Source organism: Actinomycetota bacterium (assembly GCA_041658625.1).
Taxonomy (GTDB): Bacteria; Actinomycetota; JAHEXW01; order JAHEXW01; family JAHEXW01; genus JBAZZW01.
Map to the genome: position 1 here is coordinate 57,277 of JBAZZW010000002.1, position 56,996 is coordinate 114,272.

66 protein-coding genes and 3 tRNA genes (2 of these 69 only partly in view) are annotated in these 56,996 nt (G+C 53.7%); 62 read left to right on the forward strand and 7 right to left on the reverse strand.

The window, feature by feature from the left end; translation table 11 throughout:
• Window positions 1-397, forward strand: the 3' portion of a protein-coding gene (locus WC891_05145) for a hypothetical protein (protein ID MFA5867332.1). The gene continues 308 nt to the left of window position 1, outside the view; only the last 397 of its 705 coding nucleotides appear in the window; the start codon falls outside the window, past its left edge; its stop codon occupies window positions 395-397.
• A gap of 282 nt (window positions 398-679) precedes the next feature.
• Window positions 680-1,831, forward strand: a complete 1,152-nt coding sequence (locus WC891_05150) for a hypothetical protein (GenBank protein ID MFA5867333.1) — start codon at window positions 680-682, stop codon at window positions 1,829-1,831.
• A 52-nt stretch (window positions 1,832-1,883) separates the two neighbouring features.
• Here WC891_05150 and WC891_05155 read toward each other — a convergent pair whose 3' ends face one another.
• The 3 genes from WC891_05155 to WC891_05165 all read right to left on the reverse strand — a co-directional run bounded on the left by WC891_05155 (window position 1,884) and on the right by WC891_05165 (window position 3,394).
• The gene (locus WC891_05155) at window positions 1,884-2,387 is read right to left on the reverse strand and encodes a hypothetical protein (protein MFA5867334.1); all 504 of its coding nucleotides are present in this window, start codon (window positions 2,385-2,387) and stop codon (window positions 1,884-1,886) included.
• Window positions 2,369-2,923, reverse strand: coding sequence for an RNA polymerase sigma factor (locus tag WC891_05160; protein ID MFA5867335.1), 555 nt, complete (start codon window positions 2,921-2,923; stop codon window positions 2,369-2,371). Before WC891_05160 ends, WC891_05155 begins: the two co-directional genes overlap by 19 nt.
• A 69-nt stretch (window positions 2,924-2,992) precedes the next feature.
• A complete protein-coding gene (locus WC891_05165) occupies window positions 2,993-3,394 on the reverse strand; it encodes a hypothetical protein (GenBank protein ID MFA5867336.1) in 402 nt (133 codons plus the stop codon).
• A gap of 128 nt (window positions 3,395-3,522) precedes the next feature.
• Between WC891_05165 and mnmA the strand changes: the two genes are divergently transcribed.
• The 45 genes from mnmA to WC891_05390 all read left to right on the forward strand — a co-directional run bounded on the left by mnmA (window position 3,523) and on the right by WC891_05390 (window position 43,954).
• Window positions 3,523-4,635 (forward strand): tRNA 2-thiouridine(34) synthase MnmA, encoded by a 1,113-nt coding sequence (gene mnmA / locus WC891_05170; protein MFA5867337.1) that lies wholly within the window; start codon window positions 3,523-3,525, stop codon window positions 4,633-4,635.
• A gap of 18 nt (window positions 4,636-4,653) precedes the next feature.
• A complete protein-coding gene (locus WC891_05175; GenBank protein MFA5867338.1) occupies window positions 4,654-4,890 on the forward strand; it encodes a ferredoxin in 237 nt (78 codons plus the stop codon).
• Between the two features lie 90 nt (window positions 4,891-4,980).
• Window positions 4,981-6,279, forward strand: a complete 1,299-nt coding sequence (locus WC891_05180) for a class I SAM-dependent methyltransferase (protein MFA5867339.1) — start codon at window positions 4,981-4,983, stop codon at window positions 6,277-6,279.
• Window positions 6,280-6,377: 98 nt separating this feature from the next.
• The gene (locus WC891_05185; GenBank protein ID MFA5867340.1) at window positions 6,378-7,070 is read left to right on the forward strand and encodes a lycopene cyclase domain-containing protein; all 693 of its coding nucleotides are present in this window, start codon (window positions 6,378-6,380) and stop codon (window positions 7,068-7,070) included.
• Between the two features lie 29 nt (window positions 7,071-7,099).
• On the forward strand, window positions 7,100-8,008 hold the full coding sequence (locus WC891_05190; protein ID MFA5867341.1) for a cation diffusion facilitator family transporter: 909 nt from the start codon (window positions 7,100-7,102) through the stop codon (window positions 8,006-8,008).
• Window positions 8,009-8,057: 49 nt separating this feature from the next.
• Entirely contained in the window at window positions 8,058-9,170 is a 1,113-nt protein-coding gene (locus WC891_05195) for an ABC transporter permease (protein MFA5867342.1), read from the forward strand.
• A gap of 2 nt (window positions 9,171-9,172) precedes the next feature.
• Entirely contained in the window at window positions 9,173-10,282 is a 1,110-nt protein-coding gene (locus tag WC891_05200; protein MFA5867343.1) for an ABC transporter permease, read from the forward strand.
• Between the two features lie 12 nt (window positions 10,283-10,294).
• Window positions 10,295-11,119 (forward strand): ATP-binding cassette domain-containing protein, encoded by an 825-nt coding sequence (locus tag WC891_05205; protein MFA5867344.1) that lies wholly within the window; start codon window positions 10,295-10,297, stop codon window positions 11,117-11,119.
• A gap of 178 nt (window positions 11,120-11,297) precedes the next feature.
• Window positions 11,298-12,599: a cyclopropane-fatty-acyl-phospholipid synthase family protein gene (locus tag WC891_05210; GenBank protein ID MFA5867345.1), complete on the forward strand. Its 1,302-nt coding sequence runs from the start codon at window positions 11,298-11,300 to the stop codon at window positions 12,597-12,599.
• Window positions 12,600-12,657: 58 nt separating this feature from the next.
• Window positions 12,658-13,257 carry a Fe-S-containing protein gene (locus WC891_05215; protein MFA5867346.1) on the forward strand — a complete coding sequence of 200 codons (600 nt, stop codon included), beginning with the start codon at window positions 12,658-12,660 and terminating at the stop codon, window positions 13,255-13,257.
• Window positions 13,258-13,370: 113 nt separating this feature from the next.
• Window positions 13,371-14,279: a cysteine synthase A gene (gene cysK / locus WC891_05220; GenBank protein ID MFA5867347.1), complete on the forward strand. Its 909-nt coding sequence runs from the start codon at window positions 13,371-13,373 to the stop codon at window positions 14,277-14,279.
• Window positions 14,280-14,292: 13 nt separating this feature from the next.
• Window positions 14,293-14,739: an Rrf2 family transcriptional regulator gene (locus WC891_05225; GenBank protein MFA5867348.1), complete on the forward strand. Its 447-nt coding sequence runs from the start codon at window positions 14,293-14,295 to the stop codon at window positions 14,737-14,739.
• A 21-nt stretch (window positions 14,740-14,760) separates the two neighbouring features.
• A complete protein-coding gene (nifU, locus tag WC891_05230; protein MFA5867349.1) occupies window positions 14,761-15,156 on the forward strand; it encodes a Fe-S cluster assembly scaffold protein NifU in 396 nt (131 codons plus the stop codon).
• A gap of 308 nt (window positions 15,157-15,464) precedes the next feature.
• Window positions 15,465-16,763, forward strand: a complete 1,299-nt coding sequence (locus WC891_05235; GenBank protein ID MFA5867350.1) for an O-acetylhomoserine aminocarboxypropyltransferase/cysteine synthase — start codon at window positions 15,465-15,467, stop codon at window positions 16,761-16,763.
• A 16-nt stretch (window positions 16,764-16,779) separates the two neighbouring features.
• Window positions 16,780-17,892, forward strand: a complete 1,113-nt coding sequence (locus WC891_05240) for a homoserine O-acetyltransferase (GenBank protein ID MFA5867351.1) — start codon at window positions 16,780-16,782, stop codon at window positions 17,890-17,892.
• Window positions 17,879-18,475: a methionine biosynthesis protein MetW gene (gene metW, locus WC891_05245; protein ID MFA5867352.1), complete on the forward strand. Its 597-nt coding sequence runs from the start codon at window positions 17,879-17,881 to the stop codon at window positions 18,473-18,475. The genes WC891_05240 and metW overlap by 14 nt, the downstream gene beginning before the upstream one ends.
• A 55-nt stretch (window positions 18,476-18,530) precedes the next feature.
• Complete coding sequence (locus WC891_05250; GenBank protein MFA5867353.1) at window positions 18,531-19,745, forward strand: homocysteine biosynthesis protein; 1,215 nt, start codon at window positions 18,531-18,533, stop codon at window positions 19,743-19,745.
• 3 nt (window positions 19,746-19,748) lie between these two features.
• Window positions 19,749-20,156 carry an NIL domain-containing protein gene (locus WC891_05255; protein MFA5867354.1) on the forward strand — a complete coding sequence of 136 codons (408 nt, stop codon included), beginning with the start codon at window positions 19,749-19,751 and terminating at the stop codon, window positions 20,154-20,156.
• Window positions 20,123-21,232: a methionine synthase gene (locus tag WC891_05260; protein ID MFA5867355.1), complete on the forward strand. Its 1,110-nt coding sequence runs from the start codon at window positions 20,123-20,125 to the stop codon at window positions 21,230-21,232. Before WC891_05255 ends, WC891_05260 begins: the two co-directional genes overlap by 34 nt.
• Before the next feature lie 2 nt (window positions 21,233-21,234).
• A complete protein-coding gene (locus tag WC891_05265) occupies window positions 21,235-21,744 on the forward strand; it encodes a DJ-1/PfpI family protein (protein MFA5867356.1) in 510 nt (169 codons plus the stop codon).
• Between the two features lies 1 nt (window position 21,745).
• On the forward strand, window positions 21,746-21,937 hold the full coding sequence (locus WC891_05270; GenBank protein MFA5867357.1) for a DUF6485 family protein: 192 nt from the start codon (window positions 21,746-21,748) through the stop codon (window positions 21,935-21,937).
• 12 nt (window positions 21,938-21,949) lie between these two features.
• Window positions 21,950-22,843, forward strand: a complete 894-nt coding sequence (locus WC891_05275; protein MFA5867358.1) for a cysteine synthase family protein — start codon at window positions 21,950-21,952, stop codon at window positions 22,841-22,843.
• 13 nt (window positions 22,844-22,856) lie between these two features.
• Window positions 22,857-23,408, forward strand: a complete 552-nt coding sequence (locus WC891_05280) for a hypothetical protein (GenBank protein ID MFA5867359.1) — start codon at window positions 22,857-22,859, stop codon at window positions 23,406-23,408.
• Window positions 23,398-24,039, forward strand: a complete 642-nt coding sequence (locus WC891_05285) for a LysE family transporter (protein ID MFA5867360.1) — start codon at window positions 23,398-23,400, stop codon at window positions 24,037-24,039. Before WC891_05280 ends, WC891_05285 begins: the two co-directional genes overlap by 11 nt.
• A gap of 10 nt (window positions 24,040-24,049) precedes the next feature.
• Window positions 24,050-24,778, forward strand: coding sequence for a UPF0280 family protein (locus WC891_05290; GenBank protein MFA5867361.1), 729 nt, complete (start codon window positions 24,050-24,052; stop codon window positions 24,776-24,778).
• 648 nt (window positions 24,779-25,426) lie between these two features.
• Window positions 25,427-27,421 carry an NAD-dependent DNA ligase LigA gene (gene ligA, locus WC891_05295; GenBank protein ID MFA5867362.1) on the forward strand — a complete coding sequence of 665 codons (1,995 nt, stop codon included), beginning with the start codon at window positions 25,427-25,429 and terminating at the stop codon, window positions 27,419-27,421.
• Window positions 27,411-28,103, forward strand: a complete 693-nt coding sequence (locus tag WC891_05300; GenBank protein ID MFA5867363.1) for a type II CAAX endopeptidase family protein — start codon at window positions 27,411-27,413, stop codon at window positions 28,101-28,103. Before ligA ends, WC891_05300 begins: the two co-directional genes overlap by 11 nt.
• Before the next feature lie 92 nt (window positions 28,104-28,195).
• Window positions 28,196-28,486 carry an Asp-tRNA(Asn)/Glu-tRNA(Gln) amidotransferase subunit GatC gene (gatC, locus tag WC891_05305; GenBank protein ID MFA5867364.1) on the forward strand — a complete coding sequence of 97 codons (291 nt, stop codon included), beginning with the start codon at window positions 28,196-28,198 and terminating at the stop codon, window positions 28,484-28,486.
• Window positions 28,487-28,493: 7 nt separating this feature from the next.
• Window positions 28,494-29,963 carry an Asp-tRNA(Asn)/Glu-tRNA(Gln) amidotransferase subunit GatA gene (gene gatA / locus WC891_05310; protein ID MFA5867365.1) on the forward strand — a complete coding sequence of 490 codons (1,470 nt, stop codon included), beginning with the start codon at window positions 28,494-28,496 and terminating at the stop codon, window positions 29,961-29,963.
• A gap of 46 nt (window positions 29,964-30,009) precedes the next feature.
• The gene (gene gatB / locus WC891_05315) at window positions 30,010-31,455 is read left to right on the forward strand and encodes an Asp-tRNA(Asn)/Glu-tRNA(Gln) amidotransferase subunit GatB (protein MFA5867366.1); all 1,446 of its coding nucleotides are present in this window, start codon (window positions 30,010-30,012) and stop codon (window positions 31,453-31,455) included.
• 150 nt (window positions 31,456-31,605) lie between these two features.
• Window positions 31,606-32,754, forward strand: a complete 1,149-nt coding sequence (gene nifV / locus WC891_05320) for a homocitrate synthase (protein MFA5867367.1) — start codon at window positions 31,606-31,608, stop codon at window positions 32,752-32,754.
• A gap of 1 nt (window position 32,755) precedes the next feature.
• A complete protein-coding gene (locus WC891_05325; GenBank protein MFA5867368.1) occupies window positions 32,756-34,012 on the forward strand; it encodes a 3-isopropylmalate dehydratase large subunit in 1,257 nt (418 codons plus the stop codon).
• A 58-nt stretch (window positions 34,013-34,070) separates the two neighbouring features.
• Window positions 34,071-34,571, forward strand: coding sequence for a 3-isopropylmalate dehydratase small subunit (locus WC891_05330; GenBank protein ID MFA5867369.1), 501 nt, complete (start codon window positions 34,071-34,073; stop codon window positions 34,569-34,571).
• Window positions 34,568-35,578, forward strand: a complete 1,011-nt coding sequence (locus tag WC891_05335; protein MFA5867370.1) for an isocitrate/isopropylmalate dehydrogenase family protein — start codon at window positions 34,568-34,570, stop codon at window positions 35,576-35,578. The genes WC891_05330 and WC891_05335 overlap by 4 nt, the downstream gene beginning before the upstream one ends.
• A gap of 52 nt (window positions 35,579-35,630) precedes the next feature.
• Window positions 35,631-36,434, forward strand: coding sequence for a radical SAM protein (locus WC891_05340; protein MFA5867371.1), 804 nt, complete (start codon window positions 35,631-35,633; stop codon window positions 36,432-36,434).
• A gap of 1 nt (window position 36,435) precedes the next feature.
• Window positions 36,436-37,362, forward strand: a complete 927-nt coding sequence (whiA, locus tag WC891_05345) for a DNA-binding protein WhiA (GenBank protein MFA5867372.1) — start codon at window positions 36,436-36,438, stop codon at window positions 37,360-37,362.
• 83 nt (window positions 37,363-37,445) lie between these two features.
• Window positions 37,446-38,438, forward strand: a complete 993-nt coding sequence (gene gap, locus WC891_05350) for a type I glyceraldehyde-3-phosphate dehydrogenase (protein ID MFA5867373.1) — start codon at window positions 37,446-37,448, stop codon at window positions 38,436-38,438.
• Window positions 38,439-38,534: 96 nt separating this feature from the next.
• The gene (locus WC891_05355) at window positions 38,535-39,719 is read left to right on the forward strand and encodes a phosphoglycerate kinase (protein MFA5867374.1); all 1,185 of its coding nucleotides are present in this window, start codon (window positions 38,535-38,537) and stop codon (window positions 39,717-39,719) included.
• 77 nt (window positions 39,720-39,796) lie between these two features.
• Entirely contained in the window at window positions 39,797-40,558 is a 762-nt protein-coding gene (tpiA, locus tag WC891_05360) for a triose-phosphate isomerase (protein MFA5867375.1), read from the forward strand.
• Window positions 40,488-42,092 carry a 2,3-bisphosphoglycerate-independent phosphoglycerate mutase gene (gpmI, locus tag WC891_05365; GenBank protein MFA5867376.1) on the forward strand — a complete coding sequence of 535 codons (1,605 nt, stop codon included), beginning with the start codon at window positions 40,488-40,490 and terminating at the stop codon, window positions 42,090-42,092. Before tpiA ends, gpmI begins: the two co-directional genes overlap by 71 nt.
• 43 nt (window positions 42,093-42,135) lie before the next feature.
• Window positions 42,136-42,357: a preprotein translocase subunit SecG gene (gene secG, locus WC891_05370; GenBank protein MFA5867377.1), complete on the forward strand. Its 222-nt coding sequence runs from the start codon at window positions 42,136-42,138 to the stop codon at window positions 42,355-42,357.
• A 42-nt stretch (window positions 42,358-42,399) separates the two neighbouring features.
• A tRNA-Leu gene (locus WC891_05375) sits at window positions 42,400-42,488 on the forward strand.
• 261 nt (window positions 42,489-42,749) lie between these two features.
• On the forward strand, window positions 42,750-43,220 hold the full coding sequence (locus WC891_05380) for a hypothetical protein (protein MFA5867378.1): 471 nt from the start codon (window positions 42,750-42,752) through the stop codon (window positions 43,218-43,220).
• 126 nt (window positions 43,221-43,346) lie between these two features.
• Window positions 43,347-43,541 (forward strand): DUF5678 domain-containing protein, encoded by a 195-nt coding sequence (locus WC891_05385; GenBank protein ID MFA5867379.1) that lies wholly within the window; start codon window positions 43,347-43,349, stop codon window positions 43,539-43,541.
• Window positions 43,542-43,597: 56 nt separating this feature from the next.
• On the forward strand, window positions 43,598-43,954 hold the full coding sequence (locus tag WC891_05390; protein ID MFA5867380.1) for a hypothetical protein: 357 nt from the start codon (window positions 43,598-43,600) through the stop codon (window positions 43,952-43,954).
• Window positions 43,955-44,018: 64 nt separating this feature from the next.
• Here WC891_05390 and WC891_05395 read toward each other — a convergent pair whose 3' ends face one another.
• Together WC891_05395 and WC891_05400 are read right to left on the reverse strand one after the other, a co-directional pair.
• On the reverse strand, window positions 44,019-44,783 hold the full coding sequence (locus WC891_05395) for a diguanylate cyclase (protein MFA5867381.1): 765 nt from the start codon (window positions 44,781-44,783) through the stop codon (window positions 44,019-44,021).
• Between the two features lie 8 nt (window positions 44,784-44,791).
• The gene (locus WC891_05400; GenBank protein MFA5867382.1) at window positions 44,792-45,580 is read right to left on the reverse strand and encodes a hypothetical protein; all 789 of its coding nucleotides are present in this window, start codon (window positions 45,578-45,580) and stop codon (window positions 44,792-44,794) included.
• A gap of 129 nt (window positions 45,581-45,709) precedes the next feature.
• Between WC891_05400 and WC891_05405 the strand changes: the two genes are divergently transcribed.
• From WC891_05405 to WC891_05455, 11 genes are all read left to right on the forward strand, one after another.
• Window positions 45,710-46,837, forward strand: a complete 1,128-nt coding sequence (locus WC891_05405) for a glycosyltransferase family 1 protein (GenBank protein ID MFA5867383.1) — start codon at window positions 45,710-45,712, stop codon at window positions 46,835-46,837.
• Between the two features lie 97 nt (window positions 46,838-46,934).
• Window positions 46,935-47,225: a GIY-YIG nuclease family protein gene (locus WC891_05410; protein MFA5867384.1), complete on the forward strand. Its 291-nt coding sequence runs from the start codon at window positions 46,935-46,937 to the stop codon at window positions 47,223-47,225.
• A 76-nt stretch (window positions 47,226-47,301) separates the two neighbouring features.
• A tRNA-Ile gene (locus WC891_05415) sits at window positions 47,302-47,378 on the forward strand.
• Window positions 47,379-47,544: 166 nt separating this feature from the next.
• Window positions 47,545-48,036, forward strand: a complete 492-nt coding sequence (locus WC891_05420; protein MFA5867385.1) for a hypothetical protein — start codon at window positions 47,545-47,547, stop codon at window positions 48,034-48,036.
• A gap of 79 nt (window positions 48,037-48,115) precedes the next feature.
• The gene (locus WC891_05425) at window positions 48,116-48,931 is read left to right on the forward strand and encodes an electron transfer flavoprotein subunit beta/FixA family protein (GenBank protein ID MFA5867386.1); all 816 of its coding nucleotides are present in this window, start codon (window positions 48,116-48,118) and stop codon (window positions 48,929-48,931) included.
• Entirely contained in the window at window positions 48,928-49,932 is a 1,005-nt protein-coding gene (locus WC891_05430; GenBank protein ID MFA5867387.1) for an electron transfer flavoprotein subunit alpha/FixB family protein, read from the forward strand. Before WC891_05425 ends, WC891_05430 begins: the two co-directional genes overlap by 4 nt.
• Window positions 49,933-51,225, forward strand: coding sequence for an FAD-dependent oxidoreductase (locus WC891_05435; GenBank protein ID MFA5867388.1), 1,293 nt, complete (start codon window positions 49,933-49,935; stop codon window positions 51,223-51,225).
• Complete coding sequence (locus tag WC891_05440) at window positions 51,222-51,500, forward strand: ferredoxin family protein (protein MFA5867389.1); 279 nt, start codon at window positions 51,222-51,224, stop codon at window positions 51,498-51,500. The genes WC891_05435 and WC891_05440 overlap by 4 nt, the downstream gene beginning before the upstream one ends.
• A gap of 178 nt (window positions 51,501-51,678) precedes the next feature.
• Window positions 51,679-53,238: a cytochrome c3 family protein gene (locus tag WC891_05445; GenBank protein ID MFA5867390.1), complete on the forward strand. Its 1,560-nt coding sequence runs from the start codon at window positions 51,679-51,681 to the stop codon at window positions 53,236-53,238.
• A 228-nt stretch (window positions 53,239-53,466) separates the two neighbouring features.
• Window positions 53,467-53,541, forward strand: a tRNA-Val gene (locus WC891_05450).
• Between the two features lie 20 nt (window positions 53,542-53,561).
• Complete coding sequence (locus WC891_05455; GenBank protein ID MFA5867391.1) at window positions 53,562-53,900, forward strand: nitrous oxide-stimulated promoter family protein; 339 nt, start codon at window positions 53,562-53,564, stop codon at window positions 53,898-53,900.
• Here the strand turns inward: WC891_05455 and WC891_05460 are convergent.
• Window positions 53,897-54,961: a DNRLRE domain-containing protein gene (locus WC891_05460; GenBank protein ID MFA5867392.1), complete on the reverse strand. Its 1,065-nt coding sequence runs from the start codon at window positions 54,959-54,961 to the stop codon at window positions 53,897-53,899. The two genes, WC891_05455 and WC891_05460, sit on opposite strands and share 4 nt — an antisense overlap.
• A gap of 66 nt (window positions 54,962-55,027) precedes the next feature.
• Between WC891_05460 and WC891_05465 the strand changes: the two genes are divergently transcribed.
• A complete protein-coding gene (locus WC891_05465; GenBank protein MFA5867393.1) occupies window positions 55,028-55,669 on the forward strand; it encodes a DedA family protein in 642 nt (213 codons plus the stop codon).
• 49 nt (window positions 55,670-55,718) lie between these two features.
• Complete coding sequence (locus WC891_05470; protein MFA5867394.1) at window positions 55,719-55,898, forward strand: hypothetical protein; 180 nt, start codon at window positions 55,719-55,721, stop codon at window positions 55,896-55,898.
• Window positions 55,899-56,061: 163 nt separating this feature from the next.
• On the opposite strand, the gene rpmB is transcribed toward WC891_05470, so the two are convergent.
• Complete coding sequence (rpmB, locus tag WC891_05475; GenBank protein MFA5867395.1) at window positions 56,062-56,244, reverse strand: 50S ribosomal protein L28; 183 nt, start codon at window positions 56,242-56,244, stop codon at window positions 56,062-56,064.
• Between the two features lie 191 nt (window positions 56,245-56,435).
• On the opposite strand from rpmB, the gene WC891_05480 reads away from it, so the two are divergent.
• Together WC891_05480 and WC891_05485 are read left to right on the forward strand one after the other, a co-directional pair.
• Window positions 56,436-56,780, forward strand: coding sequence for an Asp23/Gls24 family envelope stress response protein (locus WC891_05480; GenBank protein ID MFA5867396.1), 345 nt, complete (start codon window positions 56,436-56,438; stop codon window positions 56,778-56,780).
• Window positions 56,752-56,996, forward strand: partial view of a DAK2 domain-containing protein gene (locus WC891_05485; GenBank protein ID MFA5867397.1) — the 5' end (the start) only. 1,402 nt of this gene lie beyond the right edge of the window; 245 of the gene's 1,647 nt are visible here — the first part of the coding sequence; the start codon lies at window positions 56,752-56,754; its stop codon lies off the right edge, out of view. The genes WC891_05480 and WC891_05485 overlap by 29 nt, the downstream gene beginning before the upstream one ends.

Consider the following 56,996-nt stretch of genomic DNA (forward strand, 5'->3'; position numbering starts at 1 on the left):
CATGGAGACATCGGGAAGCCTGCATCTGTCGATACTCGGCCCGGCGACGGCTGGCGGTGTTATTACGCACGCATGCGCCTTTAGTGTTTTTGTCGAAGACGTCAGTCCGGGAACAATGATTGAGGCTTACTCGGACGCCGCGATGAAAGAACCGCAAGGCAGCGGCACATCAATAGAAGATGGGCCTACGACGATCAGCGGAAATCCTGGCAGGAGAGTCGTGGACAGTTATCAAGAGGTGGGCTATCCCTGGAAGCGACTCTGCGTTTGGACGATCAAGAACAACAAAGCGTATACTTTTGACTATCAGGCCAGCACGGATTACGAATCGACGAACTACTACTCTACGCATCTCGCGACCGCTGAATTAATACTCGCGTCAATTGTGATCGACTAATGATTGCCTGCCCCTAGTCCATAATGAAAATATTTGTCGCGATGAGCGGCTGGGTCTAGTTAGAGTACGCCTGAGCCCCGTTATCGTTTCCCCCAGCTAAACTCGTGCGCGGTAAATCAAAGACAAGGAGAGAACAATAACCCCTCTGATACCGCGCTCCCATAAATGTTTGACTCAAAGGATCGATTGGTCTAGACAAGCCCGCGAAGCTATATTGACGCCTCATACTACGTAGTGTAGTATCAAACATAGTCAGCCAGTTGTTCTTCATAGGAGGCATAAGTGAGAAAAACCTTGTCGATTATCTTATTTCTGTTTATTTTCGCGGCCTTTCCGGGCACCGTATCGGCCGCGGACGTCGTACCGCAAAGGCTGCTTATCTCGCTTTGGCCGGAATATAACAATAACCAGGTTTTCTTTATGCAACAGGTAACAATCCCGAATGACACGCCCCTGCCGGCAACCGTCCGATTTGCATTTCCTTCCGGTACTCAAATGCAGTGGACGGGAGAAATATTGGGAGCGGATCCCTCGAAGGATAAACAGGCAACTCCGACAGTGACTCCGAAAGACGGCTACGACGAGGTGTCCATAACCTTAACGAAAAGCCGGATCGGCCAGGCGGAGGCGATTTGGGACGGACTTAAAATCGAGGGTCAAAATCGCTCTATCGCGCTAAAATACGTTCAAAGGTATGGGGCCGCGGAGACGGTTTTTGAATTTCTCGAGCCGAGCCAATCGTCGGACGTTGTGATGCTGCCTAAGCCTACCGGCAGCAAAAAATCGCCCGAAGGTTTTAACTACTACCAGACGGCCCCCAAGAACGTGCCGGTAGGCCAAGCGGTCGAGTTCAACATCACGTATACGCGCGCAATCGACACCCCGTCCGCTACAGGACAGAAGGCGGCGGGACAAACCCCACCCGCAAACGCGGGTAAAGATCCGTTCAGCCCGGCGGCGCTGGCGTTGACGTTTCTCGTGGCCGGCGCTGGCATAGCAGCCTTTTTTTATATGGACAAAAAGAAGCGGGAAAGTGATGAAAAGACGAAAAAAAAGAAGGCTCAACCCGTCCGAAAAACCAAGGCTGCCTCAGCAAAAAAAGCCGCGCCCGACAGATCGAAAATGCCGATATTCATCATAATCGGCGTTGCTGTTATTCTTGGCGGAATTGCCTTTAATGCCTTTTCAGGCGCGAGCAATGTGCCCAGCGGCACCAACTGCGGGGAAAACAAGGCTTATCTGCAAAAGGGTGTAGACGAATACAAAAAAGCATGGGGCGTCAGCCCAGCTAACCTTAAACAACTATTGGAATCAAAAGACAACAAGGGTCCGTTTGTGGAAACGGTTTCGCTTAAGTGTCCAACGGAAGGGACTTATTATAAGGTCGAAAACGGCATCGTCGTCCAAGGTGAATCAACCGCGGCGCCTAGTTAGAATCCTTGACTTTGGTCTACGTGAACTGCTGGGACACGGTTTCAGGATAAACCTACCGGGTTAGGCGCATCATGCCGCGGCCTTGTCCCGAACCCTGGCCGGCGCCTTGACCCTGGCCCATCTGCTGCCAGTATTGGCGCATCGGACCGCGTTTCATCCAGACATCGTTTAAGCCCAGATAGTCGATCGTCACACCCGCCAGGAGCACCGCCAGCAGTAAAACTATTAGGATCGGCAAGAAACCGCGCTTGTAAGAGAAGTCGAATTTCTTAAGAAGCCAAATTCCCAAACCAAGGCCAGCGATAGCTAAAAGGGGCGCCCACCAAGGAAAGCTTGCCAGGATTTCCTGTAGACGGTACGAGCCCATCGGTCCGTGGCTTCTCAGGGCAAACGAGGTCAGGCTGACGAAAAATGCGGCCAGCACGACCGAACTCGCCAGACCGAGTACCATGGCGATCGATCCGAGCACAAAATACCAGCGCGAGTGCATTTTGACCTCGCCCGAGCGGATCTTATTCATAACTTTGTTGGTGATTTCTATTTCATCTCTTGGCATATCTGCCTCATCGCCTTCTTGGCTCTGTTTATCCTGGCGCCGATTGTTCCTATGGGGAGCTGTAATATGTCGCTGATTTCCTCGTAGGATTTCTCCTCCAAATAGTACAAAGCGACCGGTTCGGCGTATTTTACCGGAATCCGCTGCAAGCATTTTCTGACCATCTTGGCTGTCTCCTCGCGGGACAACTCTTGTTCGAAATGGTTCGGGTCCGGCGCGTCAAAACCTTCCGGCAGTTTTGTTTCGCGATGATGTTTTTTAATCGCGTTCAGAGCTTCATTATGTAATATCCTGTAAATCCAGCTTGAGAAGCTCTTCTTGGTATTAAAGCCCTGCAGGTTGACATAAGCCTTGATAAAAGTGTCTTGGACAACGTCCAGGGCTTTGTCTCTATCCTGGACGATCGACATGGCATATCTATACAGCTTTGGCTCGTAGCGCTTGACGATCTCCGAGTAGAGGTCTTTGTCTTGCGCGCGGACGCGGGCTACGAGCTCTTCGTCGGTATAAGTTATAGCGGTCTCCAGACTTGTCACTTACAGCCGAACCCCCGTTGAATAACGGGGGTTCGGCTGCTTTTGTTCTTTATTGTAGTCCTATTTCATCTAGCGGTTCCATCTTGAACCCGCGCCGTCTTGGCCGCAAGTCCCGCTGCCGCCAGTGCCGTTACCGGCTCCGGAACCGTCACATGTTCCCAATCCGAGTTCCTGACGTATTTTGGCCGCTTCCGCAGTCTTGCCTTGCTCGGCCAATTCGTGAGCTTCGGCGAACTTAGCGAAGTTGTCTTTATTGACGACCTGGCTTACTCTGCCCCTGCCGTTCATCAAGTTCTTCCAGGCATCAAAGTCCTTAGCATCGAAGGCCTTTTCCATGGCCTCGTGCCGTTCGGCTGTGTAGTTAGGCCCTTTGACGGCGGGATCGCCCTGATAAGCCGCCGCGGCTACCGGCGAAATGAGGCCGGCTCCTAGGACCAAAGCGGAGATGCCGATTAAAAGCGTCTTTTTCATTTTGTACCTCCCTTCAAGTGCTATGATGTTCGATCATTTACACGACGTACACCATTAATACAATCCTCGCGGCGGGTTTCTTGCATTTTGTCCGCGGCGTTAGGTCAAGACTGTTATAAACTTGTGACATGAAGGTATTTGTCGCGATGAGCGGCGGGGTGGACAGTTCGGTCGCCGCGGCGCTTCTCAAAGAACAAGGGAATGATGTTACCGGTGTAACCATGCAGTTATGGCCAAGGGCGGTCGGAAACGCGGGCCTTAGCAGCTGCTGCGGACTGGACGCGATCGATGACGCCAGGCGCGTGGCGGCTGTCATCGGTATTCCCCACTACGTCGTAAATATGCGCGACGCGTTTGAAACAGCCGTAATCGACAACTTTATCTCCGAATACCGGTCCGGCCGCACGCCCAATCCTTGCGTTCGCTGTAACCAAATCATAAAGTTCGACATCCTCCTGAAGAAAGTAATCGCCATGGGCGCGGATAAGCTGGCGACCGGGCATTACGCGCGAATAGAGAGCAGAGAGCAAAGAGCAGAGAGCAAAGAGCAAGATCAAGAAGTGGCCAATCACCAATCACGAATTATCATTTACCGACTTCTCAAGGGTGTTGATAAGAAAAAGGACCAGTCTTATTTCTTGTGGACATTTACTCAAGAGCAGTTGGCCAAGACGCTCCTGCCGCTCGGCGACCTTACCAAAGAACAAGTTCGGGACAAAGCCAGATCGTACGGCTTGCCGGTCGCGGAGAAGGCGGAAAGTCAGGAGATCTGTTTCGTGCCCGAGGACCGTTACCGCGAGTTTCTGGCCGAGCGGGGAGTTGCAGACAAACCGGGGCCGATTGTTAACGCGTCCGGGGCGGTTATCGGGACGCATTCCGGAATCACCGGTTATACGGTGGGGCAAAGGAAAGGCCTAGGCATCGCCTCGGATGAGCCGCTATATGTTGTCGCGATCGATATCGATAAAAATCAAGTTGTGGCGGGGCCTGAAGCGGAAACATATACAGAAAGTATTGTCGCCAACCAAGCTAATTATGTGTCAGGCAGCGGTTTCACCCAGCCGACAAACGTTATGGTCAGGATCCGTTATAATGCCGCCGAGGTTCCGGCAAGGCTAACGCCGATTGAAGGAGACAAGATTCGCCTTGATTTCGACCGGCCGCATCGCGCCGTGGCCCCCGGGCAAAGCGTTGTCTTGTATAATGACAGCGAAGTGTTAGGCGGGGCGGTTATTCTTTAGGTGGCAGAGGGAGGATATATGGCTGATGAAGGCAATAAAGTCACCATCGAACGTGAAGAATGCATCTCATGCGGCCAATGTTGGGAAACCTGTCCCGGCTATTTTGAGCAGGCTGATGACGACGGATTCAGCCAAGTCCTGGAGGCGTATCGCATTAACGGTGATATCGGCCGGGGCGAGGTGCCTGACAGCCTTGTCGACTGCGTAACCGACGCGGCCGACGGCTGTCCCGTAGAGATCATTACGGTCGAATAAGAACTAGGTGTTTTCCTAGTATTAAGAATTTAGACATATCGCTACAGTCGGAGTAATAAAACATGAGTGCGAGCGAGGCGGTGATGACTCATGTTGAACGGAAACGTAGCTACTGTCGACCGGCAAGCCGAGATCAGTCTCTCATTCCTGAATCGCTTCTTGAAGGATTATCATCCGCGTGATTTCGCAGTACGTCTTTGGGACGACACCACTTGGGACCCAGACCCAGGTCAACAGGCTCGGTTCACCCTTGTTATAAAGCATCCGGGCGCTTTCCGGCGAATGCTTTCCCCGCCGAGCGACCTCGCTGTTGGCGAGGCTTTTATCTACGACGACTTCGATATTGAGGGCGACATCGAAGAGGCTTTGCGCGTGGCTGAGACAATCGTCGACTCGTTTGACAGGAAACAACTTTTTGATTTGAGCCGCTATCTTTTAAAACTCCCTTTAAGCGGGCGCCAGCGCGCCGGCCGAGGTCCGGCCGACCTATCGGGCCGGGCGCATTCGAAGAATCGCGACCGCCAAGCGGTCACCTACCACTATGACGTCTCTAATGAATTCTATCGATTGTGGCTTGATGACTTTATGGTCTACTCGTGTGCATATTTTTGCTCATCTGATGATGATCTAAATGACGCCCAAGAAGCCAAACTTGACTATATCTGCCGAAAGTTGCGGCTGAAGCCGGGCGAGCGATTGCTGGATATTGGCTGTGGTTGGGGCGGCCTCGTCAAATTTGCCGCGGAAAATTATGGCGTTATTGCGAAGGGAGTAACCTTGAGCGAGCCCCAAGCGGAACTTGCCAACCGGCGCATTCGTGAATCAGGCCTAACAGGCTGCTGTAGTGTGGACGTCTGCGACTACCGCGACCTGAACGAAGAAGAGAGTTACGATAAATTGGTCAGTGTCGGGATGTTCGAGCATGTCGGCCAGGCACTTCTGCCCACCTACTTCGACCAGGCTTGGCGTCTTCTGCGCCCCGGCGGCGTATTCTTAAACCACGGAATCGCCAACCGTGTTTCCGAAGAGCAACCCAAGGGGGCTAGACAGACATTTATAAACACTTACGTATTCCCCGATGGAGAGCTTACGAACATAAGCACTTCTTTGAGAGCGGCCGAAGAGGCCGGTTTTGAGGTGCGCGATGTTGAGAGCTTGCGCGAGCATTATATTTTGACCCTTCGAAACTGGGTGCGCCGGCTTGAAGCCGCTCATGACCAGGCGGTTGCGGTCAGCGATGAGGTAACATACCGTATTTGGCGTTTGTTCATGTCAGCCAGCGCCTATGGATTCCGGACCGGCCGGATCAATGTTTATCAGACCCTACTCGCCAAGCCCGACAACGGTTCGATCGGCCTGCCGCTACGGCGATCCGACTGGTATCTATAGAGGCCTACCGATATCCGGAAGCGCTATTGCTGTCGCGTTCCTTGTCCTAGTATGCTTGAAACCGCAAGTATATCGAGCAAAACAGCAACAGGAGCCGCATGCAATACGCTTTCTTGATATGGTCGCTAGCATTGATAGTCATATGGACCATTGTCTACTTCTTGGTGCGCTCGAAAGAAATCAGACACGAGATGCTGGTGGTCAGTTTGGTTACATCGCTCTTGGGTTTTAGCGAACCGCTTTTCGTGCCGGCATATTGGAATCCGCCCACCCTGTTCAATCTGGCTCAACGCACCGGGTTTGATATTGAAAGTCTGATTTTCGCGTTCGGGATCGCCGGTTTGGTGGCGGTCTCCTATGAGCTACTGTTCGGAGCGCATCACGTCGCCATGGCATCGCACGAGCGAAGTAGTGCCAGACACCGATGGCATGTGGTAGCGCTAGCTTCACCTCCGGTCATCTTACTGGTTTTTCTCGCGACCGGCATCAATCCAATCTACGCCTCTTTTGCCGCTTTTGTCGGAGCCGGCTTCTTTACGGCGTTCTGCCGTCCCGATCTGATCAAAAAGATGCTTGTCAGCGGCGCCTTATTTACCGGGTTTTACTTTGTATTCTTCCTCACGCTCGTCTTGGCGTATCCGGATTATGTTCATCATGTCTGGAATCTTGACGCCCTGTCGGGGATCCTGATTCTGGGCGTGCCGCTAGAGGAGCTGATGTTCGCGGCCGGTTTTGGGTTTCTCTGGTCAAGTATTTATGAACACACAAGATGGTATCGCGTAATGCGCTAGCGATAGAATATAAACTGAAGGAGTGATACGTGGAGAGTCACGTACATTTGTCCGAAACGACGAATATCAAGAGCCTGCGGATCAGCGCGGTTTTAATCGGGCTCTATTTCATCTTTGAGGTTACGGTCGCTGTTATCACCGGCAGTCTATCCCTCCTTGCCGACGCCGCCCATGAACTTTCAACTGCCGGCGCGATATTCGTATCTCTACTGGCGATTCGTTTCGCGTCTCGGCCGCCGACACCTGAGCATACTTATGGGTACCTACGTGCCGAGATCATAGCCGCTCTCCTAAACGGGCTTCTTTTATTCGGCATGGCGGGATTCATCCTTTACCAAGGGGTGACGAGGTTGGGAAATCCAATGGTCATCCCATCAACACCAATGTTCATTGTAGCCGTCGGCGGTATATGGCTTGAAATAGCCTCCTTGTTCATAATGTATCGTGGCCAGAAAGAGAACATGAACATCCGCGGCTCTTTCTGGCATGTCATCAACGCCTTTTTAGGTAGCATTGCAGTTATCATAGCGGCCATCTTCATCGCCACAGCCCGCATTTACATAGCCGATTCGATAGCCGGCATTATCTTTGCGTTCGTGCTTGTGTATGGAGCTTTCGGGCTGGTCAGGAATTCATTCCTGGTGCTTATCGAGGCGACGCCGGCAGGTGTGGACATGAGCGCGATCGAGAACGATTTGCGTCAGATTCCAGCGGTTACCGACATCCATCATATGCACGCATGGCTCATTGCCAGCGGTATCAAGGCTTTTAGCGTCCACGTTTTGGTAAACGACCTATCTCTTTATGACAATACCCTTCAGTCGATCAAGAGCATTCTGGCAGAGAAATACGGATTTGCACTATCGACTGTCCAGATCGAGACCGCAGATCTTATGGAAACGGAATATGCTCGGCTTGAATACCGGAAGACAGTATGAAAGTGCGTATTTATGTTGATGTTGAATACCGCACTACGTGTAGGCGATCATGGTCGACGTAGCTCGACGCAACCTTTTCCAAGAGAAGCTTAGATTCATCATCAGCGCCGGCGGGGTGGCTCTCGCTATCATGCTCATGGTTATCCTGAACGGTTTCTTTGCGGGCATGAACCGGCAGGTGTCGGCGTATCTCGATAACACGCCCGTCGATTTGGTCGTTTCCCAGAAAAAGGTTAAGAACTTTCTTGGCGCCAGCTCCCGGGTACCATTACAGGACGGGACGAAAGTTGAAAAAACCGCCGGGGTGCGGAAAGTAATACCGATATTTTCTTCATATACGGTTTTAGAACTCGGCGGCAGACGTGAGTTCTCCCTGCTTATCGGGTTCGACCCAGACAACGGCGGCGGACCGTGGCGGATTGTCGAGGGAACCGATAACATCAACGATGACGAGGTGATATTCGATAAGCTAGTGGCCGATCGCCACGGATTTAAGCTCGGCCGGCGGGTGCGAATCCTGGGCAAGGATTTCAAGATCGCCGGATTATCCAGCGGGACATCCTCCTGGATGACAGGTACCTTTTTTGTTACCTTCGAATCCGCTTCTCGATTACTGGCGGCCGGAGATAGTGCCGGATTCTTATTGGTTTCTGCAGAAGATAAGGCAGGAATCGCGGATCTTAAAAGCAGGTTATCGAGCGAATTTCCAGATCTTACGGTCACGACTAAGGACGAACGAGCTAAGAACGACGTAGCGCTTTACGCCGGCGTGTTCAACAAACCGCTCCAAGTCATGGTTATTATCGCTTTCCTGATCGGCGTAATGTTGGTCGGCGCGACTATTTATACGGCAACGGTAGAAAGGGCGCGTGAGTACGGCATGATGAAAGCGGTGGGCGCCCGGAACTCGATGTTGTACCGTGTCGTGTTCGAGCAGGCATTGATCGTCGCAGTAGCCGGATTTGTCCTCGGCGTCGCCTTGTCGTTTCTTGCCAAAGTTGTCATTGCCTGGTTTGCGCCGCAGTTTTTTGTGCTGATCGAGTGGCCGTATCTTGCTTATGTAGCCCTTATCGCAATCCTTATCGGAATTGTGGCCTCATACGTTCCGGTGCGGACAATCGCCGGAATCGATCCGGCAATCGCTTTCAAAAGGGGCGTATAGCCATGTCCGTGCCGATCGCTTTAAGGAACTTGTTCGAAAGCCGGACTCGTTTCTTCATCAGTGTCGGTGGGGTGGCCCTGGCGATTCTGCTCATCTTGACTCTTGACGGTATAGTCGCCGGCTCGATAGAACAGGTGACGATCTACATCGACCAAACGCCTTTCGACCTCATTGTGTCACAAGAGTCGGTCAGAAACCTTCATATGACGACCTCGTTCTTCCCTTCGGCGAGACTCGACCAAATCAAGAGGATTGGCGGCGTCAGCCGTGTTACGCCGATTCTATACGCGACCGACTATCTGGTTTCGGGCGAAAACCGTAGCGTCGCCTACATTATTGGCTACAAACCCGGCCAGCCGGGCGGCCCTTGGGTTTTGTCGAGCGGCCGCAAAGAACTCAAACCGGGTGAGATTATCATCGACGAACAGATCGCGTCCAAACACGGTATTTCTTTGGGAGACCAAGTCACAGTGCTGGGGCGGGCGTTCACGATTGCCGGATTGACAAAAGACACGGTCACTATCGTGAACTCGATCGCTTTTGTCCGGTTTGATGATTTCGAGCGTGCCCGCAACCTTCGGGGCGCGGTGAGTTATGCGTTCGTCGGCGTGGCAAAAGGCTCATCCGCGGAGAAAGTGCGGGGTGACATCCAACGCCGGATTACGGACGTGACCGTACTGGCGAAAGAAACGTTTGCGCTTAACGAGCAACAGGTGATCACGGACATGAGCGCCGACATCATGAAGATTATGGACTTTATCGGTTTGCTCATAGGGTTGGCGGCGCTTGGATTGACGGTATACACCGCGACTTTAGTCAAACTGCGCGAGTACGGAGTTCTAAAAGCGCTCGGCGCCCGCGGATCCCGTCTGTTCGGATTAGTATTCGAGCAAGCGATGGTTAGCGTCGTCGTAGGAGTTCTATTCGCCGTGTTAATGGTTTTCGCACTTCGCGAAGGTCTCATTCTAGCTAAGACAAATATCCTCATTAGTATTGGATTCGCATCATTACTGCGGGTGGCCATAGCGTCGCTCGTCATCGCCGTGTTCGCTTCGGCCATTCCCATCATCAGGATAGCCGGGGTAAAACCCGCCGAAGTATTTAGACGCTGAAAGGAGACGCTGGTGAATAAGAAAGCCGTTATCGAAGCATTACAATTAGTCAAGACATATGGTGAAGGCGCGACAGCTGTGAAGGCGCTCGACGGGGTGGACCTTGTGGTAAACCAAGGGGAGGTTGTCCTGATAATGGGGCCCTCTGGAAGCGGCAAGACAACGCTGCTGTCCATCATAGGCGCCCTGTTGACACCGACATCAGGGACCGTGAACCTGGCTGGCGAAGACATCACCGTCCTATCGGAACGCGGGCTGCCCGATATCAGGATGAAACACCTGGGCTTTATCTTTCAGGATTTCAATCTGCTGTCCGCCTTGAGCGCCCGGGAGAACGTTGAGCTGGTGCTTAATCTGGCCGGAATAAAGGGCGCCGAGGCGACGCGCCGGGCCGAGAAGATTCTAATCGATCTGGGACTTGGCGAGCGGTTAAACTTCAGGCCGGATAAGTTGTCCGGCGGTGAGAAACAACGGGTAGCAATTGCTCGCGCGCTGGCCAACGAACCGGAGATTTTGTTATGCGACGAACCGACCGCGAACCTAGACTCAAAAATAGGACACGATATCGTCCGGCGACTTAGAGATATTGCCAAGCAACAAGGGAGAAGCGTTGTGATTGTCAGCCACGATACGCGGATCAGGGAACATGCGGACCGCGTTCTCTGGCTGGAAGACGGACGTTTCAAGGAGGTTGCCGGAATGGCCGTCGATCCCGTTTGCGGTATGTCGATTGAGAAGGACGCAGCGGTAACCAAGAACTATCAAGGCATTGACTACTACTTCTGCTCCGCAGGCTGTGCTCGTGAGTTTGAGGAAGATCCAGATAAATTCTTATAAGTTCTAACACGTAGGCAAAATTCCTTAAGTTCAGGGACGATTTGAAGGCGTCACCCGGAAACGGTTGGCGCCTTCATAGTATGTGTGTTAAGATAAAAACAAGAGTAACCCAGTCGGAATACTAGGAATTCTTTATGGTAAGAGCCTTATCTATTTTGGCGGAGGAAGGAGGACGCCGATGAAAACACAAACAGTCGTATTAGACTCACACGCTGAAACCACCTTAAACTTCTTTCAGCACATCCTTCAGGACTATCAACTGAATAACTTTGCGATCCGCTTATGGGACGGAACCGTCTGGAGCCCGGGGACAACGGAAGAGCCCCGGTTTACACTAGTGCTTAAACATGCCGAGGCATTGCGCAACATGTTCTTGAACGTCAGCGATCTAACATTGGGCGAAGCGTATATCTTCGACGACTTCGACATCGAGGGTGATATCGAGGCCGCATACCAGGTCGCGGAATGGATGATAGATCAAGGCATAAGCCTGACAGACAAGGCTCGTCTCGGACACATGTTGCTCAAGTTGCCCGCCCGGCAACGGACTTCAGGTTCAGGCTCGGCAGCCGGGCTTTCCGGGGAAACCCACTCCAGGGAACGTGATCGTCAAGCGATTAACTACCACTATGATGTCTCTAATGATTTTTACTCCCTCTGGCTTGACAAGAACATGGTTTATTCTTGCGCCTACTTTGCCACTCCGTCTGACGACATCGATACCGCCCAGGAACAAAAGCTGGATTACATATGCCGTAAGCTCCGTCTGAAGCCGGGTGAGCGCTTGCTCGATATCGGTTGCGGTTGGGGTGGCCTCGTCATGTTCGCGGTTCGAGAGTATGGCGTCATAGCGGAAGGGGTAACACTTAGCGAGTCACAGGCGGAACTGGCCAACCAGCTCATACGCGAAGCGGGTTTGACAGACCGTTGCCGTGTCAATGTCCGTGACTATCGTGACTTAAACGATGAAAACGGTTATGACAAGTTGGTCAGCGTCGGGATGTTCGAGCATGTCGGCAGCGCGCTTCTGCGCACCTATTTCAAACAGGCATTCCGGTTGCTAAAGCCGGGCGGTGTCTTTTTAAACCATGGTATTGCGTCCTGCATCCCCATCGGTGAGAAGCCCAAGTTGACAGGACCGACATTCTTCAGTGAGTACGTATTCCCGGATGGCGAACTGACGAATGTCAGTAAATCTTTAACCGAGGCCGAGTTGGCCGGTTTTGAGGTAAGGGATGTTGAGAGTCTACGCGAGCATTACGCTCTTACCTTGCGTAACTGGGTGAGCCGTCTGGAAGATTCTCGCGACGCGGCGGTTCGTGAAACCGATGAGACGACCTACCGTATCTGGCGCCTGTTCATGTCGGCTAGCGCCTATGGATTCCGGACAGACCGGATCAATGTTTATCAGGCGCTGCTCGCGAAGCCGGATAAGGGTGGGAGCGGTCTGCCGCTCAGGCGCGCTGACTGGTACGCGTGAGTGCGGATGACAGATTTCGATTCGGAAAAATAGGATTACAATAAACAGGAGGTTAACAATGAGCAAGAAGAGTGGGAAGAAGAAACATTCAGGCGCCGCTAAGAAGGCGAAACCTAAGGCTGACGGGAAGAAGTATGGACCGTTTGCCGCGGTCGTGATTGTCATTGCCGTCGTCGTTGGCCTGATCGCGTTTTCGTCGGCCGGTAAAGACGGCCCAGCCGGTGCCGGCAGCGCGGCAAATAGCGGGGCGGCGGGTACCAGCCAAACGGCTGCGGCAGACAAGATCGAAATGACAGACGTCAAAGCGACTGTCGCGAACGGAAGCATAACGGTTTCTGAAAACGAGGTTCGCAAGGCGGGCATCGTGTACTTCGAATACAAGGGAGCGAAAGACGTAAATCTGCTGGCGTACGCGGGTCCTTCAGGCAAGATAGTCGCCGCGGTCAGCCTTTGCGAGCCGTGCCGTGGACAGAAGTTTCATATCGAAGGCACGACGCTGGTCTGCAATACATGCGGTTCGGTTTGGGAACTTGAGACGCATAACGCGGTTTCCGGCGCTTGCACGAAGTATCCGCCAGAGATCTTACAGTCGGAGACTGTGAACGGCCAAGTCGTTATACCGGAAAAAAACGTGCTGGCCTGGGAGCCGCGCGTCTAGAGGACTAGCGTAAAAGCATAGTAAAAATAATTGTCGCAAACCCGATAGATATGGTAGAGTATAAGCGAAAAGAAAGGGCGTAGATCATGACTAACAAAAACAAGAACCCACTTATGGCAGACAATACAGCTGAGTTGATTGGCGGAACCCCGTTGGTGAGGTTGAACCATATTCCGGGAGACGACGCGGCTACGGTCTATGTAAAAATCGAAGCCAGAAACCCCGGGGGGAGCGTAAAAGACCGCATCGGTTTATCGATGATCGAAGCGGCCGAACGCGACGGGCTGCTAAAGCCGGGCGCGACGATTGTCGAGCCTACCAGCGGCAATACGGGCATAGCACTGGCGCTGGTGGCGGCGGTCAAGGGATATAAGTGCCTCCTGACGATGCCTGAAACAATGAGCGTAGAGCGCCGGGCTCTTTTAGCGGCGTTCGGGGCGGAACTGATCTTAACGCCGGGTCCGGAGGGCATGGGTGGAGCGATTAGAAAAGCGGAAGAGCTGGATGCCGATAATGCGACGTATTTCATGCCTCAGCAGTTTAACAACCCGGCCAACCCCGAGATTCATAAACTGACCACCGCGGTAGAGATTACCGGAGCGCTGCCGAATACGACCATAGACGCGTTCGTCGCCGGCGTTGGTACAGGCGGTACGATAACAGGCGTTGGCGGCGTGCTCAAAACACTAAATCCAAAGGTACAGATAGTCGCGGTAGAACCGGCGGACTCGCCGGTTCTAAGCGGCGGCCAGCCCGGTCCGCACAGGATTCAAGGCATTGGCGCCGGTTTTGTGCCGAAAGTACTGGACACCGCGTTGCTAGACAAAATCGTTACGGTGACGAACGAGGAAGCGTTTGAGATGCGGCGCCTGCTGGCCGTGGAAGAAGGCTTATCGGCCGGTATATCATCGGGCGCGGCTACTGTCGCGGCGGTTAAGATTGCCCGCGAATTAGGCAAGGGCAAGACCGTTGTTACAGTCCTTCCCGACACGGGCGAGCGTTACTTGAGCATGAACGTCTAGGGGGTTTAATGGTATGAAATTCTCCGCCAAGGGCGAATACGGGATTCGGGCGATTGTTGATGTAGCTTTATATGCCGAGGCCGGAGAGCCGCGCGCCGTCAATATGATCGCGCGCCGTCAAGGCATTCCGATTAGGTTTCTCGAGCAGGTCATGAACGCTCTTAAGAAAGGCGGTTTGGTCGAAAGCTATCGCGGAGCAGCCGGCGGTTACCGTCTGGCGCGGCCGGCCGAGGAGATTACCCTGGCGGATGTTATCCAGGCTGTCGAGGGGCCGATCACCATGATGGATTGCGTGGCTGAAGGCGGCGCGTGCGATAAGACGACGGAATGCGTGATCAGAGAGGTATTTTGTGACGTCCAGAGATCCGTGATAGACACACTGGCGGCCGTCACCCTAGCCGATGTAATTAAACGCACGGCCGCTAAAGAGGCAGCCCGCGTTCCAATGTTCGAGATTTAGCATAAGGCAAAGGGGAGTAAGATGAACGGGGTCGGATATTCAGACAAAGTCATGGAACATTTCAGCAACCCGTGTAATGTCGGCATGCTGGAAAATCCGGACGGCGTCGGCAAAGTCGGCAATCCTGTCTGCGGCGATTTAATGGAAATCATGATCAATGTAGACAAGAAGACAGACACCATAAAGGACATAAAGTTCAGGACCTTCGGTTGCGGCGCCGCCGTGGCGACTAGCAGTATGGTTACTGAGCTGGCTAAGGGCAAGAAGTTGGACGACGCCTTGAAGATAACGCGGAACGACGTAGCGGAAGAACTGGGCGGACTGCCGCCAATCAAAATGCATTGCTCGAATCTGGCAGCCGACGCGTTACACGTGGCGATTAATGATTACCGGTCCAAACAGAAGAAAGATTCTTGACACGACCGGGATGATATGGTATGTTAATTCCGATAGGAAATGGGTAATATAAGGATGGATATGATAACCAGCGCCAGTAACAGCCAACCGAATATAGCTTTTGGCTCGAACATGATGATGTGCCGCATGATGATGCGGCGCCTTCTTGGCGTTGGGGGGATGTCTATGTAGGCGAGCAGAAAGCTGCCCATAGCGTGAAACAAGCGCAACCCGCGACCAAGAAGGAGAGGTACGCGGGTTTTTTGTTTTTTGTAACAGGGTTGCGCAAGTGATCAAAGAGAAATTCAAGCCAACCAAATGGAGGAAAAATGGCTAAGACACAAGGATTAGAGACAATAGCAACACACGCGGGGCAAGTTCCCGATCCGACAACCGGATCACGGGCAGTGCCCCTGTACCAGACAACGTCATATGTTTTTAAAGACACGGACCACGCGGCCAAGCTCTTCGGCTTACAGGAGTTCGGGAATATCTACACCCGGATCATGAACCCGACCACGGATGTTTTTGAGCAGAGAATAGCGGCCATAGAAGGCGGAATCGCCGCCCTGGCCGTATCGTCCGGACAGGCCGCGACGACTTTCGCCCTGCTTAACGTGACGAATATCGGCGACGAGATCGTTTCGGCAGACAACCTATACGGCGGGTCCTACCAGCTGTTGCACTACACGCTGGCTAGCCTGGGGCGGAAAGTCGTCTTTGTGGATTCGACAGAGCCCGAAGCTTTCAAGCGGGCGATAACCGACAAGACCAAGGCCATCTACGCCGAGACAATCGGCAACCCGAGGCTGAACGTGCCTGATTTTGAACCGATTGCCAAGGTCGCGCACGAGGCGGGTATCCCCTTAATCGTCGATAACACCGTCGGCGTAGGCTTGGTTAAACCTCTGGATTATGGCGCGGATATAATCGTGAATTCGGCGACCAAGTATATCGGCGGGCATGGAACGTCCATCGGCGGAGTGATTGTCGATTCGGGCCGCTTTAATTGGGGCAACGGTAAGTTCCCGTCGTACACCGAGCCGGACCCGAGCTATCACGGGCTAAAGTTTTGGGACGTATTCGGAGACCTGCCGGGGGTCGGGAATATCGCCTTTATCATCAGGGCAAGAGTCTTGCTGTTAAGGGATCTGGGATCGGCGGTCAGTCCTTTCAACTCCTGGTTGTTCATCCAGGGTTTGGAGACCCTTCCCTTAAGGCAAGCAAGGCATTCGGAGAACGCTTTAGCGGTCGCCAAGTTTCTTAAAGGACATCCGCTGGTGGAATGGGTTGCTTACCCGGGTCTGGAAGACGACCCGCATCACCTCGTCGCTTCCAAGTACCTAAAGGACGGCTACGGCGGTTTGGTCGGATTCGGCATCAAAGGCGGATTGGAAGCCGGTAAGAAATTCATTGAATCGGTAAAGCTTTTTTCGCATTTGGCCAACATCGGCGATTCGAAGAGCCTGGTGATTCACCCCGCGTCAACGACACACCAACAGCTTACGGCTGACGAGCAAGCTTCAACCGGCGTGACTCCGGATTATATCCGGCTGTCGGTAGGAATCGAAAACATCGAGGACATCAAAGCCGACATCGATCAAGCATTGAAAACGGCCGCGACATAAATCCGGGGAGGATGACGTGAGCGCCAGTATCGGCCTTGTACAAACCGAATACGCGGAGTTCAAAGAGCTCATTGTGGAGAGCGGCCAGCGGCTCGCCCCGGTTACGCTGGCGTACGAGACATACGGTGAGCTGGATGAGGACAAGGCAAACGCCATCCTCATCCAGCATGCCTTCTCAGGCGACGCGCACGCCGCAGGGTGGCATGAAGGAGAGCCAAAGCCGGGTTGGTGGGAGCCAATGATCGGCCCGGGCAAGGCCTTCGACACAAACAAGTATTTTGTTATCTGCTCGAACGTTATCGGAGGCTGCAAAGGAAGCACCGGTCCGTCGTCGGTCAATCCGGCCACGGGACATCCTTACGCACTTTCTTTTCCTGACATAACAATTAACGATATGGCTGCGGCCCAGAAGCTTTTAATCGACTACCTGGGTATTGACAGGCTTCTGGCGGTAGCCGGGGGATCGATGGGTGGCCAACAGGCCTTATCCTGGGTCGCCCGATATCCCGACAGGATCAAAAGCGCCATTCTGATCGCGACGGCGGCCAAGCATTCGCCGCAGCAAATCGCCTTCAACGTTGTCGGCCGTCAGGCGATTCTTACGGATCCTAAGTGGAATAGCGGAAATTACTATGACGGTCCCGGACCGGACGCCGGTTTGGCTTTAGCCAGAATGGTCGGACACATCACTTATATGAGCGCCGATTCCATGGAGGAAAAGTTCGGGCGGAAGACCGGACCGAGATTATCAAACGCGTTTAGCGGGGGCTTCGAGGTCGAAGGCTACCTTGAACACCAAGGAACCAGTTTTGTCGAGCGTTTTGACGCCAATTCGTATCTTTATTTGACCAAGGCAATTGACTCGTACGACGTATCCGGCGGACGTCCGCTGGCCGACGTTTTCAAGGGCGTTGAGGCGAGCCTTCTGGTGCTGGCGTTCAAGTCGGACTGGCTTTACCCGGCTGAACAATCACGGGAAATCGTCAAGGCATGCAAGCGGGCCGGTGTCAAAACTACATTCGTTGAGTTGAACTCAACCTACGGGCACGACGCTTTTTTGGTAGAGGTTGAAGAGGAGACACAGGTCGTGGAGCATTTCCTGGAGAGAATCAATCATGATAACCACTGAGATCGGCCTAAAAGAAGAAATCATAAGCTCTTGGGTTAAGACCGGTTCAACGGTCCTCGAACTTGGCTGCGGCAACGGCGTATTGCTAAACAAACTGAAATCAGAGCGCGGTGCCGTAGTCCACGGTATCGAGATAGACGACTCGAGTGTGCGCGAATGCGTCCGAATAGGACTGGATGTGTTACACGAATCCGCCGACGGCGCGCTGGCTGATTACAGTGACAACACGTTCGATTACGTAATATTTAACGACAGCATGCAGCGAGTCGTTAACAAACCCGACGAAGTGCTTGTAGAAGCGCTGCGCGTGGGCAAACGCATAATCGTTACGGTTCCGAATTTCGCGCACATCAAGGCCCGTTCGCAAATATTCTTTCTGGGTCGCACGCCGGTAACCGCTTCCTTGCCTTATGAGTGGTACAACACACCCAACCTGCATTTCTTAAGCATCGCCGATATACTCGCGTACTTTCGCAAGAAAGACATCAAGCTGGAAGCGGTGTCATTCATCAGCGGCAACCGGTTGGTGAAAGCTTTTCCGAATCTGAGGGCGTTAACAGGCGTGTTCTTGATTTCAAAATAGCCGAGACCGTTCCCGATGGCTATAATGTTTATGCGAGCCACACGGGAGGTACGGAATGGCTATTACGAAAACATACGAAGAGATTAACGCGAAGATTAAACGCGGTCAGGCTGTTGTCGTTACGGCTGAGGAAATCATCGACGTCATTAAGGAAAAGGGCGTCGATAAGACGTTAAAGGAAGTCGACGTCGTGACGACCGGAACGTTTGGCCCGATGTGTTCGTCGGGGGCGTTTCTTAACGTCGGACACCCGACGCCGCGGATCAAGATTCAGCACGCGACCTTGAACGACGTCCCCGCATACGGCGGAATCGCGGCGGTTGACTTGTTCATCGGCGCGACCGAGCTGCCGGCCGACGATCCTTTGAATCGCGTTCACCCTGGTGACTTCAAGTATGGCGGAGGCCACGTCATCGAGGACCTGGTCGCGGGGAAAGACGTAGCGCTGAAGGCGACGGGGTATGGCACTGACTGCTATCCGCGCAAGAAGCTTGAGACTCTGATAAACATCAAAGACATTAACGAGGCGATCCTGATGAACATCAGGAACGGTTATCAGAACTACAACTGTGCTGTCAACCTATCCGACAAGATAATATACACGTACATGGGTGTTCTGAAGGCGCAGCTCGGCAACGCGCACTATAGCACGTCCGGCCAGCTATCGCCGCTTTTCAACGACCCTCTATATAAGATAATCGGCATAGGCACGCGCATTTTCTTAGGCGGCGGCGAAGGCTACGTGGTTTGGCAAGGGACGCAGCATAATCCCAAAGTAGCCCGGACAGATAAGGGGGCTCCAAAGGGAGGCGCCGGCACGCTGTCCGTCCTCGGTGATTTGAAGAAGATGAAACCACAATGGCTGCGCGGCACCTCGTTCCAGGGCTACGGAGCGACTCTAACGGTAGGCTTGGGCGTGCCGATTCCTCTGTTAAACGAGGAAATCCTGGAGTATGTGGCCGTGAAGGACGCCGATCTGGTTACCCAGATCATCGACTACTCGTATGACTATCCCAACGGGATCAGCCGCTCGCTCGGCGAGGTCACCTACGCCCAGCTGAGGAGCGGAGAGATCGAGGTCGAGGGCAAGAAGGTCCCGACGGCCAGCGTCAGTTCATACTTCAAGGCCAGGGAAATCGCCGAAGAGCTGAAGGCCTGGATAAAGGCGGGGCAGTTTGAGCTGGGACGACCGGTCCAATTACTGCCAGGGCCGGATACGGCCGATACGATCAAGCCTCTGCGCGAGCGCAAGCTGACGGAGGAAGGATAAGCCATGGTTACAAAACGACTTGTCCTGCATTTTCCGCACCGTCTTGTTGACAGACCGATCGTATACAAGCTGATCAAAGACTATGACCTGGTCATGAACATCCTAAAAGCCTCGATCACGCCGAACGAAGAAGGATTTATGGTCATCGAGCTTCAAGGTGAGAAAGACAAATTCGCCGAGGGTATTAAGTATCTGGAAGAGTCGGGTGTAGTAATCGATCCGATTGGCCGGGACGTTAAGCGCAATGACGAACGCTGCACTTCCTGCGGCGCTTGCGTGACGATTTGTCCAACCGACGCGTTGACTTACGAACCGGTGACTCGTCAAGTTGTTTTCAACGATGAAAAATGTATCGCTTGTGAGATCTGCGTCAAGACGTGTCCGCTGGGCGCGATGGAGGTGCATTTTTAATCAACTACCCGTTTAAGCCGCACGGGCTGGCAACCGCGATAGGGAGTTTTCCTTACCACGACGCTCGTAAGGCTCTTGACCTGATATTTAAATACATACCGGGCGCGCCGTGCTGGCCGCAGCTGCCGCAGCGAGCGCCGGAAGAAGACATGATCGCCCAGTTTATCGAGGGCTTGCCCGGCGTTGTCTGGATCGGCAAAGAGCGCCGGCTGTTTTTCAACACCGAAGGCCCGGTTTTTGACGAGGGCATTGTGCACTTCTATGAAAAGTACCTGGCCTTCACTGACGACAACAACGCGGACCTTCTGGAAGAGTTCGCGATAACCCAGAAGCACTCCGCGGGCTTTTACGCTTACCAAGAGAAGCTTTGGTTCACCGACGACATGGAACCGATCAAGTATTTAAAAGGCCACGTAACGGGTCCGGTAACGTTTGGGTTGGGTCTTCCGGATCAGACTGGTAAAGCGTCTTTCTATAGCGAACAACTGCGCGATATGATTGTCAAGAATCTGGCGATGAAAGCCAGGTGGCAGATCGATAGACTATCCGAATTCGGCAAGAAATGCATCATCTTCATTGATGAACCGGTTCTGGCTTCATTCGGCTCGTCAGCAATGATCAGCGTGTCCAGGGAGCAGGTTGTTAAGAGCTTGACCGAAGTGGTAGAGGCCATTCACGCCGCCGAAGGCATAGCCGGAATACACTGCTGCGGCAACACCGACTGGTCTATGGTGTTGGAAACACCGGCGGATATCTTAAGTCTGGACGCCTATGCTTACGGTGAAAGTCTGTTTCTGTATCCGGACGAACTGAGAGCGTTTATCCTTCGTGGCGGAACGATTGCCTGGGGGATGGTTCCGACCAGCGAGCAGGCTACAACGGAAAGCGCGGAGGCGTTGGTCTTCCGCTACGAGGGTTTCCTAAACCAAATGGCTACCTTAGGTTTTTCTCAGGAAACGTTACGCGTGGCGACGATGTTTACCCCAAGCTGTGGGACGGGCTCGCTTAGCGAGGACCTAACGGAGAGTGTGCTGGCCACGCTTAGCGCGGTATCGCATCAGTTTACAGGGAGCTAGGCGTGTCTAAAAGGGTTCTAATGGTCGTGGCTCATGAAACATTCAGGGACGAGGAGTACGAGAAGCCGCGCCGCGTTCTAGAGTCGGGAGGCGTTGAAGTAACCGTTGCCAGTTCTTCGTTAGGCGAGGCAACAGGGAGGTTCGGCCTCAAAGCCCCGATCGACATACTGGTCAAGGAGGCCGTTGAGGCCGATTATGACGCGATTATCTATGTCGGCGGCGGCGGCGCCAGGGAGTTCTTTGACGACCCGGCAGCCCATAAACTAGCGCGAGATTTCAATTCGGCCGGCAAAGTCATAGCCGCAATTTGTATCGGCCCGCATACTCCGGCTGCGGCCGGTGTTCTGGTAGGCAAGCGCGCGACATGTTTTCCCAGCGAGAAAGACGCTCTGACAAGATACGGCGCAGAGTATACGGGAGCGCCCGTCGAGGTTGACGGCAATGTGATAACCGCCGACGGACCGGAAGCGGCTGAAGAATTCGGAAAAGCGGTGCTGGGGGCGATAACCTGATATGGAGTGTAAAAAAGACACGAACATAGCGGGCTGTAACTGTTCTTATCCGGGATGCGAGCGCCACGGAGTTTGCTGCGATTGTGTAAGGTATCATCGCAAACGGGAAGAACTTCCCGCTTGTTTCTTCACTGACGCGGTGGAACGCGAATATGACCGCTCGATAGAACGGTTCATCAAGGAAAACTCATAGAAGGGGAAGAGCATGCCGCCTGAACCAAAACCGGTTGTGACAGACACAATCGGGAAAACACCGTTAGTCAAGATAAACGCTCTATTTAATAAACCCGGCGTCAGCATCTACGCCAAACTGGAGGGCCATAATCCCGGCGGCAGCGTCAAGGACCGCATCGCCGCTACGATGATCGATGAGGCCGAACGAGCCGGGTTGCTAAAGATCGGGATTACCATACTGGAGCCGACCAGCGGCAATACAGGCATCGGTCTAGCCATGGTCGCGGCTGTTAAGGGCTATAAGCTGAAGATAATCATGCCTGATAGCATGAGCCTGGAGCGGCGGAAGATTCTCAAGGCTTTTGGCGCGGAGCTTTTCTTGACGCCTGGCGACCTGGGGATGACCGGGGCGATCGAGACGGCGGAAGAGATGTCGAAAGACCCCGCTTATTACATGCCGAACCAGTTCGCCAACCCGGCCAACGTCAAGGCTCATTACGAGGGGACAGGGCCAGAGCTTCTGAATCAACTGGGTAAGATAGATGTGTTTGTAGCCGGAATCGGAACCGGAGGGACGGTTACGGGAGTCGGCCGGCGGTTTAAGCAAGACAGCCCAGCGACGAAGATCATTGCCGTAGAGCCCGGGTCAGGCACGAAGATTCAAGGGCTGAAATGCTTGAGCGACGGATACGTGCCGCCCATTATTGATTTCACGGTGATAGACGAGAAGGTGCCCATTACCGACGAGGAAGCGTTCGCGTTTGCCAAACGTCTGATGAAAGAGGAAGGATTATCCGTCGGCATTTCCTCGGGAGCGGCGATGGCTGAAGCCGTCCGGCAGGCGGAGAAGCTGGAACAAGGAACTGTCGCCGTTATCCTGCCTGATCGGGCCGACCGGTACGTCAGCACCGAGTTATTCGACTAGAGCGGAGGATGCTATGGGCGACGAAGACCTGATATGGGGGACTTCAGAGGAACTTGAAGGCGCGATCGAGAACCTCAAGCATAACCATCCCGGCTGGTCTCAGCATATCTTTCTCCTATACGCGTTGTATGTTTTCAGGGAGCTTGACTACGCCTGGCGGCAGGGACACCTCGACAACCTGACCGATGACATGACGACTTCTTGTCTCGAGGCTCTCAAGAAAGCGCCGCCGCCGCCCAACATTCCGCTTGACGTTCAGGGCTTACAGCTGGCGGCAATCGGCGAAGAAGGCGAATACGACACGATCGATGTGCGTTATATGGGCAATCGCAGGCAAGGCGGCGAGGGTCCAGGCGAAACGATCACGTATCTAAAGTTCATACGGTACCGGTTTGAACACGCCACGGACGCGGCGACAGGGATGGCAGAAACCTGCCCGAGATGCGGCGGCCGCATTGACCCCACAGCCGATTGGATTTGCCATTATTGCGACCAAAAGGTTAACGAGCAGTCCTCCGGCTGGTTGGTCCAGAAGGTCATGGACCAGGGGAATTATGTTCCTTGAGGTTTTATCGTACATTATTGCCGGCTTCGGGCTCGGGCTGGCCACAGCCGTTATTCCCGGCCCCATCTTTGTGCTCCTGATCGTAGAGACCCTGAAATACGGCTGGCGCGCAGGAGCCGCCGTTGCGGCCGGCCCGGTGCTCGTAGACGCTTTTGTTATGCTTCCCATGGCTTTGATCCTTCAAGGACTGCTGACATCCAAGCCCCTTCAGGTAACTTTTGCTTTGGCCGGTATGGTTTTTCTGCTCTATCTGGGCGGAAATATGATAATGTCCGCGCTGGGCGGCGGTGAACTTGAGGATTTGCGCGGGGTTACTGCGGTCAGCCCGGCGCTGTCGTTCAAACGCGCCCTGACAGCGCAATTGTTAAGCCCGATGGCGTACGCCTTTTGGGCAACGGCTGGGGCGGTATTGGTCAGAAAGGCGTTCGAGAACGGCGGCCTGATATCAGCTATAGTATTTCCGGCCGCTTTTTGGGTGGGAACATTGACCGTCGCCATTATTCTGATTGGCACGACGGCCGCTGGAAGAGATACTCTTAAGAGCGGCGTCTACCGGGCGGTTGTCGCGATCGGCGGCGTAGCGATGGCAGGATTCGGAGTCTATATCGCCGCCCGCGTCGTCTTTGAATGAGGCTTAAGTTTTGATATACGAACCCAGATGGTACAGGGAATCCATGAAGACGCCGGGTCTGGTCTCACGCGAGGTTGTCGTGAGGGAGACCGATCTGTTTGTGGTTGGCGAGACAGACTTAAGCGGCGCGGCTAGGAGAGCCGTTAGCGAGGCGAGAAGGGATATCGAGAGTTTCATCGCCGCGCACTCGCTTTTTGCCAAAACTCATAAACCTTATAGCGTCCCGGAGTCGGCGCCGGATATCGTAAAGCGCATGTCGGCTGCCGGAGCCGCCGCCGGCGTCGGTCCGATGGCCGCGGTCGCAGGAGCGATAGCCGAGTTTGTCGGCCGGGCCTGCCTAAACGAAAGCCCTCAGGTAATCGTGGAGAACGGCGGCGATGTCTTTATCGTGACAAAAGCGCCGCGGCGAATGGCTGTCTACGCGGGAGAATCGCCGCTTAGCGAACAACTGGTTCTGGTAATCCAACCCGACCAGACGCCTCTCGGCGTTTGCACGTCTTCCGGCACCGTCGGCCACAGCTTAAGCTTCGGCGCGGCCGACGCCGCGGTAGCCATATCCCCCGACGCCGCTCTGGCCGACGCCTGGGCAACCCAATTGGGCAACCTGGTCCATACTCAAGACGACCTGGAAGAAGCCATTGAGGCGGCTAAAAACGCCGCCGGTTTGACAGGCGCGATCATCATTAAAGAAGATAAAATGGCTGCCTGGGGAGACATAGAACTCGAACCCCTAAAATAGCTCACTCGGGTCAGATAAATAGACTCGCATGCAGCTCGCGGCCGAGCATCGTTAGTGCATTGGGGTCAGGCCCTTTCTTCTTATGCGATAGGGCCTGACCCCGTGTTTCAAGTCGCCTCGCCGAGCAAACAATGCTCTCCGCTCGATTCGCGGAACGTCCGCACGCTCGATCATATTTATGGCTGACCCTCAAAAAGAAAAGCCCCCTGGACTGGCGTCCCACCCCACCCTGGCGATTGGCGCAAGCGGAAGGCGTCTTCAAGCGCCCAGCCGCCTTATTAAAAGCTGAAAGAAGGAAACCCAGGGTCGAGGCTCCCGCCCACCCTCAATCTAGACTCGCGGATAAGGGGGCTCGACTAAAATACTCTTCGACCGAGCGTAGCGAGTGGAGAAGTATCTCTCCATACCTGCCGGCAGGCAGGCCTTAAGGTGAGGGGGTCAAAGTGAGGGTGCTGCTTGCGGCCCAAGGACACATTCTCGAGAATAAGTCCAAGCAGAACGTCATTTCCGCATTTGCGCAAATGACTAGATTCAAGTTATGTCACTCCTGTTCTTTGGAGAACAGGAGTGACGCAGTTCAGGGGCGTTACAGCGCTCTAGAGCGCTGTAACGGTTGCGACCTGTGGGCCCTTCCGATAAGCTGAAAACATGCCAAATCCCGCGGATAGAATCAAGAAGCTCACTGAAATATTGAATCATCACAATTACCGGTATTACGTGTTGGACGAACCCGAAGTGGCCGACGTGGAATACGACCGGTTGATGCGGGAGCTCATCGCCCTGGAAGAGGAACATCCTGATTTAGTGCGACCCGATAGCCCGACGCAAAGGATCGGGGCGCCGCCGGCCGAGGGATTCCAGTCGGTCAAACACCTGGCAAAGATGTACTCTCTGGCCGACGCTTTTGACTTCGACGAGTTAGACGCGTTCTTTGACCGCGTGGCAAAGACGCTGGACGGGGAGAAAGTCTCTTACGTTTGTGAGCTGAAAGTCGACGGGGCGGCCATCGCCTTGACCTACCGCGACGGACTCTACGCCCGCGGCGCGACGCGGGGAGACGGCGAGACGGGAGAAGACATCTCCGGCAACATCAAGACCATACGATCGATACCGATGCGGCTCAATCCAAACGAATCGCCGGCGGTCATTGAAGTTCGTGGCGAAGCCTTCCTTTCAAAAGACCAGTTCGGCAAGTTGAACAAGGAGCGGGCCGAGGCGGAACAGCCGCTGTTTGCCAATCCGCGCAACGCGGCGGCCGGGACTCTTCGCCAGATGGACCCAAAGGTAACGGCCTCGCGAGAACTGGATGCCATCTTCTACGCCATCGGCTATGTAGAAGGCCGTTCTTTCCAGGCCCACTGGGATGTTCTTCAGTTTCTCAAGGAAGCCGGTTTCAAGATCATGCCGCAGGCAAAGCGGATTGCCTCGTCAGACGAAGTAAGGGAATTCATCACCGAATGGGGCGACAAACGGGAGAGCCTGCCTTATGAGATCGACGGAATCGTGATTAAAGTTGACGATTTTGATCAGCAAGAACATCTTGGCTACACCAGCAAGGCCCCGAAATGGGCAATTGCCTATAAATATCCGGCGGAACAACAAGTCACCAAGCTTATCGATATCGCCGTCAGCATCGGCCGGACAGGCGCTCTGACGCCGACGGCGGTGCTTGAACCGGTGCATATTGCCGGCAGCACGGTCAGCCGGGCAACGCTCCACAACGAAGACGAGATTAAGCGGAAAGGCCTGCTCATCGGCGATTATGTGGTGGTACAGAAAGCGGGAGACGTTATTCCTGAAATTGTGGCGCCGGTCGTAAGCCGCCGGACCGGCGGGGAAAAAGAATTTAAGATGCCCGACCACTGTGTTGTCTGTGGAGCGGTCGCGGTCAGACCGGAAGGCGAGGCGGTAACTCGATGCACCAATATTGCCTGCCCGGCGCAAGCTTTGCGGCGGATCGGGCATTTTGCCAGCCGGGGCGCGATGGACATAGAGGGCTTCGGAGAGGTCGTAGCGACAGAGTTGTATAACCTTGGCCTGGTCAAAGACGTAAGTGACATTTACTATGTTAAACGGGACGAGCTTTTAAAGATCGGCCATTTCGCTGATAAAGCGGCGGCCAACTTATCCGATGCCATTGGCAAGTCAAAATCGAAACCGCTGTCCAGCCTCCTGTTCGGTTTGGGAATACGACACGTCGGCAGTCACGTGGCCGACGTGCTGACGAGGCGATATGCGACTATTGACGAGATCGCCGGCGCCTCTGAAGACGAGCTGACGGCGATTCCTGAAGTCGGTCCCCAGATAGCCGACAGCATCACTACTTTCTTCCGGCAACCGGAAAACCTTCGGGTCATCGAGCGCCTAAAGCAAGCAGGTCTGAACATGCGTGAAGAACGGGAGAAAGTTCAGCAGACATTGGCCGGAAAGACATTTGTCCTCACTGGCGGATTGGAATCTCTCACGCGCGAGCGGGCAACCGAATTGATAGAACGTTTGGGCGGCCGGGTGTCTTCCAGCGTGAGCGCCAAAACAGACTATGTGGTCGCGGGGGAAAATCCCGGCAGTAAGCTGGACAAGGCACGGTCTTTATCGGTCCCTGTTATCGGTGAAAGCGAACTCAAGGAACTACTTGGAGAATAGCACCCGGAAGACATGGGGAACGTTCGACGTAATCTGGTCGATGTCAGCCGTGCTGGGCGGGATTTTTATGCTCCAATATATTCGGTTCGGCGCGTCGGCGCTAGGCAACTCCCTCTATCTCACTACAAGTTATCTCTACATATTCTTCGTCGTCCTCGTCTTCACGGTTGTCAAATATGGGAATCGTCTATCAGACCTGGGCTTAAAGCCGCTCAATCCGGCGCGGGCGCTTGCTTTGGCGATCGGTTGGTGGTTCGCGATCCGCGTTGTCATCCTCGTTTATTCGGTCGTTGTGACGACGATTGCCGAACGGTTCGGCGCCAGACCTCCGGCCGAACTGACCAGCCGCGTTCCCGAGCTATTCGGCTCCGGCGCCGTCGGCTTCTTGTTGGCTTGCCTGGTAGCCGTTTTTATCGGCCCCATAGTTGAAGAAATATACTTTCGCGGGTTTATATATCCGGCTTTCAAACGGGCATTAGGACCATGGCCGGCCATGATTCTAAGCGGCGCCGTCTTCGGTGTATTCCATGTCAATCCGTGGCTGATTTTCCCGACTGGCCTGATGGGTGTAATTATGGCGTATCTCTACGAAAAGGAAGGATCCTTGGCCGCCCCGTTTTTTCTGCACGCGTTGAACAACCTAGTGTCGGTTGTTATCGTGTATACTCTCTATGTAAAGTGAGGAAGTGATGGACGTGACGAAAGTGATAATCATCAGACTTACGTTATTCACTTCCATCACCAGTATCACCAGCGTCACCAACGGGGGACACCTTGGCAGATAACATTTCGAAAAAAGACGTTGAACACGTAGCCCTCCTGGCGCGCCTGGAGCTTTCCGAAGAAGAAAAAGAGATCTACACCAGGCAGCTGGGGCAGATTTTGGAGCACGCGGCGAAAATCCAGAAACTGAACACGGCCAAGATCCCGCCGACCGCGCATATCGCGCCGCTAAACAATGTTTTGCGGGACGACAAGGTGGGTAAGTGTCTCTCGAACGAGGAAGCCATGTCCAACGCGCCCAAGCAAGAAGACGGCGGTTTCGTCGTCCCGAAAATCGTCTGAAAAGGTTATGGAATTCTTCGAGTATACCAGCCACGAAGTGCAGAAACTCTTAACCGCGAAGGAAGTCTCCGCGGTGGATGTCGCCAAATCGGTTTATGACAGGATAGCCGAGGTCGAACCCGACGTACACGCCTACGTGACCTTGACCGAAGAGATGGCCTTGGCCGAGGCCAAGGCCATTGACAAGAAAAGGTCGGCCGGCGAGAAACTCGGTCCTCTGGCCGGCGTCCCTGTCGCCGTCAAAGACAATATGGCGACCAAGAGTGTCCTGACGACTTGCTCATCCCGTATCCTAAGCAATCATTTCCCGGTCTACAACGGAACCGTGGTCCAGAAATTGTACGACGCGGGCATCGTGATGACCGGCAAAACCAACATGGACGAGTTCGCCATGGGCAGTTCGACTGAGACTTCGTATTTCGGAACGACCAGGAATCCATGGAATACTGATACCGTACCGGGCGGCAGCAGCGGCGGCAGCGCGGCGGCTGTGGCGGCGGACGAAGCCATTATGGGCATCGGCTCCGACACCGGCGGTAGTATTCGCCAACCGGCCTCGCTGTGCGGCGTGGTCGGCTTGAAGCCGACCTACGGCCTGGTCTCGCGTTATGGCCTTTTCGCTTTCGCGAGTTCGCTTGATCAAATAGGTCCGATCACTAAGGATGTTACCGACTGCGCGATCATGCTGAATGTAATCGCGGGCTACGACGAAAGGGATTCGACTTCGGTCAGGACGAACATCCCCGACTATACGAAATCGCTAAAGACAGATATTAAGGGACTTAAGGTCGGCCTCGTCAAGGAACTTATGGGCGAAGGTATCCAACCGGAGGTCAAGGAGGCGGTTTCCAAAGCGGTAGAGCTGATGGCCTCATTGGGCGCGGAGGTCAGCGAGGTGACTTTGCCCAACGCGGAATACGCCTTAAGCGCCTATTACCTGATCGCTCCGGCCGAGGCCAGCTCCAACCTGGCGCGATACGACGGCGTCAGGTATGGCCACCGGACCACGCGCGACGTCGAGGATATGGTCGACATGTACATGAAAACGCGCGCGGAAGGGTTCGGCGCCGAGGTAAAACGCCGCATCATGCTGGGCACCTATGCCTTAAGCGCCGGCTATTATGAGGCCTATTACGGCCAGGCGCAAAAAATCCGCACCCTGATTATCAACGACTTCGCCAACGCTTTCGAAGGTGTTGACGTGGTCGTTTCGCCTACCAGCCCGACCGTCGCCTTTAAAATAGGCGAGAAAACCGATAATCCCCTGCAGATGTATCTGTCGGACGTCTGCACTATCCCGGTCAACCTAGCCGGTTTGCCCGGTATCAGTTTGCCGTGCGGTTTATCCGGAGGATTGCCGATAGGGCTACAGATCATCGGCAAGCCTTTCGACGAGGCGACGTTGCTGCGGGCGTCGTTTGCCTTTGAGCAGGCCTACCAGTTCAAAGAAAAACCACCTATGGGGTCAGGCCTATGACATTTAAGAAGAAAGGCCTGACCTCTGGGACAAACAGGAATGTGACATGGCGCTAGAGACGGTCATCGGACTGGAAATTCATGTTGAGTTGAATACGGCAAGCAAGATGTTCTGCGGGTGCCCCGTAACGTTCGGTGAGCCGCCCAATACGGCCGTCTGTCCGGTCTGTCTGGGCCATCCCGGTGTTTTGCCGGTCATAAACAAACGTGCGGTCGAATCCGCGGCTATGATCGGTTTGTCCTTGAACTGCGCCATCGCACCGCTAAACCAGTTCGCCAGGAAGAATTACTTCTACCCCGATATGCCGAAGGACTATCAGATCTCTCAATTTGATTTGCCGATTGCCGTCGGCGGCTACCTGGACGTCGGCGACGGCGGAGGGACGCGTCGGATCGGCATAACGCGCGTCCACATGGAAGAAGACACCGGTAAGCTTATACATAAGGGACAAAGCGGACGGATACACGGCGCCGACTACAGTATCGTCGATTTTAACCGGGCCGGCGTCCCGCTGATGGAGATCGTCAGCGAGCCCGACATGCGAAGCTCGGAAGAAGCTCGCGCTTTTATGGTCAAACTGCGGAGCATCCTGCTCGCTTTGGGCATATCCGACTGTAACATGGAAGAGGGAAGCCTGCGCTGCGACGCCAACGTTAGCTTGCGCGAGTTCGGCGAGGCAGGACTGGGCGTTAAGACCGAGGTCAAGAACATGAACTCTTTTCGGGCGTTAAGGAAAGCCCTGGAATACGAAATCGCCCGCCAGACCAAAATGATTGCCGCCGGTGACAGGATCATTCAGGAAACGCGGCACTGGGACGACGCGGGAGGCGTAACGATCTCTCTCCGCAGTAAGGAAGAGGCGCACGATTACAGGTATTTCCCCGACCCCGACCTCGTCAACATTTTGATGAACGAGGACGAGGTCGCCAAGCTTAAAGCCGCTTTGCCGGAACTGCCCGACGCACGGGCGGAACGCCTGGCGCGCGACTTCAGCTTGGAAACAGACGAGGCGAAAGTTCTGGCTCTGAATAAGCCCCTTGGCGATTTCTTTGAGGAAGCCGTTGCCGGCGGTTCGGACGCTAAGAAAGCCGTCAACTGGCTCCTTCACGAGGTCTCGGCCGCGCTTAACCAAACCGACGCAGAGATCGACGAGACGGCTTTCACGCCGCGGCATCTGGTCGATCTTTTGAAGCTTCTCGACAAGGGCACGATTTCCGGCAAGATGGCCAAGGATATTTTTAAGGAAAGCTTCGAAACCGGCAAGCTGCCTTCGGTTATCGTCGAGGAAAAGGGCCATGTACAGATAACCGACGAGGACGCCTTAACCAAAATTATAGACCAGGTCATTGCCGAGAATCCAAAAGCAGTCGAAGATTTTCGGGGCGGCCAGGCCAGAGCGGTCGGCTTTCTGGTCGGCAACGTAATGAGGTTGACACAAGGCAAGGCTAGCCCCGACCTGGTCAACAAGATACTAAAAGAACGCCTCGCTTAAGCCTTAAGGACAACCACGTCAAGTTGCGAATTGCGCCTGGCTAAATTAAACTATAAAGATGTTCTTGAGAAAAAACTCACTTTAAAATCCCGCTTCAACCAGGAGGGACCTGATTTGACTGACTTCGAAAACGAGATTACTTTAACCGGCATGGACTTGGGCGCTAAGGTCGCGGCCCGTCAGATTAAGATTGACGATACGACGCTTCGCGACGGCGAACAAACCGCGGGAGTCGTCTTTTCTAACAAGGAAAAGATTGAGATTGCCAGGCTGCTCGGCGAACTTGGCGTTCACCAGATCGAGGCGGGCATCCCGGCGATGGGCGGCGACGAAGCCGAGACCATAAAGAAGATTGCGAGCATGGGGTTGCCGTGCAGTGTTCTGGCCTGGAACCGGACGGTTATCGCCGACATCCAGAAATCGATCGACTGCGGCGTAGACGCTGTCGCGGTGTCGGTTCCGACATCCGATATCCACATCGAACACAAACTAAAAAAAAGCCGGGATTGGGTGCTGGAGAGCGTCAAGGAATCCGTTGATTTCGCCAAGAAAAATAAATTATACGTGTCCGTCAATATGGAAGACGCCAGTCGCAGCGACGTCGCCTACCTTTTGGAATTCTGTCAGACGGCTAAGAATGCCGGCGCCGACCGCGTTCGCTTCTGCGACACGCTGGGCATTCTTGACCCCTTTCAAACATACCAGGTCATCAAGCATTTATATGAAAATGCCGGCATAGAGATAGAGATGCACACCCACAACGATTTCGGGATGGCAACCGCCAACGCTTTGGCTGGCTTAAGAGCCGGGGCGACCTACGTCAATACGACTGTGAACGGCCTGGGCGAGCGCGCCGGCAACGCCGCTCTGGAAGAGGTGGTCATGGCCCTGAAAGTCATCGAGAAAATCGACCTTGGTATGAAGACGCAGATGTTCAGGCGAGTCTCCGAATACGTCGCCGAGGCTTCAAGCCGAACCGTACCGATCTGGAAGGCCATCGTCGGGACTAATTGTTTCGCCCACGAGTCAGGCATCCACGCCGACGGCGTTATCAAGAACCCGCTCAACTATGAGCCATATGCGCCGGAGGAAGTCGGCCTGGAGCGCCAGATCGTCATTGGCAAGCATTCCGGCTCTCGGGCCATTATCGCCAAGTTCAATGAGTATGGGATAGATATCTCTCAGCAGGATGCTGACTGTATTCTAGAACAAGTCCGCAAGAAAGCCCTCGAAGTAAAGCGGGCGCTGTTCGACAAGGAGCTCGTCCAGCTATACAAAAACTACTGCGAGCTGAAGTAGTTTGGCCTGCGGTAAGACGCTGGCCGAGAAGATCCTAAGCTCGGCCTCCGGCACCGACGCATACGCGGGCGACATAATCATCGCCGACGTGGACGTTGTCCTGGCGCAAGACGGCACCGGTCCTCTGGTTATTTCCCAGTGGGAGAAATTGGGCGTGGGCAAGGTCGCCAATCCTGAACGGACGATATTCTTTATCGATCACGCCGCCCCGTCGCCCCGGCGCGAGTTGTCCAACGCGCACATGATTATCCGGGAATTTGCTGCCAAAACCGGCGCCCGCTTGAGCGACGTCGCTTCCGGCATAAGCCATCAACGAGTGGCCGAGGATTATACCGAACCGGGTTTTGTCGTAGTCGGCGCGGATTCACACACTTGCACTTCGGGAGCCCTGGCCGCGTTCGCGACCGGTATGGGTTCGACCGATATAGCTGTCGCGCTAACGGCCGGCAAGATCTGGCTGCGCGTTCCGGAGACAATTAAAATCGAGGTCAACGGGGATATGCCGGCAGGCGTATACGCCAAAGACTTAATGCTCACCGTGATCGGGACAATCGGCGCGGACGGAGCCACCTATAAAGCTCTGGAATTCACCGGCGAAACGATTCGTAAAATGCCCATGACAGACCGGATGACCCTATCCAGTCTGGCCGTCGAGGCGGGCGCCAAAGCCGGCTTGATCGCGGCCGACGAGCAAACTAAAAAGTTTATGATGAGCAGAGGCCGGGCGGCCGGTTTTAGAGAGCTGGAGCCCGATAATGACGCCAATTATGAAGCGGTTGTAACTATTGACGCGTCCAAGCTCGTTCCGGTAGTTTCCGCGCCTCATACCGTGGACAACGTCATGACGGTGGAGAAGACCTCCAACACCATAATCAACCAGGCTTTTATAGGAACCTGCACCAACGGCCGTTTGGAGGACCTGCATATCGCCGCGGCTATAGTGAAGGGCAAGACGGTCGCGAGCGGTGTCAGGTTTCTGGTCGCTCCGGCGTCGAAGGACGTCTACCTGGCGGCTCTTAAAGACGGAACCATCGAGACTTTGGCGGCCGCGGGCGCGTTGATAATGAATCCCGGCTGCGGCGCGTGCGTCGGAGTTCACGAAGGCGTGTTGGGCGACAAAGAAGTCTGCCTGAGTTCGCAGAACAGGAATTTCAAGGGACGTTTGGGAAATCCCGACTCGTTCATCTATCTGGCCAGCCCGGCGACCGTCGCGGCCTCCGCGCTGACAGGCCATATTACGGACCCGAGAACCATTTAGCTCAGAGCAAAGAGCGTAGGGCGGAGAGCAAAGGGTTGCGAGTTGAAAAAGGAAAAACATGATACTCAAAGGTAAAGCGCATAAGTTTGGCGATGACATCAGCACGGATTTAATCACTCCGGGGCGGTATTTTCACTTAAGGACAAACCTTCCGGAACTGGCCAAACATACGCTGGAAGACGCGAATCCCGATTTCGTAAAAAACATGCGCCCAGGCGACTTCGTGGTGGCCGGCAACAACTTCGGTTTGGGATCCAGCCGTGAGCACGCGGCCATCGTTATCAAACTTAGCGGCGTGGGAGCGGTTTTGGCCAAGTCTTTTGCCCGCATCTTCTTCCGCAATTCGATCAACCAGGGCGTGCCGGCAATAATCTGCGACACAGATAGGATCAGCGCCGGAGACGAACTGGAGGTCGATGTAGAAAAAGGCGAAGTCAGAAACGTGACTACAGGTGAGACTATTCCGACGACGCCGTTGCCAAAGGCCATGCTCAACATCTTAAAGGACGGCGGCTTGGTCGAGCATTTTCGAAAGAATAAAGGATTCAACCTGTCATGATGCATAAGATTACATTAATTCCCGGCGATGGGATAGGACCGGAGATTACGACGGCGATGCGCCGCGTTGTGGAAGCGACCGGCATCGCAGTCGATTGGGAAGTTGTCGAAGCCGGCTCGGACGTTATCGAGAAATACGGCACGCCGCTGCCCGAGCAGGTGCTCGAATCGGTCAGAAGGAACGGTGTAGCCATCAAAGGACCGATCACAACCCCGATCGGTTCAGGGTTCCGCAGCGTCAACGTAGCCCTTCGCAAAGAACTAAACCTTTACGCGTGCCTTCGACCGGCCATATCGCTCAAGGGCGTCAAATCCAGGTATGACGATATCGACCTGGTCATCGTCAGGGAGAATACAGAGGATTTATACGCCGGAATCGAGAGGATGGTCGATAACGACACGGCGGAAAGCATCAAGCTGATTACCAGGGCCGCCTCTGAACGGATCGTTAGGTATGCTTTCGAATACGCGGTCCGCGAGGGCCGGAAGAAAGTCACGGTCGTCACCAAGGCAAATATCATGAAGTTCACGGATGGTTTGTTTCTGGACATCGCCCGCGCGGCCGCCCTGAATTATCCGTCCATAGAATTCGACGAACGCCTAATAGACAATATGTGCATGCAGCTCGTCATGAAGCCGCACGATTACGACGTACTTGTTACTGAGAACTTATACGGCGATATACTTTCCGACCTGTGCGCCGGGCTGATCGGCGGGTTGGGGATCGCGCCGGGCGCGAACATCGGGGACGGCGTCGCGGTTTTCGAACCTGTTCATGGCAGCGCTCCCAAATATGCGGGGCAAAACAAGGTCAATCCGACCGCGCAGATTCTGTCGGCCCAACTGATGTTGCGGCATATCGGCGAACCGGCCGCCGCCGACAAAGTTCTTAAGTCGACGGCAGCGGTCATCGCCGCCGGCCAAACTGTCACCTATGACCTGGGCGGCTCCGCCGGTACCTCAGAGATGGCCGATGCTATCATCGAAAGAATTACGCGAACGGGCTAGGCGGTCCCGGGACGGACTACTGCAGTGCTCGCTCTGCCCGCGACGGTGCGGGGTGAATCGTCTGGTCGGCGACAAGGGATTCTGTCACGCCGGCGCGGCTGCCAAAGTCGCCAGTTTTAACGTCCACCACGGAGAGGAGCCGCCGATCAGCGGCAGTCGGGGTTCGGGCACCATCTTCTTTAGCTATTGCACCATGCATTGCGTCTATTGTCAGAATTACCCCATTAGCCAGCTCGGCGAAGGCAACGATGTTTCCCCGGAGGAACTGGCCGACATGATGCTTAAACTCGAACAAAAGGGGTGTCACAACATAAACCTGGTGACGCCGACGCATTATGTGCCCCAGATTCTTGAGGCTTTGACGATAGCCGTTGAGCAGGAATTGAATTTGCCTCTCGTCTATAACACTTCGGGATACGATACCGTAGAGACGTTGAAGCTCTTAGAAGGCGTGGTTGATATCTATCTGTCGGATATTCGTTACGCGGATACGGCGCCCGCCCGCCTGTATTCCTCGGCCGCCGACTATCCACCGGTTAACCGGGACGCTCTTAAAGAAATGCACGGGCAGGTCGGGAATCTTGTTTTGGATGACGAAGGAATAGCCAAGCGCGGTTTGATAATCAGGCATCTTGTTCTGCCCGGTAATCTGGCGGGAACCGAGAGGGCCATGGAATTCATTGCCGAGGAGATATCTCGCGATGCCTATATCAGCTTGATGAGCCAGTACTTTCCGGCCTATAAAGCGGTCGGCAACCTGTTGCTGGACCGGCGCGTAACGACCGTCGAGTATGCCGCGGCGCAAGAAATCATGGAGACCTACGGCCTGGTAAACGGTTGGACTCAGGACTATTGAGATGCGTGAGACTTACTTTATAAAAGACGAGCTCGCCCACTTGAAACCAAGGAAGAACTGCGACCGTTTGGCTGAACTGTCGGCCTTGGTAAGGATGACGGGTTCGATTCATCTGAAGCGCGACGGGCTGGACCTTACTATGTCGTCGACTAATCCGGCTGTTGCCCGAAAAACGTTGCTGCTGTTGAAAAGCCTTTTCGATATCGATACCGGATTGGCGACCGAACCTCCTTCGGCCGGCCGGCCAAAACCGGTTTATGTCATCAACATGCCGGCGCAGGCGGGCCTTATCTACACCCTGAAAAAATCCCGGATACTCGACGAGGATTCGCGCTTGCTTCGCGGCGTGCCTTTCCAGATTCTAAAGGACAAGTGCTGTCAGGCGGCCTATATGAGGGGTGTATTTTTATCGGCCGGATCGCTTTCGTCCAGCGAACACGGATACCATTTGGAAATGGCCACGGCTAACGAGACGATGGCGGAAGACCTGCTGACTTTAGTCGAGGAACTCGGGTTTCCGGGGCGGCTGAACGAGCGCAAGAAGGATTTCGCGGTTTATCTTACCGATGCCGGCAGTGTTGTTGATTTTCTAGCCTTGATAGGCGCCCATGCGGGCGTGCTGGAGCTGGAAAACTTGCGCATATTAAGAGCGCTAAAGAGCGAGGTAAACAGGGTCGTGAACGCCGAGGCCGCCAATTTGAAAAAAACCGTCACCGCGGGCGTATCACAAATCAGCGATATTAAATCCATAGATAAAAGAATCGGCCTGGACAAACTGCCAGCCGCCCTCGGGGACGTCGCGCGGGCGCGGCTGAAGCACCCTTCAGCGACGATTGCCGAACTTGGTCACACGTTCCAGCCGCCTTTGAGTAAATCGGCCGTCAACCATCGCCTACGCCGTCTGCATGAGATCGCCGCCAGGATGTAACGGTAATTGCTAGACGTGAGGCGTTTAATGTATAATTCACCTTGTCTTTTATGGAAATTTCCGTCGAATGAGGAGGCAGTCAGATGGCAATTAGAGTCGGAATAAACGGATTCGGCAGGATCGGCAGACTAGTAACCCGAGCCGTGATAAACGATCCGAATGTCGAGATCGTCGCGGTAAACGACCTGACGGATGCCAAGACAATGGCGCATCTTCTGAAGTATGATTCCGTCCACGGCGTTCTGCCGGATGACATCAAGTCCACGGACGATAGCATCATCGTTAACGGCAAGGCCATCAAAGCCAGCAAGGAAATGGATCCGGCCAACCTGCCCTGGGGAGATCTGGGCGTCAATGTCGTCATCGAGTCGACGGGTAAGTTCCGCGACCGTGAGGGCGCGGGCAAGCACCTTTCCGCCGGAGCCAAAAAGGTAATCATCTCGGCGCCCGGCAAAGAGCCGGACGTTACGCTTGTTTTGGGTGTAAACGAGGACGTTTACGACAAAGCGAAGCACAACATCATCAGTAACGCCTCCTGCACGACTAACTGTTTGGCGCCCGTGACCAAGGTCCTTGTCGATAACTTTGGTTTGAGGAGGGGCTTCATGACAACGTGCCACGCCTATACGGGCGACCAGAAGGTGCTCGACTTTCCGCATAAAGACTTGAGACGGGCCCGCGCGGCGGCTATGAGTATCATTCCGACCAGCACCGGCGCGGCCAAAGCCATCGGCGAGGTCATCCCGTCACTTAAGGGCAAGCTGGATGGCTTCGCGCTCAGGGTTCCGACGCCCGACGGCTCGGTCGTTGACCTGGTTGCCGAGCTGGACAGAGAGGTCACTAAGGAAGAAGTCAACGCGGCCATGAAAGCGGCTGCGGCTACCGATCGTATGCAGGGCATCCTGAAATATACCGAAGACCCGATTGTCAGCATCGACGTCGTCCGTGACCCATATTCATCGGTGTTTGACGCGTTGTCGACAATGACCATGGGCAACCTCGTTAAAGTATTATCCTGGTACGACAACGAGTGGGGCTACAGCAACCGCCTGGTCGACTTAATAAAATTTGTGTAGCAAATACAGAGAGCTTAGAGCAGAGAGCCCCAGCGGCAATGTGCGATCTTGCTCTGAGCTCTTGGCGCTAAGCTCTTAGCTGATTGGGAGGTAGATTTGGACAAGAAGACGGTTCGCGACATCGACGTCGCCGGAAAGAAGGTCCTCGTCCGAGTCGATTTCAACGTTCCACTGAACGAACGGCAGGAGATTCAGGACAATAGCCGCATCAAGGCTGCCCTGCCGACCATCAACTATCTCCTTGAAAACAAGGCCAAGGTAATCCTGGTTTCTCATCTCGGGCGGCCTAAAGGTAAGATTGTCCCGGAAATGCGAATGGACCCCGTGGCCAAAGAGCTGGCCAGACTTCTGGGCAAGAAAGTCATCAAGCTTGACGAAGCGATTAATGGGGACGTGGACAAAGCCGTCTCCAAACTAAACGATGACGAGCTCATTCTGTTGGAGAACATCAGGTTTTACCCGGAAGAGACGGAGGACGACCCCGAGTTTTCCAAGAAGCTGGCGGCTTGCGCGGACCTCTTCGTAAACGACGCCTTTGGCACTGCGCACAGAGCTCACGCTTCGACCGTGGGCGTTACCGAATATCTTCCGGCCGTCGCCGGATTCCTGTTGGAAAAGGAAGTCGATGCCCTAAACAGCCTGATCAAGAATCCTACGAAACCGTTTATCGCGGTTTTGGGCGGCAACAAGATCGGAGACAAACTAGGCGTTATTAACAGTTTCCTTGAACTATGCGACGGCCTGATGATCGGCGGGGGTATGTGTTTTACGTTTCTTAAGGCGCAGGGACTGAATATCGGCGATTCGCTCCTGGACGGCGAACAGTTCGACGCGGCTAAGAATATTTTGGCCCAGACGGAACAAGAAGGGATTCCGCTTTACCTGCCGGAAGACTTCGTGATAGCCGACTCGTTTGCCGAGAACGCGGCGACCAAGACTGTCGCCGCTGAAGAAATACCGGACGGTTGGATGGGTCTGGATATCGGGCCGCGGACGATAGAGCTCTACAAAGAGGTCTTGGAAGAAGCCAAGACCATATTTTGGAACGGACCGATGGGCGTGTTCGAGTGGCCGGCCTTCGCCGACGGAACAAAAGGCATCGCCGAAGCCTTAGCGGAATCGTCGGCGCTGACCATCGTCGGCGGAGGAGACTCCGATTCGGCGCTTAAGAAATTCGGCGTGGAAGATAAAATCGATCATGTTTCGACAGGCGGAGGGGCCAGCATGAAAGTTCTGGAAGGCAAGCCGCTGCCGGCTGTCGACACCCTGCTGGATAAATGATAGAAGTTGGTGGTTAGTCGTTAGCAAGTTCTTCCAACTACTAATTACCAACAACTAACTACTAAACGGGAGATCATATGCGTAAACCTGTTATCGCCGGTAACTGGAAAATGAATAAGACCGCCGCCCAAGCCGTTTTTATCCTGCAAGAGCTGGAAAACCTGGTCGAAGACGCCGTCGGCGTCGAAATCGTCGTAGCGCCGCCGTTTATCGCGCTCCGCAGCCTGGAAGTTGTGATAGAACAAGACAAACCCAACATCCATCTGGCCGCCCAAAACATGCACTGGGAAGAAGAGGGCGCCTATACCGGAGAGATTTCACCGTTGATGCTGCTCGATGTCGGTGTTAAGTATGTGATTATCGGTCATTCCGAACGCCGGCAATTGTTCGGTGAGACGGATGAGAATGTGAACCGTAAGGTTAAATCGGCTCTGGCCCACGATCTGATTCCCATTATGTGTTGTGGGGAAACGCTCGATGAACGAGAGAGCGGACGGACGGAATCGGTGATCGAGCGCCAGGTTCGAGCCGGTTTGCAGGATCTTAGTGCCAGCGAGGTCGCCGGCCTTATCGTCGCCTACGAGCCGATTTGGGCTATCGGAACAGGCAAGACGGCAACGCCCGAGCAAGCCAACGAAACCGTTGCTTTCGTCCGCGGCGTCATCAAGGATATGACCGGCGAGACGGTTTCCGAGGAGGTTCGCATCCTGTACGGCGGTAGCGTTAAACCCGACAACATCGACTCGCTGATGGCTATGTCGGATATTGATGGCGCTCTCGTGGGGGGTGCTTGCCTCGAACCGGCCAGCTTCGCCAGAATCGTCAAATTCAACGGTTAGGCCAAAGCCTCTCTGTTTAATCATCATGGACGGCTGGGCGGACGGCCCGGCTTCTCCCGGCAACGCTATCTCACTGGCAAAAACCCCGAACTTTGACGTTTTTCTTAACCGTTACCCGCATACCGAATTGGGAGCCTCCGGAACCGACGTCGGTTTACCGGCGGGGCAGATGGGCAATTCCGAGGTCGGGCATCTGAATATTGGCGCTGGCCGCGTCGTCTACCAGGATCTGACCAGGATTACCAAGGCAATAGAGGACGGTAGCTTCTTCAATAATCCTGTTCTTAAACAAGCGATGGCGGAGGGGGCCAAGACAGGGCGGCGGCTGCACCTGATGGGGTTGTTGTCCGACGGCGGCGTGCATAGCCACGAGAAGCATCTCTACGCACTGGTCGAAATGGCAAAACGTTCCGGCTTGAGCGAGGTCTATATTCATGCCTTTCTGGACGGACGCGATGTTCCGCCGGATAGCGGTCTCGGATATGTAGAAAAACTGGAAAAGAAGCTTAAGGAAATAGGACTTGGACGTGTATCTACCGTCTCGGGTCGTTACTATGCGATGGATCGCGATAAGCGTTGGGAGCGAACGAAGCTCGCTTGGGACGCGATTGTAAGAGGCCTTGGCGAAACCGCGCCGTCCGGGTTAGAAGCGGTCCGCAACAGCTATGACGCGGATGTTTACGACGAGTTCGTCAAGCCTACCGTTGTCGTTGACGATCTCTTCGACGAAGGCCGGCCGATAGTCCGCGACGGCGACGCGGTCGTTTTCTTCAACTTCAGACCGGACAGGGGAAGGCAACTCACCAGGGCTTTTGTGATGCCTGACTTTGACGGTTTCGACCGGGGACCCAAACCGCCGGCGACGTATTTCGCGACCATGACGGAGTATGACGCGACGTTCCCCGGCCCGATTGCGTTCCCGACGACGGAGATAAAGAACACCATAGCGGAGATTCTGTCCGCCCAGGGTCTAAAACAACTTCACATCGCGGAAACAGAGAAATACGCCCATGTCACATTCTTCTTTAATGGCGGGGTGGAGGCGCCGGAGTCCGGAGAGGACCGGATACTGGTGCCGTCGCCAAAAGTCGCGACCTATGACCTAAAACCCGAGATGAGCGCTTATGAAGTTACCGATAAGGTGATTGAGGAGATTGACAGGGACGAATATGACGTAATCATAATGAATTACGCCAATGCCGACATGGTCGGACATACGGCGGTGAAGCAGGCTGTCATCAAAGCTGTTGAGACTATTGACAAATGTTTGGGCCGGGTGGTGACGGCAATCGAGGCGCAAGGCGGGGTGACAATAATAACCGCCGACCACGGCAATGCTGACAAAATCGCGGAGACGGACACAGGTTTGCCGGTCACCGCGCATACCAACAACCCCGTGCCTTTCATCCTGATCTCCGATCGGTCCTACCGGCTGCGAGATGGTGGCGTTCTGGCCGACATCGCGCCGACCATCCTCGATCTGCTCGGTCTTAAGCCGCCGGCCGAGATGACGGGGAAGTCGCTCATATGCTAAACTGAATCCTGTTCAATCAGCTTGTTTTCCGGAGGAGTTTTTAGTGAAAGTCGCTGTCACGGTCGTCCATATTACGGTTAGCCTGGGCCTGATTTTCTTTATCCTGCTGCATAGCGGGAAAAGCGGAGGCCTGTCTGATATGTTCGGAGGAGGAGCCTCGTCTACCTTCTCCAGCACCAGCATCATCCAGAAGAATCTGGACAGAATCACTATCGCGCTGGCCTTAACCTTCGCGGTCACAACTGTTCTTCTTATCAGGCTATAAAGCCTCTACGCTCTGAGCTCTTTGCTCTGGGCTCCTTCTAATGTCGGCGTGGCGGAATTGGCAGACGCGCTAGGTTGAGGGCCTAGTGCCCGGCAACGGGCTTGGGGGTTCAAGTCCCCCCGCCGACACCAATATAGACGAGCATGCTGCTCGCGGCCCACCAGCGTTTCCTCGCCTCTGGCCTTGTTCTTGATCCACCATGCACGAGAATTAGACGGTAAAGTGAGCATCGTGTCAGTTCCTGCGGCGGATTTGCGGGGCGCCCCAGGATGACTCATTCCTGTATGCTCTCCGCTCGATTCGCGGAATGTTCGCATGCTCGCATTTAATGAGCCTAAGACATCTTGGGTGTAGGTTAGCCCCATACTTGTGTTTTGGAGGTGTTTGTTTAGATGAAATTGCTGTTTCTTGATTCATCTGACCCAAAAGGATGTCGTTATAGTATCACAGCCGGTATCTGCGTTGATGCGCTAGATCTTGTTAAAGTGTTTAGAAACTTCAGAAAGGTTAAGAGTGCTTTTGCAGCGGGGCCACCAATCCTTGAAATTAAGTGGTCAGCTCAGGGTGTGTTTGTCGACGGTACGAGAATAGCGACGTTGACCGCCGGTCAGCACGGCAACTTCCGTGAGCAAGTTACGGAATTCTTGGTTCAACCCGATATCCTCCTTTTTGCTGACTTGCTAGAGGGCCTCCAACTTGCAGATTGTGTTGCAGGAATAATTAATTTTAAAGTAAATAGGGATGATGACGATTTCTTTAAACAAATTGAAGGCGGTTTTCACAAGTCAACAAAAGGAAAAGTCGAAAGTTATGGAGTTAGCTGTATTCCCTCTTCGACGATAACAACCATAGGAAACTGGTAATTTCTTTTGGAAAGGCGAGACCCTCAAGCTTTGCAATTATAAGATGAGAGAGCTAGAATTCAAATACAGAGAACATGTGTTCATGAAACACTAGTAGATGACGATGTATATGAAAGGAGGGCTATTATGACTTATAAAGAGAAGAAGCTTGCCGCGGAACTTGGCAAGTGTGCTGGAAAATGGGTAGCCCTTGACGATCATAAACTAATAGCATGCGGCGATAGCATACAAGAAGTGAAGAAGAAAGCAAAAGAGAAGAACGTTGCGAAACCGCGAATATTTGCAGTCCCTGATTCAGAAGCTACGCAGTTCTTTTTCTAATGCTGGTCGACTATCAGCCAGTTGCATATCCCTACGCTGGAACCAAATACTTTCCTTTGGTCGATGTAGAGTTGAGGATTCCGTTTCATCCGCCAACACCGACTGTTGCTTTAGTAGATTCAGGCGCTGACAAATCACTCTTTAACCTAGAGATTCTTCTTGATTTAGGAGTCTCAATTGCGCCAATGCCAAAAGTACAATGCGGAGGTGTGGGTGGTGTTGTACAGGGCGTTGAGTATCCCGTTGAAGCATATATTTGCGGTCATAAAGTGAAGTTGAAAACGATATGGACGCCGGCAGGTAAAGGTAAGCAGTTTAATCTTCTAGGGAGAGATGACTTCTTTAAGTTTTTCAAAGTGACATTCTATCACCCAAAGCGCCAAATGGATATTTCGCCCCATAATAAAAAGTAGGCCAGGCCTCCAGGGTTTTATTACTCTCCTTATCCCTTTCTTTTTCTAGGTGGACCGGTTAAGGCTACCTAGCTCCGGAGTAGGTGCGGATTTCTTCGAGGTCGTCCGGGGTTGTTAGGAGCTTGTGGCTGATGATGGCGTCGTCTCCTAAAACGCGTTTCAGGACTTTATTGACGCGCGCAATAACGGCATCGGCGTTCTTGCCGGCCGTCTGGTCGAGCAGAACCGCGAAGGAATCTTCCGTCGTCCGGCTGGCTTCGTCGCTGGGACGAATAGACTCCTTCAGCTCATCGCCGATGGCCGTTAAAGCGGCTTGTCTGGCGGTTTTAGAGAGCTTGGCCAGGTCGGCAGGGCTGAAATTGAAAATCAGAAGGCTGAAGGGAGAATCGTACCGCTCAAAGACCTCAATGTTGGAGCCGACCAGTTTGAAGAAATACTCCTTTGTGAAGAGACCGGTCTCATGATCCAGAAGATCCGCATGGGAGATGTCATCCAATGTTTTTTTGACGCGGGCGCAGAGCTCGCCGCCCGCCAATCCGGTAAACCCGTACAACGTTATCCGCAATATGGCTGCCGGCCAGACATAGGCGGCCTCCGTTTTTGGCCCGATAGTCAGCAGCGCTCCGAGGTAGATAATGCTCGCGGCCAGCGCCGCCCAACCTCCGCCTTTTTGGAAGTAAAGGACGGCAAAAACAAGAACGAGAACAAAAAGGGCTTGACCCATGGCTTCGACAGGATCGGCATAGCCAAGATAGATAAGAAGGGTGGTTCCTAAAGTTAGCCCTAATCCGAAAACCAGCGCCAGGTTGCGGAAGTAACTGTACGTCATGGCCGGGCTCAAGCCTCAGTCGCTAGTCTAGCCGCCATTTGGTCAAAGCCGTCTTTATCCGCGGGCAGACTTAGAATCTCAAAGTCTACGCTGTTATCGTAGCCGACGCGGCTGGTGGTAATGGAGGCCAGACGTTTGGCCACGACCTCCGCGCCCTGTCGCGGCGTAAAGGGCAAGATGACGCCGAAGGTGTTCCTGTCGATCCGGCCGACCTCATCAACCAGCCGGACGTTGCCGACCAGCCCGTCGGCGATATATTTCATGCCGGGTGTTTTCGTCTCTTCCATATAAGCGATCATGGAGTCGGGGTCGAGTTTGATGACCAGAATGGATGAAATAGTGTTGTAGCGCTCGAATTTCTTGGCCTCCAGGTTAACCAGGTTTCCAAAGTATACGCTGTTGAAAATCTTGGTTTCGCGATCGACGAATTCCTGTCTGCCGGCTTCGATCATAAACTGCTTTATGCGGAAGAAAATCTCGCCGCCCAAAGCTCCGGCCACTAGATATATAGCTGCCCTGACAACGATTAGCGGGCCGACAACCTCAAGACCTTTGGACCAGCCCATGGAGAGAAAAATCGGGAAATGAAACGAGAGATAGATGGCTGTAGACAGGATGGCGGTTATGATTCCGCCGCGTTTGCCATACCATAGCGCTCCGAACAAGATTAAGAAGAACAGAAGCTGGCCGACTATCTCCTGAAGGTTGCGTGTACTGACCGCAACTAAAGCCGTGCTAATCAGGATAAGTAGGATGCCGAAGAACGCCATCGTACGTTGAAATCCCTTATACTCCATAGAGGCCACTCCTCGCTGCTATAGGGTCCTTTTCTTCCATACAAATGCTGGCATTTCAACCCAGAATTGTCAACTCTCGTTGTTACGACCTATGTAGGCTAATATATTATGTGACAGCAAGGGGTTGATATGAGAATCGGACTGGACGCCAGGGATGCACTGCGACGCGAAAGCGGAATCTCTACGCTTACAATGTTTCTATGCCGCGCTCTAGCCGAAATCGAGAGCGGGGACGATTTCTTTCAGTACCTGGATGTTTTTGAAGGAGACGGCCCGTCAAATCCCGGCCTTGTTACGGGCGGTGGATTTCATACAAGGGTTCTGCCTGGAAGCAGGCAAGTCTGGAAGCAGATTCGTCTCCCGGCGGCGCTTCGCCGCGACCGTATCGACGTGTTCCACTCAATGACGTCGACCATCCCGTTTGTCCGCCCCTGCCCGACAGCTGTAACGGTCTGCGATCTATTCTTCGAAGCGCATCCTGAATTCGCGCCGTCAGGTGACAGGTTCAAGATGAGGCGGTTGTATAAATACGCGGCGAGAAATGCCGACCGCATCATCGCCATCTCTAAAACTACTAAGCAAGACCTGATTAAATTCTACGGCGTCAACGAGGACAAAATTTCCGTCATTTACCCAGCCCCCAACCCGTTCTACCGGATTTTGAACCAGGCTGAAGACGCTGAAAAAAGCAAAGCTGTCATGTTGTCGCATAGTCTGGAGCCACCGTTTTTGTTACACGTCGGCGGAATGACCAAGAACCGCAACATTGCCGGCATGCTTGATGCTGTCTCACTGTTAAAGAAGACCGGAATTCGGCCAAAGCTAGTCCTGATCGGTAGGTCATTTTGGGGATTCGATCTTAAGGCCGAACTAGCCAAGCGCTTATTGTGCGACGAAGTAATAGAGATCAAGTACGCGCCCGGCGACGATTTGCGCATCCTTTATAATCAGGCGACCGCTTTACTTCTCCCGTCGCTCTACGAAGGATTCGGCCTACCTATTCTGGAAGCCATGGCTTGCGGGACACCGGTCATTACCTCCAACTTGAGCGCCATGCCGGAGGCCGCAGGCGACGCGGCTTTACTCGTCGATCCTCTCGATCCGAGCGCGATTGCGGCGGCGATAGAGCAAATCATGGGGGACAAAACGCTCCGCGATACATTGATTTCAAAGGGGCTGAAGCAAGTCGAGCGTTTTACCTGGCCGGCCAACGCAGCCCAAACATTAGAGGTCTATCACTCACTGGCGAATGTCTGACCAGGTCTGCTAAACTGATAGATACTCAGGGGCCCATAGCTCAGTTCCAGCCAACGCTGGACGGGCTGGTCCGCCTCTGGCGGAGGTTAGAGCAACCATAAGCCATTATGTATACGTACTTAAAAGTAGAAAGAATGGAAAGCACTATGTAGGGGAGACCGCGGATCTAGCGAGAAGACTCAAGGAGCATCGCTTAGAAACGACGAAGTCGCTCCGAGGTCACGGACCCTTCGACATTGTATTCTTTGAGACGTATCAGAATCGAAAAGACGCTAGGAAAAGAGAAACATACTTTAAGACAGGCCAGGGTCGAAGACTAAGAGGGGAACTGATTGATAAGTTCCCAAGAGAGAGTCTGAGAATTTGGCAAGAATATTTGGGTCCATAGCCCAGTTCCAGCCAGCGTTTCTATAGGCTGGTCCGCCTCAAGCGGAGGTTAGAGCAGCAGGCCAAAAACTGAATACGGGCCCATAGCTCAGTTGGTTAGAGCAGCGGACTCATAATCCGCGTGTCGCAGGTTCGAGTCCTGCTGGGCCCACCAGCCTACGCGGTTGGACTCCGGCCTGAAGGCCTCCGTCCTTAAGGGCGCTACGGCCGGCAGGCCACTAAAGTAAAAGAAGCGTAGGCTGCCCGTCGTAGCTCAATGGCGGAGCGTAAGCGACACCAGGCATAGCGAAGTCGGGCTTAACGAATATTTCGGAGGAGATTTGGCGGAAGAAAAGCATCCTATGGATATGGAGCCGGATAACGGTCACGGCCAGGCCCACAAAAGTTTTATGAACTTCCTCATTGCAGTAGTGTTTATCGTTGTCTTTTCGATCGGGTCCGTTTACGGCCTTTATCAGCTCGCCAATTATTTTCCAGAGAAAGTTCCCTGGAGCTCAGGCCAGAAACTCTCCGGAAAGAGTCTGCCTCAGGATATCCCGTTATATAACGGCGCGGTTTTGGCCGAGAGCGAGGCTAACGGAGGCCGCGTGACTTTCAAATACATGTTGCCTCTTGGCGCGCAATCGACGGCCAGGAACTTCTACGAAACGGAGATGGCCAAGAACGATTGGCGCAGGTTGGCGTCGAACAAGGATTTTATGGAGTTCTACAAGAAAGATGGTAAAAGGCGCGTCGTAATTAGAGTAACTTACACGAATGGTAAGACCTCATTGTATTTTGAGATTACCGGCAACAACAACGGAAGCAATTAATTCCAGGAAATCACCAAGAGTTATTGTCTAACTATGTAATCTTTGCTACAATGTTTTCTTTATCAAGAAAGGAGGCATTTTGCATATTGTTGTTTGTGTAAAACAAGTACCTGACACGCAAGAAGTCAAGGTCGATCCAATAAAAGGGACGCTTATCAGGGCCGGCATCCCGTCGATTGCCAATCCGTATGATATGCATGCGTTGGAAATGGCGCTTCAGATCAAGGACAAGTACGGAGCGAAAATCACCATTATTAGTATGGGTCCTGACCAAGCGGCTGACGTGATAAAACGGGCCGTTTCTCTGGGAGCCGACGAAGGCGTTCTCCTTTCGGATAGGGCTTTCGCGGGCTCAGACACGCTGGCGACGTCTTATATCCTTTCGCAAGCGATCAGAGCGATTGACAAGAAAGAGCACGTCGACATCGTTTTCACGGGCAAGATGGCGATTGACGGCGACACCGCCCAAGTCGGCCCCGGCATTGCCTGCCGGATGGGTTATGCCGTTATGACCTACGTCGTGGGTGTCAGAGAAGTTGACGACAAGAAGAAAAAGATTGTCGTCGAGCGCCGCCTGGAGAAAGGCGTTGAGGTTGTCGAAGCCGACCTGCCGGCGCTGTTAACCGTTATGAAAGAAGCGAACGAGGTTCGTTACGCCGCGCTGCCAAGGTTGGTTGATTCGATCAGATACGAAGTCCCCGTTTGGACGACGGAATTGTTCGATCTAGACGTGTCCCAATGCGGCCTGAAAGGCAGCCCGACTCAGGTCAAGAAGATTTTCCCGCCGCAGCCGAAAGAGGTAGACACCGTGATGGTAACCGATGAAATCAAAGAACCGGCTGCGATTGCTAAGTTCCTGGTCGACAAGATTGAGGAAGCGGGGTTGTTGCCATGAGCAAACCCGCCGTTTGGACATTAATCGAACAGAATGATAACCAAATCGCCGGCGTTAGCTGGGAACTTATCGGCAAAGGCCGGGAGCTGGCCGACGACCTGGGCGGCGAACTATGCGGCGTCCTGGTCGGCCACAACGTTAAGAACCTGGCAACAGAGGCATTCTATTACGGTGCGGACAAGGTCTACGTTATCGATGATCCGGTTTTGGCTTACTACAGGACGGAGCCGTATGCCCATGGAATCTCGGAGCTGGCCAAGAAACACAAACCCGATGTCTTTCTTATGGCCGCGACTACGCTTGGCCGCGACCTGTCGGGGGCGGTGGCGACCCAATTGTCCGCGGGTTTGACGGCGGACTGCACGGTCCTGGAAATCGACCCGGAGACGAAACTGCTTCATCAGACCAGGCCGGCTTTCGGCGGGAACATCATGGCGACCATTTTCTGCGCGACGGCTAGGCCGCAGATGTCGAGCGTCCGCCCGCGGCTGCTGCCGGTGCCTGAACGCGATACAAAGCGCACGGGCGAGGTCGTTGAGGAGAGCTTAGGCTTGAAGGAAGAGGACGTCAAGACGCGCCGTTTGGAGTTTATTCCAGACGAAGGCATGTCAGTTAATATCGAAGACGCTGAATATATAGTGTCGGGCGGCCGCGGCTTGGGTAGTCCGGAAGGCTTTGAGACTGTCAGAGACGTGGCCGAAGCCCTGGGTGGAACTGTCGGTTCCAGCCGTCCGCCAATTGACGCAGGCTGGATGCCTTACGCCCATCAAGTCGGCATGTCCGGCCACACCGTTCGGCCCAAAGTCTACATCGCGGCCGGAATCTCCGGAGCGGTGCATCACCTGGTCGCTATGGAAGGCTCGGATATGATCATTGCTATCAACAAGGACCCTGAGGCGCCGATCTTCAAGACGGCGGACTATGCGGTTGTGGCCGACCTGTACGAAGTGTTGCCGGCCTTGACCGCAGAGATTAAGAAACGGCGCAAGGGGGCGAAGTAGATGAAAGAGAGATTTGATTTAATCGTTGTCGGCGCCGGGCCGGCTGGAACAATGGCCGCATACATCGCTGCCAAAGCGGGCTTGAGAGTCATTATCTTCGAGCGCGGCGAGCAGCCCGGAACCAAGAACATGTTCGGCGGCGTTTTGTTCTGTCACGACCTGGCTGAAGTGATCCCGGACTTCTGGGATTCGGCTCCCATCGAAAGGGTGGTTATCGAGGAAAGATACTATCTGGTATCGGATGATTCCGCAACCACCATCGCCCATCGTGAGAAGGCTTTTAGCCAACCGCCATATAACGCCGCGACTATTATGAGGGCCAAGTTCGACAAGTGGTTTGCCGACCAAGCTGTTGCCGCGGGCGCTCTATTGGTCTGCGAGACGCTGGTCGAGGGCCTGATAATGGAGAATGGTAAATGCGTCGGCGTTCGCACCGGCCGCGAAGACGGAGACGTCTTGGCCGACTGCGTTATTGTCGCCGAAGGTGTGAACTCACTCTTAACCAGGGATGCCGGCATACATAAAGAATGGAAATCTCACGAGGTCGGCGTCGGCGTCAAGGAGCTTATCAAATTACCGAAAGAAGTTATCGAGAACCGGTTCAATTTAACGAATAACGAAGGCATCGCCATGCGGATCCTTGGTTTAACCAGCGGAATGATGGGCGGAGTCTTCCTTTATACAAATAAGGAATCGATTTCGATCGGTATGGTCGCCATGGTTCAAGATATGGCCAAGCACGGCTACAAACAATACGATTTGATGGAAGAGATAAAAGCGCATCCGATGATTGCTCCTCTCATTGAAGGCGGACATACGATCGAGTACACCGCCCACATGGTGCCAGAGCAAGGTCTGAAATCGGTTCCCCAGCTGGTCCACGACGGCCTTTTGATTGCCGGAGACGCCGCTATGGTCTCCAACCTGTTGACCGGCGAAGGCGTTAACCTGGCCATGACGACCGGCCGGTTGGCCGGAGAAGCGGTTGTCTCGGCTAAGGAAAAGGGCGATTTCAGTTACAACGGATTGTATAGATATCAAAGCGCCTTGGAGAACAGCTACGTTATGAAGGACATGAGGCAGTTCAAGGATTTCACGGGCTTCCTTCACGACAATCCTGACATGATGAATCTGTATCCGCAGCTGGCCAACGAATTTCTGGGAGGTTTGCTGAAAGCCAGCGGCCGACCTAGAGGCGAGACGGCTCGCGCTCTCCTCAGGGAAATGAAGAAAAAGAAGTCATACACCGCCATTGGCAAAGACATGTGGCGCGCTTGGAGGGCGATTAGATGAAACTCGAAGATAAACTATTTCTGGACCGCTACATAGTCGACGAGGAACACGCGCACCTTAAGATAAAAGACCCGGCCAAGTGCAAGGATTGCGAGACGAAACAATGCCTTTCCATCTGCCCGGCGAATGTCTATGTCTGGGAAGACGATCATGTCGAAGTAGCCTATATCGATTGTCTGGAATGCGGCACCTGCCGGGTGGCGTGCGACGAGTTCAACAACATCGAGTGGGAATATCCGCGCGGCGGCTTCGGCGTGATGTTTAAGTTCGGTTAAACGTTTGGTATAATAAGAACAACAAATTATTACATAGCTATTTCGCACCAGTGCCAAGTCAAACGAAGTCTTGGGGGTGGGTGACGAAAAAAAGTTTAGACCTGAATACCAGTTTAATGGTTTCGGGTCTTTTGTTTTACCGGGCTCAAACTAGGTAATAGGTAAAGGGGGTGATTTTATGAGTAGAGCCTTAATAATAACTCTGGCTGTGGCCGGAGTAGTTCTGCTGCTGATGGTTGTATCGTTTGTAGCGCTTGAGCAGCCGGTGACCTGCGGTATCTGTCACGACGAAAAGACTATCGTCGATTCGTGGCGGACGACGCCGATGGGGAAGAAGAACGTGATCTGCATGGACTGCCATTCCGACAGCGGTTTTTTGGCGCGGGTGGGAACTCACATCCGGGGGGCGGCTTACCTTATAGCGGGCGAGCGGACAAAGAAAGCGGACGTCCCCACGGAAAGGTGTCTGATGTGCCACTTCGCCTACAAAACGGCGTCGGAACAAGAGACGGCGGCCAAGCACTACAACTACTACATGAAACCGGGAACCACGTGCCAGGACTGCCACTTGCAGATGGCTCATGTTGTACTGGACAAAAAGTCGCTGCCGAAAACGGTTGCCGACGGTTGGGCAGGCGTCGACGTGTGTAAGAAGTGCCACGAAAGAACGTTCATGCGCTGGGAAGAGGAGTCGCGGCACGCCGAGGCTATGCAGACCCTTCAGCCGAAGAATATCGCCAACGACAGGTGTTTGGGGTGTCACACGGTTGGATACAAGAAGAAAGGTTTCGTCAGCCTGGAGAAGACACCGAAACTGGGCAGCGTGCAGTGCGAGAACTGCCACGGCAAAGGCGAGAAGCACATCCAGCAGCCAAAGGCTAACAATGTGCCCAAGGCGTCACTGGCAGCCAAGATGTGCGGCGAGTGTCACAGCGGAAGCCATCACAACACTTTCAGCGATGCGGAATGGAAGAGCACGAAACACGCCGCCGCGCTGAAGACGTTGGTTGACATGGACAAAAAGACGCCGGGCGTTGTGAAAAACGAATGCTTGCTGTGCCATTCAGCCGACTACATCCTGGCGCCGGAAGACAAGAAGCCGACGCTAAAAACGGCGAAAGAAACGTTGACGTGCCCGGCCTGTCACGACGGCCACTCCACGCGGACACGTCTACCAAAAGAGGAGTTGTGCCAGAGCTGCCACCAGGCCGAGAACCTTAAAGTCGGCGACGCGGTTCATCACCCGACAAAGGAGATGTATCTGGGGAAGGTTATCCCCGGGAGCGGCGTCTTCGGGCCTCCGGTGTCGAAGCATGTGCTTAACGCGATCGCCTGTCCGAACTGTCATATGATTCAACAGCCATATGTCAGCGAGGAGCAGCCGGCCAAAACCGGTCACGATTTTATGCCTAAACCGGAAGGCTGCGTGAAATGCCACAACGCCTGGACAACGGATGTCGCGGCGGCTAAGATCGCCGAGCTTCAAGCGCCGACCAAGGCCGCGCTGGACGAGCTGAAACCGCGCGTAGATGCGGCGAAGGCAAAGTACAAGGAGCTGTCGAATAACGGCAAGAAAAAGGTCAAGGATAATATCAAAAAGCCTTATGACTTGTTGGTTCTTGGGTATGATATTGTCGCCCAAGACAGCTCCAACGGTTTCCACAACCCGGAATACGCGGCCAGAATGATTGATCTTTGCCGCACCAACTTGCCGGTGTTTGAGGCAGCCGTCAAGTAATCTGATTTGTACGGAAAAATGCACCGGGCGGGCTTGTCCCGTCCGGTGCTTCCGTTTACTATTAGGTATTAAAGTCGATAGGCTCGCTTAGCTCAGTGGGAGAGCGCTTCTTTCACACGGAAGAGGCCGTAGCCGGCCAACGCCTGGCCAGGCCGATCCGCCTCTGGCGGAGTTCAAATCTCGAGGCGGTAGCCTCGATACGAAAGATATAATAAGAATCATATATGCGGGCGCTTAGCTCAGTGGGAGAGCGCTTCCTTCACACGGAAGAGGCCGGAGGTTCAAATCCTCTAGCGCCCACCATAAAACATTCCGAGATTCCCATGACAAAACACCCGAGAATAGATCGAGAAGCGAAGACCGTTACGGCAATGATAGAAATATACTGCCGTGATCACCACGGAGCGACGGTCGATTTGTGCGGCGAATGCCGTGAGCTTAACGACTACGCCTTGCGCCGTTTAGAGAAATGTCCCTTCCAGGAAGGCAAGACGACCTGCGGCAACTGTCGTGTTCATTGCCATAAGCCGGACATGCGTGAATCAATCAGGACTGTAATGCGTTATTCGGGTCCCAAAATGGTCTATAGGCACCCGGTTATGGCTTTGCGCCACGTAAGCGACAGCCGTCGCAAACAGCCGTTGAAGAAAGCGAAAGGTTAAGAGGAGCGCGAATAGCGCCAGTGCTGAAGTTCCGCCGCGCTTACAATCACCAGAAGGAACAATGAAATCGCGCCGGCGATGATTCCTATCAGTTTCAACCAGCCGAACGGGGTTGACGGCAGGATCGTGCTGGCGGCCGGCTGGCCGCTTGTCTTAAATTCCAGATCAGCTGAACTTGCCTCCAGATCGGCCGGACTCTTGCTGAACACACGGTAATGGTAAACGGTTCCCGGAGACAGCCCCCGTAAAGTGATCGAATGCGCGGTTACGTCCTTGTTGGTTCGTGTTTCGTAATCGTAGGCGGCGGTACGGCCGAACTTAACCTTGCTGTCGGCTTTCATATCCGTCATCCAGGTGATTGTCACGGAACTATTTTTAATATCGGACACGTTGACTTCCATGATGGCGGGTGCTTTCCCTTCGGCTATTGACAATCCTACGGAGGGAGTCCCGGATCCGCTGGCCGGCGGATTGTAGTAAACGACCAGGTAAGGCTGGTTCTTAGGAGCTTCGCGGCTGTTGAAGACCGCGCTATAGGTAGCCTTACCCTTATAGTCGAGAAAGACCCCATAATTAGGGAAGGTGTTCGCTAGCCAACCGGACACGAAGGCCGTCATATCAACGTTCTTGTTGCCCCTGTTGTCGCTAATGGTCGCGGTCTTCTCAAGTCCCGGACCGGTCGGCCGGTTATTCCACGTAAGCGCCGCCTCGTCCCAGTCGCTGGTAGCCCTAAAAGCTTCGATCTCTACAGAGTTTCTGCCGGTCATATCCTTCAGATAAAGTTTCAGCGTCGCTTCATTAATGGTCGAGCCCGAGGGAATCAACGATAAGTCGAATTTAAGGAAAGGCTGGCTCAGGCGGTCCGATCTAGCGTCAAACCGACTTATCAAAAAGACGTCTTGGCCATATGCCGAAGTGGGATTGTCGCTATCGACGTAAGTGTCGACCACCGGACTTAGCATAACCATATCGCCCTGAGCCGGACCGGCTATCAAAAGGATAAGGAACAGGGAGAACGTTAGGGTAAGCGTTATGCGTCTCGTGAGTTGAAGGCAATTCATCACAGACATGATAACACGCTGACGCCTTCAAAGCGTGGGTGCATGCTTTGCTGTATAATCAAGCCGATGAATGACATCCTGCGCGGCATCACCGCTTTCTTTGGCGACCTGGTGCTTAAATATGGGGTCTTGGGTCTGGCAATCGGCATGTTTGCCGAGAGCTTGGGGATTCCAACCGCTTCAGTTGTCCTTGAGCTGACCGCGGGTCCGCTTATCCTTTCCGGAAAAACAACTTACCTAGAGGCGGTACTCTTTGCGACGCTGGGTCTGACTTTGGGATCGATTGTTAGCTACTATCTAGGTTTTTATAGCGCTGACCTCGGACGAAAGATTATGAATAAGGGCGGACCGAAGGTTAAGGAGCAACAGACCAAAGCGCGGAGATTTATCCGCAAGTACGGTGATATCGGCATCTTGTTCGCCCAGTTATTCGGTCCCGCCAGGACGTGGATCTCCGTACCCGCGGGAGCCATGAAATTGGATATCAAGAAATTCGTAATATATACGGCCATCGGCGGAGCCCTCTACTGCTCTTTCGCCATCGGCCTCAGCGTCGCGTTAACGGGCGTCTTCCGTGCTCTTTACTTGAAACTCTTAGCTCAACTGAACTCCCCGATCGGGGCCGGCTTAATTGTAGCTTTCGCGATTGCTTGCCTGGTGGGCAGCGTGTATCTTGGGTTAAGGTTGTTTAGCGATGACGGGACGTAAGTTCTTGCTTAGGCTATTGATGGACATACGCTAGAAAAGGATGTGACAGTTGGAAATCGGTGACAAGCATATTGAACATCCGTATCTTGACATATTCACTGTCATTCTAGTAATCGTCTTAATCGCCGGAGCCGGCCTCTGGTATAGAAGTTACTCCTCGGCGCAGATGCAGCGTGAGAAACAGGCGGCCAGGCAAAAAGCGCGCGTCTCGACGCTTTTCATAACTTGATGGAATCCTGCGTGGAATTTCTAATTCTTGATGCTCAGGTTGACGCCACCCTCGCCCAGGTCAAATCAAAGATTGATTCCAAGATAGCGGATCAGAAAAGCTGATTACGAGGTCCCCGGCGGCGCGGATACGAATCCTTCCGACAAAAGCAACCTGCGGTAACTTAAACGGAAGCTTGTTTCTTAATGCACTTGGCGCAGAGGCTCATTTTTTTCGGCTTGCCGTCTACTATCAACGTCGCTTGCTGGATATTTGGTGTCCAGCGGCGGCGGCTTTTTTTATGGCTATGGCTTACGTTATTACCGAAAACGGGTTTCTTCCCGCAGAGCTCGCATATTTGTGACACGTGTTCCTCCTGAATGGTAGTTGGTGATTAGAGGTTGGTTGTTAGAAAAATCTCTCGCTTATCAACAGCTAACTACTAAAGACTAACTACTAATTACAGCACAGTGCTTCATTATACGGGCAGCCGCCCAAGCCGGTCAAGCTTATGATAAAATCTTGGACACCGACACATTATCCGGGAGGAGCTGCAAAATGTCAGAGGCAAAACCACACGGCCGCATTCTGATTAGCGAAGAAGCCATCGCGGAACTGGCCGGTCATACCGCGACACAAAGCTATGGAGTCGTTGGCATGGACCACCCTTCGTGGGGCGCGCGCTTACGCAGATTATTCAGACTCGACGGGCAGGGCCGCGGGATAAGAGTCACCTTAAACGACGAAGACGTGCAAATCGATTTATATATTGTGGTCGAGAATGGCACCAACATGCGGGAAATTTCTCGCAACCTCGCCGAACAGGTAACCTATACCGTCGCTAAACACACCGGTCTAAATATCAAGGAAGTAAATGTCCATATCTCAAACATCAAAATCTGACGACAAAAGCCATATCGGGGCGTCAGGCGTATACGGCATTACCGCCGGCTGGCTGAGTGCGTTAGACGAACACCGGGATGAGATAAACGCCCTTAACGTTTTCCCCGTTCCTGACGGCGACACCGGAACCAACATGTATCTGACCTTACAGACAGTCATGGCTGAGGTAAACGCGGCTCCTGACAAGACCGTCGCCGGCTATGCCAAATCGATTAA

Bases quoted from the DNA above. Each gene is read 5' to 3' on its own strand.
- WC891_05155 (MFA5867334.1), bottom strand. From the start codon at position 2,387: ATGCCAAGAGATGAAATAGAAATCACCAACAAAGTTATGAATAAGATC.
- WC891_05165 (MFA5867336.1), bottom strand. From the start codon at position 3,394: ATGAAAAAGACGCTTTTAATCGGCATCTCCGCTTTGGTCCTAGGAGCC.
- mnmA (MFA5867337.1), top strand. From the start codon at position 3,523: ATGAAGGTATTTGTCGCGATGAGCGGCGGGGTGGACAGTTCGGTCGCC.
- WC891_05175 (MFA5867338.1), top strand. From the start codon at position 4,654: ATGGCTGATGAAGGCAATAAAGTCACCATCGAACGTGAAGAATGCATC.
- WC891_05180 (MFA5867339.1), top strand. From the start codon at position 4,981: ATGTTGAACGGAAACGTAGCTACTGTCGACCGGCAAGCCGAGATCAGT.
- WC891_05185 (MFA5867340.1), top strand. From the start codon at position 6,378: ATGCAATACGCTTTCTTGATATGGTCGCTAGCATTGATAGTCATATGG.
- WC891_05195 (MFA5867342.1), top strand. From the start codon at position 8,058: ATGGTCGACGTAGCTCGACGCAACCTTTTCCAAGAGAAGCTTAGATTC.
- WC891_05200 (MFA5867343.1), top strand. From the start codon at position 9,173: ATGTCCGTGCCGATCGCTTTAAGGAACTTGTTCGAAAGCCGGACTCGT.
- WC891_05210 (MFA5867345.1), top strand. From the start codon at position 11,298: ATGAAAACACAAACAGTCGTATTAGACTCACACGCTGAAACCACCTTA.
- WC891_05215 (MFA5867346.1), top strand. From the start codon at position 12,658: ATGAGCAAGAAGAGTGGGAAGAAGAAACATTCAGGCGCCGCTAAGAAG.
- cysK (MFA5867347.1), top strand. From the start codon at position 13,371: ATGGCAGACAATACAGCTGAGTTGATTGGCGGAACCCCGTTGGTGAGG.
- WC891_05225 (MFA5867348.1), top strand. From the start codon at position 14,293: ATGAAATTCTCCGCCAAGGGCGAATACGGGATTCGGGCGATTGTTGAT.
- nifU (MFA5867349.1), top strand. From the start codon at position 14,761: ATGAACGGGGTCGGATATTCAGACAAAGTCATGGAACATTTCAGCAAC.
- WC891_05235 (MFA5867350.1), top strand. From the start codon at position 15,465: ATGGCTAAGACACAAGGATTAGAGACAATAGCAACACACGCGGGGCAA.
- metW (MFA5867352.1), top strand. From the start codon at position 17,879: ATGATAACCACTGAGATCGGCCTAAAAGAAGAAATCATAAGCTCTTGG.
- WC891_05250 (MFA5867353.1), top strand. From the start codon at position 18,531: ATGGCTATTACGAAAACATACGAAGAGATTAACGCGAAGATTAAACGC.
- WC891_05255 (MFA5867354.1), top strand. From the start codon at position 19,749: ATGGTTACAAAACGACTTGTCCTGCATTTTCCGCACCGTCTTGTTGAC.
- WC891_05270 (MFA5867357.1), top strand. From the start codon at position 21,746: ATGGAGTGTAAAAAAGACACGAACATAGCGGGCTGTAACTGTTCTTAT.
- WC891_05275 (MFA5867358.1), top strand. From the start codon at position 21,950: ATGCCGCCTGAACCAAAACCGGTTGTGACAGACACAATCGGGAAAACA.
- WC891_05280 (MFA5867359.1), top strand. From the start codon at position 22,857: ATGGGCGACGAAGACCTGATATGGGGGACTTCAGAGGAACTTGAAGGC.
- WC891_05285 (MFA5867360.1), top strand. From the start codon at position 23,398: ATGTTCCTTGAGGTTTTATCGTACATTATTGCCGGCTTCGGGCTCGGG.
- ligA (MFA5867362.1), top strand. From the start codon at position 25,427: ATGCCAAATCCCGCGGATAGAATCAAGAAGCTCACTGAAATATTGAAT.
- gatA (MFA5867365.1), top strand. From the start codon at position 28,494: ATGGAATTCTTCGAGTATACCAGCCACGAAGTGCAGAAACTCTTAACC.
- gatB (MFA5867366.1), top strand. From the start codon at position 30,010: ATGGCGCTAGAGACGGTCATCGGACTGGAAATTCATGTTGAGTTGAAT.
- nifV (MFA5867367.1), top strand. From the start codon at position 31,606: ATGGACTTGGGCGCTAAGGTCGCGGCCCGTCAGATTAAGATTGACGAT.
- WC891_05330 (MFA5867369.1), top strand. From the start codon at position 34,071: ATGATACTCAAAGGTAAAGCGCATAAGTTTGGCGATGACATCAGCACG.
- WC891_05335 (MFA5867370.1), top strand. From the start codon at position 34,568: ATGATGCATAAGATTACATTAATTCCCGGCGATGGGATAGGACCGGAG.
- whiA (MFA5867372.1), top strand. From the start codon at position 36,436: ATGCGTGAGACTTACTTTATAAAAGACGAGCTCGCCCACTTGAAACCA.
- gap (MFA5867373.1), top strand. From the start codon at position 37,446: ATGGCAATTAGAGTCGGAATAAACGGATTCGGCAGGATCGGCAGACTA.
- tpiA (MFA5867375.1), top strand. From the start codon at position 39,797: ATGCGTAAACCTGTTATCGCCGGTAACTGGAAAATGAATAAGACCGCC.
- gpmI (MFA5867376.1), top strand. From the start codon at position 40,488: ATGGCGCTCTCGTGGGGGGTGCTTGCCTCGAACCGGCCAGCTTCGCCA.
- WC891_05380 (MFA5867378.1), top strand. From the start codon at position 42,750: ATGAAATTGCTGTTTCTTGATTCATCTGACCCAAAAGGATGTCGTTAT.
- WC891_05385 (MFA5867379.1), top strand. From the start codon at position 43,347: ATGACTTATAAAGAGAAGAAGCTTGCCGCGGAACTTGGCAAGTGTGCT.
- WC891_05395 (MFA5867381.1), bottom strand. From the start codon at position 44,783: ATGACGTACAGTTACTTCCGCAACCTGGCGCTGGTTTTCGGATTAGGG.
- WC891_05400 (MFA5867382.1), bottom strand. From the start codon at position 45,580: ATGGAGTATAAGGGATTTCAACGTACGATGGCGTTCTTCGGCATCCTA.
- WC891_05405 (MFA5867383.1), top strand. From the start codon at position 45,710: ATGAGAATCGGACTGGACGCCAGGGATGCACTGCGACGCGAAAGCGGA.
- WC891_05430 (MFA5867387.1), top strand. From the start codon at position 48,928: ATGAGCAAACCCGCCGTTTGGACATTAATCGAACAGAATGATAACCAA.
- WC891_05435 (MFA5867388.1), top strand. From the start codon at position 49,933: ATGAAAGAGAGATTTGATTTAATCGTTGTCGGCGCCGGGCCGGCTGGA.
- WC891_05440 (MFA5867389.1), top strand. From the start codon at position 51,222: ATGAAACTCGAAGATAAACTATTTCTGGACCGCTACATAGTCGACGAG.
- WC891_05445 (MFA5867390.1), top strand. From the start codon at position 51,679: ATGAGTAGAGCCTTAATAATAACTCTGGCTGTGGCCGGAGTAGTTCTG.
- WC891_05455 (MFA5867391.1), top strand. From the start codon at position 53,562: ATGACAAAACACCCGAGAATAGATCGAGAAGCGAAGACCGTTACGGCA.
- WC891_05460 (MFA5867392.1), bottom strand. From the start codon at position 54,961: ATGAATTGCCTTCAACTCACGAGACGCATAACGCTTACCCTAACGTTC.
- WC891_05465 (MFA5867393.1), top strand. From the start codon at position 55,028: ATGAATGACATCCTGCGCGGCATCACCGCTTTCTTTGGCGACCTGGTG.
- WC891_05480 (MFA5867396.1), top strand. From the start codon at position 56,436: ATGTCAGAGGCAAAACCACACGGCCGCATTCTGATTAGCGAAGAAGCC.